Source organism: Mesorhizobium sp. M7A.F.Ca.ET.027.02.1.1 (assembly GCF_004022985.1).
Classification (GTDB): domain Bacteria; phylum Pseudomonadota; class Alphaproteobacteria; order Rhizobiales; family Rhizobiaceae; genus Mesorhizobium.
Genome location: NZ_RZOL01000007.1, coordinates 1 through 49,100, shown reverse-complemented (window position 1 = coordinate 49,100; position 49,100 = coordinate 1). Strand labels below are relative to the sequence as shown.

The following is a 49,100-nucleotide window of genomic DNA, read 5'->3' as shown; positions in this document are numbered from 1 at the left end:
GTGGAAGGAGCCGGCGTGGCGACGCGAGGTTTTCGTCAGCCGGACGAGCTGGCCGCGACGCAGATGCTCGTCGGCAAACCCCGCCCAGGCGAGCGCAGCTCCGCGCCCGGCGATGGTTTCATGGATCATCGACATGTAGCTGGTGAACCGAGGCCCATCGAGTTTCCGCTCGGTTCCGATCCATGACTGCCAACTGTCGATCGCGCCGGGCGGCGTCACTTGGTGCAGCAGCGGCACCGCCAGGAAAGCCTCGGGGTCCTCCGAGGCGAGCCCCGGGTAACGCGCCAGGAACGCCGGTGCGCAAACCGGGAACCATTCGCCGTCGAGCAGTTTGTCGGCCACGAATTCGGGCCATTGCCCGGCTTCGCCGAAACGGATCGACAGCGCCACTTCGGGCTGGTCGAAATCCCTGTAATCGGTGGATGTCTGCAAAAGCACCCGGTCGCCGGCCACCCGCGATGTGATGAGGTCGAAGCGTGGCATCAGCCATGCCTGCGCGAAATCGTGGCTGCAGCCGACCACGAATGTATCGCTGTCGTGCGCGGTCAAATCCTCGACCGCTTGCCTGATGGTGCCGAGACCCTCGCGGATCGCTTCGGCCAGCGTGTTGCCGGCCCCGGTGACGGCGACGCGGTTGCCTTTGCGCGTGAACAGCTCGACCGACAACTGGCGCTCGAGGTTGGCGACATGCCTGCTGACCGCCGATTGTGCGATGTTGAGCTCCTGCGCGGCCAGCGTCAGCCCGCCATGCCTGGCGGCAGCCTCGAAGACGACCATGGCGTTCAGCAGGGGAAGCGATGTCTTGAGGGTTTTCACGATCCGAACCTGCATTCATGCCTTTTCGATATGGAGGTCTATTATTTCTGTATTTGCCGCAAGCCTTTCCGCATCGCACACTCTATCGAAAAATCATCCTAACGCCAGCGAGCAGAAAGGTGTTTGCCGTGCAGGCCTACACACCGAACAGCCAGCCTATCGACAGAAGCGAGACCGTCAGGCTGATCGACCGGCAACGTCCGGACTGGTCGCTGGAACAGGCCTTCTATGCCGACCCTGCGATCTTCGCGCTGGAGCGTGACTTGTGGTTCCCACGCCAATGGATGCTTGTCGCCCATGCCAGCGAGGTGCCTGAAAAGGGCCGCTACATCGTGCGCCAGCTGTTCGACGAGGAGATCATCGTCGTGCGCTTCGGCGATGGCGAGGACGACATCGCGGCCTATTACAATGTCTGCACCCATCGCGGCTCGCGGCTCTGCGCCAAAGATGGTCGCGGCAAGCTTCTGGTCTGCCCCTATCATGCCTGGTCGTTCAGGCTGACCGGTGAATTGCAGTCGCGGCAGGATCTGCCGGCAAGCGTCGATCCGGAAGCGCTGGGACTGCACCGCGTGCCCTGCAAGGGTTTCGGCGGCCTCGTCTTCTGCGGCCTCGATGCTAGTTCGCTGCCCGACATCCAGCCTGTCGCGGACGGGCTGACGGGCGGCTTGCGCGAAAACGGCCTCGACCGTGCACGCATCGTCGCCCGCAAGAATTATCTGACCAAGGCGAACTGGAAGCTGGTGCTCGAGAATTTTCTCGAATGCTATCACTGCCGGCCGGCTCATCCCGAATATTACCGCGTCAACGGCCATGTCAAAGTGACCGCGACCCGCGATGCCGACAAGGCGGTCGAGTGGCAGAACGAAATCGAGGCCTGGCACAGCGTCATCGGCGATGCCGAGTTCCACAAGGGCGCATGGCAAGCAGGCGACCTCGACACGATGCCGTTTGCCATGCACCGCAAGCCGATCGGCTCCGGCCGTAACACGCTGTCCAATACGGGCGAGGGGCTCTCGTGCCTGATGGGTGGTCGTCACGCCTATGATGGCGGCGAAAGCGGCTTTCGCCTCGGACGCCTGTCGTTTGCAAGTGCTGCCAATGATTATGTCACGCTGTTCCAGATGATACCGCGCAACGCCATGGAAACAGACGTCATCCTGACCTGGCTCGTCGACAAGGATGCCGATAACGACATCGACGCCGATGCGATCAGCTGGATGTGGGACGTCACCACGGTGCAGGACAAGAAGATCACCGAGGACAATGCCGACGGCATTATGTCCCGTGCCTACCGGCCAGGCCCCTACACGCCGCTGGAAAGCCAGACCTCGTTCTTCGTGCAGACCTATCTGTCGGAACTGCGCTCGCTGATCACCGGCACGCGCGGCGCGACCGTCAGCCAGTGGTCCGCGCCGAAGGAACTTTTCGCATCGCCGAAGGCGGCGAGCTGCAACACGCGGCTCTGACCCGCGGCCGAAGATGCCTCTTTGAGGCGTCGCATTCCGATGCCATATGAAGGTGGCCGACGGAATGTTGCGGGAGAGACAGTTTATGACCAAAGGTTCGGACTTGTTCGTCGCGGCCCTCGAGAACGAAGGGGTCGAACGGATTTTCGGCATTCCCGGCGAAGAAAATCTCGATATCGTCGAATCCATCCGCCGCTCCTCGATCCAGCTGATCCTGACCCGCCACGAGCAGGCAGCCGCTTTCATGGCCGCCACCTATGGTAGGCTCACCGGCAAGCCAGGTGTGTGCATCACCACGCTTGGCCCAGGTGCACTCAATCTTTCGACCGGTTCGGCCTATGCGCTGCTCGGCGCGATGCCGATGATCATGATCACCGGCCAGAAGGGCATCCTGTCATCCCGGCAAGCGCGCTTCCAGATCGTCGATATCGTCGCGGCGATGAAGCCGCTGACCAAGCTGTCGCGCCAGATCGTCTCGCCGAAGATGATCCCCTCGCTGGTGCGCGAAGCTTTCCGTGTCGCCCAGGAAGAGCGTCCCGGCCCCGTACATCTGGAACTGCCGGAGGACATTGCGGCGGCCGAGTGTGAACCGATCGCGCTGGTGCCGACGCACCCGGTCGAACTGCCGCTGGCCAGCCCGGGCGCGCTTGATCGCGCCGCCCGTATGATCATGGAAGCCAGGCGTCCGCTGCTGATGTTCGGCGCGGCGGCGTCGCGACCGCGCGTGACCCCCGATGTCGCGCAGTTCGTGCTGCGCACGCAAATTCCCTATTTCACCACGCAGATGGGCAAGGGAACCGTGCCCGGCGGCACGGAGCTCTATATGGGAACGGCAGCCCTTTCGGAGCGCGACTATGTGCACGAGGCCATCGAGCAGGCCGATCTGATCATCACCATCGGTCACGACACCGTGGAGAAGCCGCCCTTCATTATGGGGGCGAAGGGGCCGAGGGTCATTCATGTCGGCTACCAATCAGCCGATGTCGAGCAGGTCTATTTCCCGCAAGCCGAAATCGTCGGCGACCTCGGCCCTTCGCTGGCGCTGCTGGCCGACCGCATCGAGGGCAAGATCCCCAACGCGCAGGTCCTGCTGCCGCTGCGCGAAGGCATTCTGAGCCGGATCGCCGCGCGGGCCACCGAAGATCGCTTCACGCCGCAGCGCATCGTGCACGACGTGCGCGCCGTGATGCCGGCCGACGGGATTCTCGCCCTCGACAACGGCATGTACAAGATCTGGTTTGCGCGCAACTACCGGACGCGCATGGCAAACACGATCCTGCTCGACAATGCGCTGGCCACCATGGGCGCGGGCTTGCCGTCGGCGATGATGGCGGCACTACTCTATCCGCAGCGCCGTGTCATGGCCATCTGTGGCGATGGCGGGTTCATGATGAACAGCCAGGAACTGGAAACCGCCGTCAGGCTCAAGCTCAACCTCGTCGTCCTGCTGCTCGAAGACCATGCCTACGGCATGATCCGCTGGAAGCAGGCGGTTGACGAATTTCCGGATTTCGGCATGACCTTCGGCAATCCCGATTTCGTCAAGTATGCCGAGGCCTATGGCGCCAAGGGGACCAGGGTTGCGGAGATCGCCGACTTGCGGCCGGCGCTTGAAAAGGCCTTCACCGGCGGCGGCGTGCATCTCGTCGTCGTGCCCATCGACTATTCCGAAAACACCAGGGTGCTCGTCGACGAATTGCGCGAGCGGCTGCCAGCGCCGCAGACGCCCTGACGGCAGCGACAAGCCGCCGTCAGGATTGCTTGGGCGGAAGACCCTACACCTTGCAGTAAGGCGTCACCGGCTCGATGGTGCCGAAGTCCTTAGCGATCTCGTAGCCGATGCCGTCGGCCGCCGCCTTGCCTACATAGGAATGGCACAGCGTGTGGTTGTTGGTGGCGTCGACACGAATCTTGCCTTGCGGTGCGTCGAACTCGATCGACGGCAGCGCGGCCAGCACATCATCGTCCTTCAACGATCCAGCCTTCTCGGCGGCCAGCGCATAGAGATGCAGGCCGTTGTAGCCGGCCTCGCCGATGCCGTTGACCATCTTCTCCTGACCGAACTTCTCGCGGAAGCTCGAGATGAACTTCTTGTTGACCGGGTTGTCGAGCGCCATCCAGTAGGGTTGCGGCGCATAGGTGCCGGCCGCCACGCCGGGCGGCAGCGCGTCCTTGTTGAAGACCTCGTCGAGCGGGGCGATCAGCGGCTGCTTGATGTCGAAGCTGCGATACTGCTTGAGCTGGGTGACGGCGTCGTTGCCGACCACCATCGACCAGACGACATCGGGCTTCAGTGACTTGATCTTCTGGAAGGCCGGGCCGAAATCGGTGGTGCCGAACGGATAGTAGTCGGCGCCGATGATCTTGCCGCCGGCCTTCTCATAGGCCGCCGTGATCGCCTCGGTCATCTTCTGCGGCCAGGCATAGTCCGAAGCCATGACATAGATCGTCTTGCCGAGGTTCTCGGCCACCCACGGCATCATCGGGTCGACCTGCTGCATCGGGATCGGGCCGGTGGCGACGAAGTAGCGGTTGCATTCGCCGCCTTCGAAATTGGTCGGGTAGAAGAACAGCTTCTTGGCCTTCGAGGTGACCGACAGCGTGGCGCTGCGTTCGGGCGAAATGATCGTGCCCATGATCACGTCGACCTTGTCTTCGTTGATGAGCTTGCGCGCCTTGTCGATGGAGCCCTTGGTCGTGGTCTGGTTGTCCTCGATGATGAGCTCGACCTGGCGTCCGCCAATGCCGTTGGCGGCGTTGAGCTCGGCGGCGGCCAACTTGTAGCAATTGAGCAGCGTCTCGCCGAGGATCGCCTGCAGCCCGGTGATCGGGATCGACAGGCCGACCTTGACGGTGTCGGCGGCGCGCAGGATCGACGGCGCGCCGACGATGGCGAAGGCGGCCGCGGCGCCGCCGGATTTCAAGACAGTTCTTCTGCTTATCATTGTTGTGTTCCCTTCCAGTCCCAGGCGCGCCCCATGCACGCCTTACAAAGCCAACAGGTCCAGGCGCGCTTCGGGCGGGCCCTATAAAGCCAACAAATCCTTGAGCAGGGTCTCGTCGGCGAACGCCTCCGGCGCGCCTTCATGGACGATCCTGCCCTTCTCCATCACCAGACAACGGTCCGATGCCTTGAGAACGAGATCGAGATTCTGTTCGACCAGAACGATCGCGATGCCGCGCTCGCGGGCTATGCGCGGCACCAGTTCGGCGATCGACTGCACGATGTTCGGCTGGATGCCTTCCGAGGGCTCGTCGAGCAGCAGCACCGACGGCAGACCGCAGAGTGCGCGGCCGATCGCCAGCATCTGCTGCTGGCCGCCCGAAAGCGTGCCGGCGACCTGCGCTTCGCGTTCGCGCAGGATTGGAAAATAGCCGAAGATGTCGGCCGGAATGCCGCCGTCGCCACGGTCCTTGGCGGCGCGGGTGCCGACTTCCAGGTTTTGCCGCACCGTCAGCTGGTTAAAGATCCCGCGCCCCTGGGGCACATGCGCGATGCCTGCGCGCGCGCGGCGGAAAGCCGGAGCGTTGGTGAGGTCCTGGTCGCGGAGGATTATGGCGCCGCCGCTTGCCCGCAAGCCGCCGGCGATGACGCGCAACAGCGTCGTCTTGCCGGCGCCGTTGCGGCCGAGCAAGCCGATCACTTCGCCCGGCGCGACGCTGAGGTCGATGCCGTTCAGCACGGGGAGCAGACCGTAGCCGGCCGACACCGCCATTGTCCGCAGCATGATCAGCGCCTCCCCAGATAGACATCGCGGACCATCTCGTCGGTCTCGATGTCATGGAAAGGACCGCTGCGCAGCCGGCGTCCCTGATGCAGCACCAACGTCTCGCAGTTCAGCGCCCGCACGAAGCGGATGTCGTGCTCGACGGCAACAATCGAGAACTCGCCCTTGAGGCGCAGCAGCATCTGCGCCGTCGCCAGCGTCTCCTGCGGCGTCATGCCGGCAGTGGGTTCATCGAGCAACAGCAGGCGCGGCTCTATCGCCAACGCCATCCCGATCTCCAGCCATTGCTTCTGGCCGTGCGCGAGCTCGCCGGCCAGCGTGGCGGCACGGTTACCGAGCGCGACCAGTTCCAAGAGTTCACCAACCGGGCGCACAGGCGAAGGCGCGCCCCAGCGCGCGACCTTCAGATTGTCCTCCACCGAGAGGTTCGGGAAGACCGAGGGTATCTGGAATTTGCGGGCGATGCCGAGCCGGGCGATGCGATGCAGCGGCAGTCCGGCGATGTCATGGCCGAGGAAGCGCACGCTGCCGCTGGTCGGACGCAGCGTGCCCGTCAGCACGTTGAGGAAAGTGCTCTTGCCAGCGCCGTTCGGCCCGATGATGCAGCAAAGCTCCTTGTCTCGTACGGTGAGGTTCAGAGCCTCCAGCGCCTGCAGTCCGCCAAAGCGGATACCGACATTTTCAGCCTGCAGCAGGATGTCGCTCATTGCGCGCGCCTCCTGCCCTTGAACAGGCCTTTCAGCCGCGCGTAGATCGACAGGATGCCATCCGGCAGGACGAAGACGATGATGACGAAGACACAGCCGAGCAGAAGGGGCCATAGGCTCGGGTTGAAGCTGCTGATCGTCTGCTGCGCGCGCTGAATGAAGATGGCGCCCAGTACTGGCCCAAGCAGCGTGCCGCGTCCGCCGACCGCCACCCAGACGACAACTTCCGTCGACAGAAGCAGCCCGGACAGATCGGGTGCCACCAGCCCGGCCATGCAGACATAGAGGGCGCCGGCAAGGCCGGCGATCGCCGCCGACAGGACGAAAGTGACAAGCAGCCGCAACGGCGCATTGTGGCCGAGCGCGGCCGCCCGGATTTCATTGTCTTGAATGGCGGTCAGCACCGTGCCCCAGCGGCCACGGCTGATCAACCAGAGCGCCAGCACCGTCATGGCGACGATGGCCGAGACGAAGATGTAGCTGGGCAGATCCTGGCTGAGATCGACGTGCAGCCCGCCAAGATCGAACTCGATCGGCGGGATGCCGATCAGGCCGCTGTCGCCGCCGGTAACCGAGCTCCAGGAGACCGCGGCCTGCTGGCAGATGACGCCCATGGCCAGCGTGACGATGGTGAAATAGCTGCCACGGATGCCGCCGAAGAACAGGAAGTAGCCGATGATGGCGGCGACGAAGGCCGCACCCGCCACCGCACCCATGATGCCGAGTAAGCTTCCAAAGGGGATGGCATCATTGAGCGTGACCAGCGCCATGATGTAGCCGCCGATGCCGAAAAAGGCGGCGTGGCCGAAACACAGGATTCCGGTGCGGCCCCAGAAGAAGTCGAGGCTCGCCGCGAACAGGCCGAAGATCAGCGCGTCGCGGATCACCGTCAGCTGATAGCCGCCGGCAAAGAACGGATAGATGATCGCGAGCGCCACGCAGGTGGCGAAGATCAGCAGCCAGTTGCGATCACGGGCGATCATCGCGACGCACCGTTGAACAGACCGTTGGGCCGCAGACGGACAGCGACGATGGCAGCCAGCAGCACGATCGCCTGCGCCAGCGACGGCGAGATCTGATAATTGAGGATGCTGGTCAGCCCGCCGACGAAGACGCTGCCGGGGACAAGGCCGCCAATCGAGCCGACGCCACCGACGATGACGACGAAGAAGGCGTTGGCGAGATAGTTCACCCCCATCTGCGGCAGCACGATCGCCAGTGGCGCGACCAGTCCGCCGGCAAGCCCGGCGATGGCCGCGCCAAAGGTGAAGGCAATGGCGTAGGTGCGCCGCGTGTTGATGCCGACGCCCTCGGCCATCTCGCGGTTCTGGATGACGGTTCGGATATCGAGGCCGAAGGGCGTCCGGCTGATCAGCAGGATGACGCCGAGCAAGGTCAGCATGGCGATGCCGATCAGGATCAGCCGGTAGGCCGGATAGACGGTGAAGACGAGATCGAGCGTGCCCTCGATCGGCGGCGTCACGGGCTTGGCGCCGAGGCCGAAGGTCAGTTCCAGCCCTTGCTGCAGGATCAGGCTGACACCCCAGGTGGCGAGAACGGTCGAGACAGGCCTGGAATAGAGATGGCGGATGATGGCGAATTCGAGGATGCAGCCGACCACCGCGCCGGCGATGGGCGCGGCGGCCAGGCCCAGCCAGAAAGAGCCGCCTATGCTCTGGACGAAATAGACAGCGAAGGCGCCGACGGTGACGAACTCGCCATGCGCCAAATTGGTGACGTTCATCAGGCCGAAGCTGATCGCCAGCCCGAGCCCGACCAGCATCAGGATGCTGATCAGCGTCAGAGCATTGAGCAGCGTGGTGATGAGAAAATCCATCGCGTCAGGCCGCGCTTGCGAGACGTTGGCGCAGGCCGGCGAGCAGCCCCTCTGCGGCATCGATCGCAGCAGCCTGGTGTGGCTGCAGATCCTGCCCAGCCCACTCGTCGATATGGTCCGACAGCGGATCGACCACTTCGGTACGGTGATTGGCCAGCGTCTCGATGACGGCATGGCCGCAGAACGGCACATAACCTTCGGAGTAGCCGCCCTCATGGGTCATGATCAGGCGTCCTTGCGATGTTTCCGCGGCCAACGCCACCATGCGCGCGGCGAGCCGCCTGAAGCATTCGCTGTTGAGCATCATGCGGCCGAGCGGATCAAAGCCTGACGCATCGAAGCCGGAAGCGACGATGACGAGGTCCGGTCTGTAGGCGCGCAGCGCAGGTGCGATGACGCGGTCGAAAGCCGCTTCATAGGCGCCGGTGCCGCTGCCCCCCGGCAGAGGTATGTTCATGTTGTAGCCTTTGCCGGCATCTTTCCCGTTGTCGGCCAGCGCACCGCGCCCGGTCGGGTAGAGATTGTCCTGATGCACGGAAATGGTCAGCACCGACGGGTCGGAATAGAACACCGTCTCGGTGCCGTTGCCGTGGTGCACATCCCAGTCGACTATCGCCGCGCGCCCGAGCAAACCTTCATGCTGCAGCCGGCGGACAGCAACGCCGATGTTGGAGAACAGGCAGTTGCCCATCGCCTGGTCGGGTTCGGCATGATGCCCCGGCGGCCGCGCCAACGCATAGGCATTGTCGACGCGGCCGGTCAGCACCGCGCGCATGGCGGCATAGGTGGTGCCGGCAGACAGCAGCGCGATGTCGAAGCTGTTGAGACCGATCGGCGCCTGTGGTCCGGCGAAACCGGAGCCACGCTCGCTGAGCATGCGGATATCGTCGACATGGCGTTGCGTGTGCACGCGCAGCAGGTCCTCGATCGAGACTGGCTCTGGGATGATCGGCACCAGATGACGCGACAGGCCACTGACCTGGATGAGGTTGTTCAGCCGGCGCTTCGAGCCGGGCGATTCCAGATGGCGGCCGGGTTCCACGAAACGGCCGGGCGGCATCATGTCGGCGCTGGGGCCGGTGTCGTGCCACATCAGCTGTTCGTGAAAAACGTAGCCTGTCGCCATCCGCAGCGTCCTCCGAAAACCAGGTGACGCTAGCAGGCTGACGATCATGTGGCCCGACCCGAAAGAGGGGTTGTGCCCGTTATTCTATACCCCTCCTTTCGGAGGGGGATGGGCGCCTGCTGACCCTTGCGCGGCGCGCACCGCCTGCACCCGGTTGGATACCGCAAGCTTGCCGAAAATGTTCTTCAGGTGCCATTTCACCGTGGTTTCGCTCACCGACAGCGCCAAGGCGATATCGCGATTGGACATGCCCTCAGTGAGATAGCGCAGCAGTTCGGCCTCGCGCTGGGTGAGCTGTTCCTTCTCAGCGGCTGGTGCGGCCAGCTTGCTTGTCGCGACAGGCATCGCCTGCGCGGCATCGATGATGCGCGTCGCATAGGCTGACAGCGCGGGATCGGTCTTCGCCTGAGCCGCACGCAGCCGCCTCAACCCTTCGACGACAGGCCTTCCCTCGTCGACGAAGGAACGGATGAAGCCTGACGGCTGGGCAAGACGTAGTGCTTCGAGGAGATTGCGGTCTGCCTCGCGTTGGTCGTGGGCAGCGCTGGCAGCCTTGGCGCCCAGGATCAGCGCCAATATATGGCGGCGCATGCGCCCGCTGTCTCTCGTGCGCTCCAGCAGCGCGTCGAAAATCCGCGCGGCATCGGCATAGGATTTCTCGGCCGTCAGCAGGCGGCCCTCGGCGAAGAATTCGAACTCGTTGGCGGTGGTGATAACCATCGACGCCTCGGTCCCTTCTCCGCGATGCTCGGCCAGCAGCGCGCGCGCCTCGACATTGCGGCTCTGGTCGAGCAGCACGCGTATGCGGTCATGCACGATCATCGATGCCAGGCGGCGATACACCGTGCCGCGCACGCGTTGATAGACGCGCTCCAGCATATCCAATGCCGCTTCGGTGCGGCCCGTCAGCTGCAGCACGCGGGCATAGGTCGGCACGCTGGCCAGGGGATAGACGATGACCGCCGCGCCTTCGATCTGCGGTCCGAGATTCTCGACCAGCGTCAACGCCTCGCCCGACGCATTGGTCTCGTAGGCGAGTTCGGCAAGCAGCGTTCCGGCTAGGGCTTCGGCATAGGAGTTTGCACCGATCCGCGCCCTGGCCTCGATGATGGCGTTGCGCAGCAGCCGCTCTGCGGCGGGCAGGCGGCCCGCCGAACGCTCGATCACGGCCATGTAGCAATTGGCGATGGTGACGCCGAGCAGGCTGCCGCTTCGCTCGTGCGCCCGTCGTGCCGCGTCGATGGCGGCGCGGGCACCTTCGAGGTCGCCCAGCGCATAGAGGTTGTAGCCTATGACGTTGGCGGTCGCGCCCTCCATGAACCAGGCATCGGGCGCGATGACGCGCAGGGCCGCAAGGGCTGTGTCGCGCGCCTGATCGAACTGCTCCAGCGTGCTGTGCACGGCAGCGGCGAGGACCACGAGCTCGGCCTTTATCGTCGTGCCGGTCATGGTGCCCGGGTCACTGCCGTCGGCCGGTCCGGCCTCGACCAGCTTGCGCGCGTTGCTAAGCGTCTGCTGCGCAATCTCGGGTTGGCTGCTGTGCACCGCCAGCCACAGCACGACGAGTTGCAGCCGGATGCGCTGGTCAATCAGCGTCCTCGGCAGCAGCGCAAGCAACTGACGCACATAGAGGAGCTGGCACTGGGCGATGAGGTCGAGCGCATTGTTCTCGACGAACACCGCCGCGCGGGCATGGTCGCCGGCGGCCAACGCGTGCCCGATCGCCTCTGTCAGCATCTTGCGCTCGCCGAACCATTCGGCGGCCGCCAGATGCAGCGGCGCGATCATCTCCGGTTCGCGCCGCTCCATTTCGCGGCTGAGGAAATCGCGGAACAGATGATGGTAGCGGAACCAGCGCCGTTCTTCGTCGAGCGGCACCAGGAACAGATTGCGCGTCTCGATCTCGGTAATCGCCGCCTCGGCATCGGCCGCCCGCATCACCGCTCGGCAGGCCTCGGCACTGAAGCGTTCGAAGATCGAACTGTAGAGCAGGAATTTTGCGATTGCCGGCGGCAGTTCCAGGAACACTTCGCCCATCAGGAAGTCGGCGACGTTTCGGTTGGCGCCGGTGAAGTTGCCGATGACGGTTTCGGGTGCATGTGCGGCACTCAGCGACAGCGAGGCCAGTTGCAGGCCGGCGGCCCATCCTTCGGTGCGCGAGCACAGGGTTTCCACCGCACCGCTGCTGACGCTCAAGCCCAGCTTGTCGTTGAAGAAGGCTTCCGCTTCTGACGAGGCGAAGCGCAGATCGTCCGGGCCGATTTCGAAGACGTCGCCAAGCACCCGGAGCTTGCCGAGCTGCAGGTCGGGCAGGCTGCGCGAGCCGATGACGAAGGCGACGTTTGCCGGCGCCTGCCGGGTCAGACGCTCCATGAACCGCTTCACCGCCGGCGCCTCGACGGCGTGGTAATCGTCGAAGAACAGGGTGATGTCGGCCTGGCGCGCCGCCAGACCCGCCACAAGTGCCGAGAGCACGACATCGAGCTGGGGGATCGGGCTCGACTGGAAGGCAAGATCGAGTTCCGCCGGACTCTGAACCAGTTGGCGCAGCGCGCCCACCAGATGCGACAGGAAGGCGCCCTCGTCATTGTCCGTCGCTTCGCAAGACAGCCAAGCGGTCAGCCGACCGTGGCGCGCGACTTCCGCGGCCCATTGCGCCATCGTCGTCGATTTACCAAAGCCGGCCGGCGCGGCGAACAGCACGATGCGCGTGTCGATATGGCGCTCCAGCGTCGACAGGATGGTCTCGCGGCGAACCCATCGGCGATGGTGCGGCGACGCTTGGCTGACGGATTGCGGGGCTGTTCTCATCTAGGTCCGCGCAACTTGTCGCTTTTCCGGGGAAAGCGCGGCTCCCTTGCCATTGCTCCACTCCGTTTCGATCAGCGGAATCTGCGGTGCGGCATCGCGCGGCAAGGTTCCCTTGATCCGGGGATCGTCGACGATCTCAAATCCGGTCGCGAACGGCACGAACCCGCAGGCACTGTAGAACCCGATGACACTGTGATGATCGAAGCTGCTTGTATGCAGCCAGATGCGGCTCGGGTTGAGACACCATGCGAGGTCCAGTGCCCCGGCCATCAGCCGTTTGCCGAAACCCCTGCCGGTCAGGGACGGGAACAGGCCAAAATAGATGATCTCGATCTCGCTGCTGTCGGCGACGAAGAATTCGACCATACCGAGATGGGCGCCGGTCTCGTCATGGCCGTAGTAGAGATGCTGGCGCGGGTCGGCGAAATGCTCGGTGATTTCGGCATCGGACATTTCGGAAACACGGTCCCAAAGCCAGGGCGCGCCGATCTCGAGGAAGATCGCCCGATAGGAAGCGCAGTCGGGCGTCGTGATCCGTGTCATGGCCAAGGGGTGCGCGAGATCGGGCTGCGGCGAGCGCGCCTCCATCCACGTCACCGCATTGGCAAGCTTGCCCGCCGGCAGGCGATGGTAGCCAATGGCGAGATCGGTGATTTCGGCCGGCATCGTGTCTTCGGTGATCAACGCATTCCCCGTCATGTCTTCCAGAGATAGCAGTATCGGCTTGCTGCATCCGATGCCAACTCCCCAAGACCATGGCAGCATCGAACGGCAAACCTTGGACTGAAAGTTTGGCGCGTATGCCTCTTGCATTTCACAGGAATGGCATATGAGATATGATACACCATTCAGAAGAAAGTGAAATATGATGCCTGAGCGGATTGCGGACGAGGCCATTCTGAGCGCGGTCGATGACGGCTTCGCGCGGCAGGTAGCGTTTCTGCAAGAGCTCGTGCGTTTTCCTTCACAGCGTGGCGAGGAACATGCCGCACAATCGTTCATGGCGGCTGCCTTTGAGGCTGACGGCTATGCCGTCGACATGTGGCGCGTCGATGTCGATGCGGTTCGCGACCTGCCGGGTTTTTCACCCGTGGCAGTTTCTTATGACGACGCCTTCAATGTCGTTGCCACGCATACGCCGCGAAACGCGACCGGCCGCTCGCTGATCCTCAACGGCCATATCGATGTCGTTCCGACCGGACCGCTCGACCGCTGGGTGCGCGATCCCTACGACCCGGTGATCGAGGACGGCTGGATGCATGGCCGCGGCGCCGGCGACATGAAGGCCGGCCTGTCCGCCTGTCTCTATGCGCTGACCGCCTTGCGCAGCCTTGGCTATCAGCCGGCCGCGAACGTTTACCTGCAGTCGGTGGTCGAGGAAGAATGCACCGGCAATGGCGCGCTTGCCTGCCTGCAGCGCGGCTACCGCGCCGACGCCGCCTTCATTCCCGAACCGCTGGAGCCGAGGCTGATGCGGGCGCAGGTCGGGCCGATCTGGTTCCGGGTCGAGGTCGACGGCGACCCGCAGCATGCGTCGGGTGCATTTTCGGCCGGGGCCAATGCCATCGAAAAGGCATTTGTCATCATCCAGGCGCTGAAGCAACTCGAAATCGTCTGGAACGCGCGCAAGGTCGACGACAAGCATTTCCATGATCACCCGCACCCGATCCGCTTCAATCTCGGCAAGATCGAAGGGGGCGAATGGACATCGAGCGTTCCGGCGCGATGTGTCTTCGAGATGCGCGTCGCCACCTATCCCGGCCAGAGGCTCGAAGACGCGAGAGCCGAGCTCGAGGCCTGTATCGCCGAAGCGGCGCGTGCCGATCCGTTCCTGGCCAATCGTCCGCCGAGCCTCACCTACAACGGCTTCATGGCCGAAGGCTATGTGCTGGAGGATGCCGACGAGATGGAATCCGTGCTGCGCCGCAGCCATACCGCCGTCTGGGGCGAGCCGCTGACGGAACACGTCACCTCGGCGACGACGGATGCACGCTTCTTCGGCCTCTATGCCGACACGCCGGCGATCGTCTATGGCCCGATCTGCCGCATGCCGCATGGTTATGACGAGGCGGTCGATCTCGACTCGGTGCGCAAGGTCACCCAGACCATCGCGCTGTTCATCGCCGACTGGTGCGGGCTTGAACCTATCGAGGCTAAGCCATGAATGCGGCCGTCCCCGATGCGTTCGGCGAAACACTCGCCGAGGACGCGCCTGATGTTTCGGCGGCCGAAGCGCTCGCCATCCTGCGCCGGTACTATGGGCTGACCGGCACCGCGCGTCCGCTGCCTGGCGAACGCGACCACAATTTCCACATCCAGGCCGACGGCGAGCGTGAGTTCGTTCTAAAGATCTCCCATCCGGCGGAAGAGGCCGGCTTCACCGATTTCCAGAACAAGGCGCTCGACCACATCCTTGCAGTCGACCCCACCTTGCCGGTTCCCTCGGTGCGCAAAAGCCTTGAAGGCGAGCCGCAATTTGCAGCCAGTGTTGGTGGATCGGCGCCGCGCATCATCCGGCTGGTGACTTATCTGCCCGGTCAGCTGCTGTCGCGCTCGCCGACTTCCGATGCGCAGGATCGCAATCTCGGCATCTTCCTCGCCCGCCTTGGCCGGGCGCTGCGCGGCTTCTTCCACCCGGCCGCCGGCAACGACCTGCTCTGGGACATCCGCAAGGTCGCCAAGACACGGCCGATGATGGCGCATATCAGTGATCCGAGCCGGCGGGCGATGGTCGAGCGCGCGATCGACTCCTTCGAGCAGCATGCGGCGCCGGTCATCCCCACCCTGCGCGCGCAGATCGTCCACAACGACATGAACTCCTACAATGTGGTGATGGACGCGTCGCGGCCGGAGATCGTCAGCGGCATCCTCGATTTCGGCGACATGATCCATTCGCCGCTGATCTGCGACCTCGCCATCGGCGCCGTTTATCGCTGGCCGGCGCAAGGTCATCCGCTTGCGCCGGCGGTGCGCTTTGTCGCCGGCTATCAGTCGGTGCAGCCATTGGAGGCCGAAGAGATCGGCATTCTCTTCAATCTGATCCGTGCCCGCCTTGCGCTCATCGTCAACATCGCCAGTTGGCAGGCCGAGCGTTTCCCGGCCAAACGCGACTACGTGCTGCGCCTCGCCACCGAGGTCTGGGCTTCGCTTGAAAAGCTTGATGGTCTGTCATCCACCGATGCCCGCCGCTATTTTCTCGACAATTCCAATCCGGAGTAAATGCTCGTGTCCCAGTCCTCGCCATATCCTTCAAATGCCGACGCGGCTGCATCGGAGCGCGCGCTGCTCGAGCGCCGCGCCAGGCTGCTCGGGCCGACTTACCGCGCCTTCTACCGCAATCCGATCCATCTGGTGCGTGGCAGCGGTGTGTGGCTCTACGATGCCCAGGGTCGCAGATTCCTCGACGCCTACAACAACGTCGCCTCGGTCGGACACTGCCATCCGCGTGTCGTCGAGGCGCTTTCGGGGCAGGCCGCCACGCTCAACACCCACACACGCTATCTCAGCGAGATCATCCTCGACTACGCGGAGAAACTTCTCGGCACCGTGCCGGCCCATCTCGGCCATGCCATGTTCACCTGCACCGGCAGCGAGGCCAACGACCTCGCCATCCGCATCGCCCAGCATTCCAGCGGCGGCACCGGGGTGATCATCACCGACTTTGCCTATCACGGCGCCACCATCGCGACGGCGCAGCTGTCGCCGGCGGCGGTCGGGGCAAAGGGCGTGCCCGCGCAGCACCGCACCGTGACAGCGCCGGACACGTTCCGCGACCATGGCCGGGCCGCACATGATTTCGCCAGAAATGTCGCTGCCGCCATCGAAGATATGCGCGCAAAGAATATCCGGCCGGCCGCATTGCTTCTCGACTCGGCCTTTTCCAGCGATGGCATCTTCTTTCCGGATGCGGCGGTAATGCGCGAGGCGGCCGACCATGTAAAAAAGGCCGGCGGCATCGTCATTGCCGATGAGGTCCAGTCTGGCTTCGGCCGGCTCGGCCAGGGCATGTGGGGCTTCGCGAATTACGGCGTCGAGCCCGACATCGTCACGATGGGCAAGCCGATCGGCGATGGGCACCCGATGGGTGCCGTGCTGGTGCGGCCGCAACTTGTCGCCTCCTTCGGCTCGAACACCGGTTACTTCAACACTTTTGGCGGCAATCCGGTCGCTGCCGCCGTCGGCCTCGCCGTTCTGGAGGTGATCGAAGGCGAAGGACTGATCGAGAATGCGCGCAATGTCGGCGCCTATACGGCTGAGCTGCTGCGCGCCCTGCAGAGCCGGCATGGCGCGGTCGCCGATATCAGGCACAACGGCCTCTATTTCGGTGTCGAGCTGACGGCGGACGGTGACGAGGCGCTGGCCGCCACCAAGACATCGGCGGTCGTCGAAGCCATGCGCGAGGACGGCGTGCTGATCTCGTCCTGCGGTCCGCGCGGCAATGTGCTGAAGATCAGGCCGCCACTGCCGTTTGCCAGGGACAATGCCGAGCAACTGGCCGAGACGCTCGATCGCGCTTTGTCGAACTGGTGATCGGAGCGGGCCGCGCATGCTGAAGCTCGAACATCAGACCCTGAATGACCGCGCCTATGGTGCGCTCAAGCAGGAATTGATTTCGGGTGGTTTCAGCCCGGGGCAGACGCTGGTTATACGCAAGCTCGCCGAGACGTTCGGCATCTCGACCACGCCAATCCGCGAGGCGCTGCAGCGACTTGTCGCCGAGCGACTGCTCGAGATGCAGAACAACCGCTCGGTCATCGTGCCGTTGCTGTCCGCGCCTGCCTTCGAGGAACTGACGCGCATCCGTATCGCCGTCGAGGGACTGGCGGGCGAGATGGCGGCGACCAGGATGAGCGAAAGCGGGCTGGCTGACATACAGGCGACGCTCGCCGGCATGCAGCGTGCCATCGAGGCCGGCGACGCCAGGGCCTATCTCTCGTTGAACGAGGCGTTCCACTTCGCCATCTACCAGCATGCCGGCGCGCCGATCCTTTTGAACATGATCCGCGACCTCTGGGGGCGGGTTGGGCCTTATCTCAAGCTGCTGATGCAGGCCGATCGCTACATCCCGGACTCCAACGACGCGCATCGCAAGATCGTCGCCGCACTGGAGCAGCGCAGCGGCCCCACTGTGCGGGTCTTCATAGAAGAGGACATCGCGATGGCGGCCGCCGTGCTGTCGGCAAACCTTGACGCTGCCAGGTAGCCGTCGGCCTAGCTCGTCCCGTCCAGCCGGTCGCGCAGCATGCTCCAGCCGAGCAGCATGTTGGGCGCGTGCCGCAGCAAGGCATGGAACGGGATTGGCGCCGGCGACGCATAGGGCAGCGGCAGGTCGCGGGCCTCGGTTCCAGAGGCCCAGTCCGCCAGCACCTTGCCCATCGCCGTTGTCATCGCGATGCCGCGGCCGTTGCAGGCGCGTCCGGCGATCAGGCCCGGACCGAGGTCGATCAGGTGCGGCAGGAAATCCGGTTCAACCGCTGCCATTCCCGACCAGCTGTAGGCAAGCGGCGGCAGGTCGGGCAGACCGAGATGCCGACCAAGCCTTCGCCAAATCGTCTGCGGTACGCGCGTGTCGGCACCAGCGCCAAGGATGTTCATGCCGCCGCTGATCAGCCGGTTTTCGGCGTCGAAGCGGAAGGTGAACAGATTGCGTCTGGTGTCACCGACGCCTTGCCCGCCGGGAAGCAACCGGCTGCGTACTTCACGAGGCAATGGCGCTGTCGCGGTCTGGAAGACTTTCAGCGGGAAATAGGTTCGCTGCAATGACGGATTGAGGGACCAGCCATAGGCGTTGGTGGCGATCAGCACCTTGCCGGCGCGTACTGAGCCAGATGGGGTTTTTAGCATCCAGCCATCGGCTATGCGATCAACCGAGGCGACGCGCGTCTGCTCGAAGACCTTCGCGCCGGCTTTCTCCGCCGCATCGGCAAGCCCGCGCGCATAGGCGACCGGATTGAGCACGCCGCCGCAACGATCCATCCAGCCGCCGGCATAGCCCGGCACGCCCGTCAGGGCTTCGATTTCCTGCCGGTCCAATGTGACTGCCGGCCGGCCAAGCTGTGCCCATTGCCCGGCACGTGACTTGACCTTCTCGAAGGCGGCAGGCGAATGCGCAGGCTGGATCCATCCGTTCTGCACGGCGTCGCAGTCGATGCCGTGCTGCCGGATCAGGCGGAAGACCAGGTCGGCGCTGCCGGCGGCGAAATCGATCAGCCTTTCGCCGCGCGACGGTCCGAGATGGGCCAGTATGTCGACTGGATCCATTTTGGCGAAGTTCGGCACGACAAAGCCCGCATTCCTGCCGGTCGCACCCCAGGCGATGAATTCGGCTTCGAGAACGGCGACGGAAAGGCCTTTCCCCGCCGCGTGCAGCGCGGTGGAAAGACCGGAAAAGCCACCGCCGACGATGGCCAGGTCGACAGCGAGCCCGCTCTGCAGCGCCGGCCGCTCGCGGCGGTTGCGGCTGACGGCATGCCACAGCGAAGCGCCATGCGTTTCCCGCCGAACCGTGGCATTCATGACGGCGAAATGCTCCTGGCCGTCGCCGCCTTCGCCCGCTTACCTAACCAGGACCGCCGCGGTCTGTCGCCGAATAGGCCGTTCGGCCGGATCAGCAGTATGACGCAGAGCATGACGCCGATGGCGGCGATCTGCAGCGCGGCGGCGCGAGCCTGCTGTTCCGGCGGGAAGAGGATGCTGGTCAGCGTGCCCGATCCGGCCCATATCGCCCACACCAGGATGCTGCCGATGACGGCGCCGAGATTGCTGCCGGAACCGCCGACGATCAGCATCACCCAGACCTGGAAGGTCAGGATCGGCAGATAATTATCCGGCGCGATGAAGCCGGTGAAATGCGCCTGCAGCGCGCCGGCCAGCGCCATGATGGCGCCGCCGACGGCAAAGGCCTGGACGCGGTAGAAACGCGCGCTCTTGCCAAGCGAGATCGCCGCCCGCTCATCCTCGCGCAACGCCTTCAAGACCCGCCCCCACGGGCTGCGCGACAAATGTTCCAAGGCGAGATAGGCGATCAGCGTCACCACCGAGACCACGCCAAGGTTGGACAGGTTGAACAGCAGCGGCGTCTCGGCAAGGCTGCCGAAGGGGCGCGGAATAAAACCGATGCCGAACGGGCCGCCGGTCAGTTTCTGCGCGTTGAGCGCGACCAGTTGCACGACGACGGCGACGCCGAAGGTGGTGATCGCCAGATAGTCGGATTTCAGCCGCAGCGTTGCCATGCCGGTAAGCGCTGCAGCGATGCCGCCGACGACCATGGCGCCCGCCCAGCCGACAAGGATCGGCAGGCCGAAGCCGCCCAGCCGCGCGGCATCGTCCGGTGTGGTCAGCAGCGCCGATGTGTAGGCGCCGATGGCGACGAAGCCGGCGAGGCCGACATTGAACAGCCCGGTCAGGCCCCACTGCAAATTGAGCCCTAGCGTGACCAGCGAGAAGATCAGCGCTGTGGTCAGGAAGAAGGCGCCGTAACCGAGCAGGTCCATCAGCGTTCCCTCACACCAAACAGGCCGATCGGCCGCACGAACAGCACCGCCATCAGGATGATGAAGGAAACGGCGGCGCGCCACTCGGCGCCGATCAACTGCACCGCACCAGCCTCGGCGAGCCCGATGATCAGGCCGCCGAGCACCGCACCGGGAATGCTGCCGATGCCGCCGAGAATGGCGGCGGCGAACATCGGCAGCAGCATGTCGAAGCCCATGAACGGGCGGATCTGCACCAGAATGCCGATCATCACGCCGGCGACGCAGGCGAGAGCGCCGCCGATGACCCAGGTGACGCGCACCACGCTGGCGACATCGATGCCGACGATGCGGGCCAGCGCCGCGTTCTGGCTCAAGGCCTGCATCGAGCGGCCGGTCTGCGTGCGCGTTATCAACAGATGCACGCCGAGCACCAGCACCGCGGTCAGCAGCAAAAGCGCGATCTGGTCGGGTGTGATGCGGATGCCGAAGCCGACCGGCATGGCGATCTGGATCGCGCGGCTGAAATAGGTCGGCCGCGAGGTGAAGGTGAATTCGAGCAGGCTTCTCAGCGCCATCGAGGCGCCGAAGCTCGCCATCACCACGATGATCGCCTGGCCTTGCGAGCGAAGCCGCGAAAACAGCACCTTGTCGAGCAGCAGCGCCAAGAGCGCGGTGAAGGCCATGCCGATAACGAGCGCAACAATGAGCGGCCAGCCGAAGGACAGCGGTGCGATCGGCGCCACCTTGCCTACTGTCGCACCGATGGCGCTGACGACGGCCAGCGTCGCATAGGTGCCCCATGCCATGAAGTCGCCATGGGCGAAGTTCGAGAAGCGCAGGATCGAATAGGTAAGCGTCACGCCGATGGCGCCGAGGCCGATCATCGAACCCGTCAGCAATCCGTCGACGACAAATTGCAGGCTCATGCCTCACCTCCTTTCCCTGCCTTAGATGGGCGCTGGCCGAGATAGAGTTCGGCGACCACCGGATCGTTCCACAATTCGGAGGCGATGCCCTCGTGCCGGTCCTTGCCTTCGACCAGGACATAGGCGCGGTCGCCGATGGCGAGCGCCGCCTTGGCATTCTGTTCGACCAGCAGGATGGTGACGCCGGACTTGCGGATGCCGGCCAGCATCTCGAACACCATCGAGACGAATTTCGGCGACAGGCCGGCCGACGGCTCGTCCAGCACCAGCACTCTGGGGTGGACGATCAGCGCCCGTGCGACAGCGAGCATCTGCCGCTGTCCGCCCGACAAATTGCCGGCGGCGGTGCGGCGCTGGCGGACGAGGTCTGGGAAGGCGGCATACATCTCCTCGATGCGGGCAGGGATTTCGCGCCGCTCGAGGACGCCGCAGGCGACCCTGAGATTGTCCTCGACCGACATCAGCGGGAAGATGTTTTCGGTCTGCGGCACGAAGGCCAGTCCAAGCCGCACCATGGTGTGGGCAGGCGCAGCGGTAATGTCCTTGCCGTCCAGAAACACCGTGCCACCGGTGATCGGGACGAGGCCGGCGATGGCCTTGATGAAGCTCGACTTGCCGGCGCCGTTGGGGCCCAGCACGACGACGATCTCGCCTTTTTTGACAGTGATCGAGGCGCCGCGCACGATCGGCACGCCGGGCTCGTAACCGGCTTCGAGGTCGCGGACATCGAGGACGATCTCGCTCATGCCGCGCCTCCGAGATAGGCCTCGATGACACGTGGGTCGCGAGCGACTTCTTCGGCCGTGCCTTCGCTGAGCAGCTGGCCGCTCGCCATGACGAGGACGCGATGGCAAAGCCGCGTCACCATATCGATATTGTGCTCGATCAGCAGGAAGGTGATGCCACGCGCGTTGATGTCCCGGATGCGGTCGATGATGACCTCCAGCAGCGTCGCGTTGACGCCGGCCGCCGGTTCGTCGAGCAGTATGATCGCCGGGTCGGCCATCATCACGCGGGCGAGTTCGAGCAGCTTGCGCTGGCCGCCGGAAAGCACCCGCGCCGGCTCATGCGCGAGATGGGTGAGGGTGACCAGTTCCAGCAGTTCGAGCGCCTTTGTCCTGGCGGCTCTTTCCTGCGCGGCGACGCGCCATGGCGTGATGAAATTGGCGAGCAGCTTTTCGCCGGCCTGGCCCTGTGCGGCCAGCATAATGTTTTCGATCAGCGTCAGATTGGGCAGCGGGCGCGGGATCTGAAAAGTTCGGCCAAGGCCATGACCGATGCGCAGATGCGCGGCTTCGCCCGAGACAGGCGTGCCGTTGAGTAGGATCTCGCCGCTGGTCGGCAGGATGCTGCCGGCGAGCAGGTCGAACATCGTCGTCTTGCCTGCACCATTGGGGCCGATCAGGCCGAGGATTTCTCCCGCTTTGACGTCAAACGAGACATCGTTGACCGCGACAAGGCCGCCGAACCGCCTGACGACATTCCTTGCCGTCAGAACCGGCGCGCGGGTTTCCCCTTGCCGTTTGGTTGCCTCGCTCATCAAACCCTCTGGCCGAAGACGATCGTTGCCGTCTCCTGATTATGATTTGTGATCACACTTGCTTTGATCACGCTATTCGGCTTTAATTTCATCCGCAAGCCGAAAACCGGCCAAGAACGGAATTCCATGCAAAAGGCTGCCATCGAAAAGAACAACGAGGCGATCGCGGCCCAGCTTGCGCCAGTCGGCCGCGAAACTGTGCAGGACCGCGTCTACTCGGAATTGCGCCGCGCCTTGATCGGCGGCCTGTTCGAGCCGAGCCAGGTGCTGACCATCCGTGGCCTAGCTGACGCCTTGGTCACCTCGACCATGCCGGTGCGCGAGGCGCTCGGCAGGCTGATCACGGAAAAGGCGCTGGAGGCGCTGCCCAACCGTTCGGTGCGTGTGCCGCCGATCACATTGGAACGGCTGGATGATCTCTTGCGTGCCCGCATCCTGATCGAGGGCGAAGCGATCGCGCTGGCCGCCGCCCGCATGGGCCCGCGCCAGATCGCCACCATCGAAACCATTCTCGGCGAATGGGACGAGATGCGGGCGCTGAAACACAAGAAGGACGTCGATCGCGAAGTGACGCTCAATCAGAGCTTTCATTTCGAGATCTACCGCTCCTGCGGCTCGGCCGTGCTGATCCCGATGATCGAGAGCCTGTGGCTGCAATCGGGGCCCTGCATCCGCGTCGCTATCTATGCCTTCTCGGAGGCCGGCGAAGTCGACACCGCCCAGTATCACCGCCGCATCGTCATGGCGCTGTCCACGCAGGATGCGCAGGCGGCGCGCGAATCGCTTGTCGCCGACATCAGCCGCCCCTTCACCTTCCTGCGCAGCAAGCTGCAGGCCGCCGCCGCGAAAGACCAGACATGACCGCCATCAGGATCACCGAGCCGCGCTCGCAGCTTTCCGTCACGGCGCTGCTGCTGCCCGAGAAGGCACCGGAAAACGCTGCCTTCCTCTCGGCCTATCTCGGCACGCCACGTGTCGTCCCTGGCATCCATGCGATGTGGACGGGGCCGGAAATCTCCTGTCCGGTTCCCGCGGCCGATCTCGAGGGCCAGGCCTATGCGAAACCGTTGCCGGCCGAGAACGCGACGCTGACGCCGCAGCCGGGCGACATCGTGCTTTCCTACGTGCCGCCACGCATGTGGGGCGGCAATCCCAATGCGATCTTCGACATCGGCCTCTACTACGGGCAGGGCGCGCGGCTCTTGTTCCCGATCGGCTGGCTGGCCGGCAGCGTGGTGGCGCAAGTGCGCGTCGAAGAGCGTGACCGGTTCGCCGCCGCTTGCGGTGTCATCCGCCGCAACGGCGCCTGCGATGTTACCTTCAGCCTGATGGAGGCTTGAATGGCCGACGACAGTTTCGAGCTGTTCGATCTTCGCGTCGAGGCGGTCATCCCGGAGGGCAAGCCGATCTATTGCGGCGCCAAGGAAGGCGACTATTTCGAACTTAAGGGCGAGATGCTGTCGATGCCGGCAGGGCAGGGTTTTTCGATCTATTCGCTCGCCGCCGTCTTGCCTCTGCTGGCGGCCAAGCAGCGCCCAACCCACCCGAACGACTGGATGACCTCGGACGCGGAGATCGCTTGTCCCGATCCCAATTGCGCCAGCCGGCTGAGGATCGTCAGGATGGCCAAGCGGCGGTTCAGCCACGCCGAGACCACGGCGGTGCCGCTGCCTAAAAAGGATGACCTGAGATGAGTGCCAAGACCTTCGAACTCGGCTCTGGCTACACCATCTCGCGCGTCATCCGCGGCGGTTGGCAGCTGGCCGGCGGCCACGGCGCCATCGACCGCAGCCAGGCGGTGGCCGATCTGATCGCCACCTTCGATGCCGGCATCTGGACCTATGATTGCGCCGACATCTACACCGGCGTCGAGGAATTGATCGGCGCCGCGCGCCTGCGACTGGCCAGTGAGCGCGGCCTCGATGTCGCCGCCCGGATGAAGGTGCACACCAAGCTGGTGCCCGACCTCGAACGGCTGGCCAGCATCAGCCGCGACTACATCAGGAGCATCGTCGACCAGTCATTGCGGCGGCTGAAGACCGAGCGGCTCGATCTCGTTCAGTTCCACTGGTGGGATTATGACCAGCCTCGCTATGTCGAGGCGATGGGCTGGCTCGACGAGCTTCGGCTTGAAGGCAAGGTGCGCAATCTCGGCACCACCAATTTCGACACGCCGCGCCTGGCTGAAATCCTTGCCGCCGGCATACCGCTGGTCAGCCAGCAGCTGCAATATTCGGTGCTCGACCAGCGGCCTGGCAACAGCTTGGCGAGCCTCGCCGCCAAACACGGCGTCAGCTTCCTCTGCTATGGCTCGGTGGCCGGCGGCTTTCTCAGCGACAAATGGCTCGGCGTGGCCGAACCGGCCACGCCGCTCGAAAACCGCTCGCTGGTGAAATACAAGCTGATCATCGACGATTTCGGCGGCTGGGGCCTTTTCCAGCACCTGCTTCAGGCGCTGAAGGCCGTTGGCGACCGCCACGGCGTCGACATCGCCACCATCGCCAGCGCCTGGGTGCTGGAGCAGCCGCAAGTGGCGGCCGTCATCGTCGGCGCCCGCAACCAGGCGCATGCGCTGGCCAATGCAAAGATCATGGACGTTGCGCTCGACGCCGAAGACCGGGCGCGGATTGCCGCCGTCATCGCGCAAGGCACCGGTCTCGAGGGCGACGTCTACACGCTGGAGCGCGACCGTCACGGCCGTCACGGCTCGATCATGCACTACAACCTCAATGCGGGGAAGAAATGAGCGACGAGCCCTCCCTGTTTTCACGCGCCAGCGCCGAAATCATCGACCTGCACCGCTTCTTCGTCGACTGGTTCGTCGCTGCGCGCGCCAACACGGTGGACTTCGGCCGCTTCGAACGCGCCATGGGCAAAGACCTCAGCATGGTGGCGCCGGACGGGCAGATCCTCGACCGCGAAGCGGTCATCGATCATGTCCGCGCAAGCCGCGCTTCCTGCGACGATGGTTTTGCCATTTCGATCGAGGACATCCGGCCCGGCTGGCAGGACGCCGATACCATCGTCGTCCTCTATGTCGAAGCGCAGCTGCGCGCAGGCAAGCACAGCCGCCGCCAGTCCAGTGCCGTCTTCACCACCAGTTCATCGGCGCCCAACGGCGTTGAATGGCGACATCTGCATGAGACCTGGCTGCAGGTGCCGGAACGCTGAACAGGCTCCAGAATTCAAATACAGTCGAGTAACGAAAGGGGAACAACAATGACAAAGACGATACTCCAACTCACCACCGCGCTCGCCCTCGTCACGATGGCGGGTGCTGCGCAAGCCGCCGATTGCAAGATCACCGTCGGCCTCGTCATGGAGCTGACCGGCCCGGCCGGCGAATACGGCCAGGCCGGCGCCAAGTCGGTCGAGATGGCCTTCCGCGACATCAACGGAGCCGGCGGTGTGCGCGGCTGCGATCTCGTCACCGACACGCGCGACAGCCAGAGCCAGGGCAACGTCGCCGTTGACGCCGCCACCCAGCTGGTTCAGGTCAAGAAGGTGCCGGTCATCATCGGCGGCATCATCTCCTCGGTGTCGATCCCGATCCTGACTTCGGTCACCGCACCAGCCAAGATCGTCCAGGTCTCGCCGGCTTCGTCCTCGCCGACGCTGACCGCGCTCGGCCGCGACGGCAAGACCAACGGCATCTTCTTCCGCACCATCACCTCGGATGCGCTGCAGGGCGTCGCCGCCGCCAAATACGCCGTCGACAAGGGTTTCAAGAAGCTGTCGATCATCCATGTCAACAACGATTTCGGCGTCAACATGGTGGCCGAATTCTCACGTGCCTACAAAGCGCTCGGCGGCACCATCGTCTCCGACACGCCTTACAATGAGAAGCAGTCGAGCTATGCCTCGGAAGTCACGGCGGCAATGGCCGGCGAACCGGACGGTCTTTACCTCGTCAGCACGCCGGTCGACGGCGCTACGGTCGCCCGTACCTGGATCTCGCAGGGCGGCGTGCAGAAATTCCTGCTCAATGACGGCATGAACAGCCCGGACTTCATCGAATCCGTCGGCGCCGATTATCTGAAGGAAGCCTACGGCACGTCCTCCGGCACCAGCCCGACGGCCTCGACGGAGTATTTCACCAAGAACTACAAGGAATTCTCCGGCATCGAACCGACCAATCCGGCGGCCGACCGCTCCTATGACGCCGGCGCGATTGTTGGTCTGGCCATCGCCATCGCCGGTTCGGAGGATCCGGCCAAGATCAAGGACGCGATGTACAAGGCCGTCGATCCTACCGGCACGCCGATCTTTGCCGGCAAGGAAGAATTCGCCAAGGCGCTCGGCCTGATCAAGGACGGCAAGCCGATCCGCTATGAAGGTGTCATCGGCCCTGTCGCCTTCGATAAATATGGCGACATCACCGGCCCGTTCCGCCTGTGGAAGATCGTCGACGGCAAGGTGGCAACGGACGGTGAAATGACCACCGACGATGTCAACGCGCTGCAAGCCAAGCTTCAGTAAGACAACTCTCCGGTATCGATCACGATCCATCGTGATCGATACCGGACGATTGTCCTGTTTTACATTGCCGACGGACACGGACGACGTCGCTTTGCGTGGACGAGCGTTTGCCCGGCAGGCGGCGTTTCGGCCGAACATGGCATCGGTCTCGACAAGAAGAAGTGGCTGCATCTGGTCCGCAGCGACGCCGAGATCGCCACGATGCGGCGGCTGAACGCAGCGCTTGACCCGAGAAACATCCTCAATCCGGGACGGGTCTTCGACCTCGACCCGACTGCCTTCTGCCGATGACGATCCCGCACAGCCTGACGCATCAGCCGCTTTGCCTTGCCGCTTCGCGGATGGTCTGCAGCAGGATGGAAAAGGCCGGCGAGGGCGCGGTGTCGGTCCGCATGGTCAGGCCGACCGGTCCCTTGGTTTCCTCGGTGTTGACCGGCAGGGCGACGAAGGCGCCGCTGCCGAGTTCATTGGCAACGACGCCAGCCGAAATGATCCAGACGGCATTGCTTTGCCGCAGGAAGGCGCGGCCGAAGGAGTCCGAGACGGTTTCGATCTCGGTTGCCGGCGCCGTCATGCCGTTGGTGATGAACAGGCGGTCGACGAAGGGGCGGATGACCGATTCCCGCGTCGGCATCAGCATCGGGAATTCGTCGAGCCGTGCGAACACATCCTGTCCCGGATCGAGCAGCGGATGTCCGGCTCGCACCACGAACAGCACCGGTTCAGAATAGAGGTGCTCGAAGAAGAAGCCGGTCATGTTTTCCGGCGCCGCCAGCCGTCCGACGACAAGATCGAGCGCGCCGGTGCGCAACTGTTCGAGCAGCACGGCGTTCTCGCCGGTGACGATCTTGATCGCCGCACCTGTGTCCTCCTCGAGGAACAGACCCATGGCGAGCGGTATCACCCGCGCCGACACTGTCGGCAGCGCGCCGATGCGGATCGGGTGCCGGCTGACCGCTCCGTCCTGGCGGACGGAATCGATGCCTTGCTTGAGTGCCGTGATCGCCGTTCCGGCATGGCGAAGAAAGATCTCGCCGATGCGCGTCAGTCGGATGCCGCGGCCGTCGCGCTCGACCACCGCAACCCCCAGCGCCCCTTCCAGCTCGCGCAATGTCTTGGTCACTGCCGGCGGGCTGACATGCAGCAAGTCAGCCGCTCGTGCCACGCTTCCCTGCCGCGCGACCTCCAGGAATGCCTGCAAATGGCGGAACCGGATCCGGCTCTCAGACATGAATTAATAACCCATGAGTTAATGAAACGACGCAAAATATCATTTTACTGAACCAAACGCCTTGTGCAATGTGGGGGCAAAGGACCGAAACCGTGCCATTCCTCACCATCGGCGGCATCACGCTGCACCATCGCCACATCAAGGCGAGCGGCAATGCGCGCCCTATCATATTCATCAATTCACTGGGCACCGACTTCCGGATCTGGGACGAAATTGTCTCGGCGCTCGATGGTGAAATGCCGCTGCTGGTCTATGACAAGCGCGGTCACGGGCTGTCCGACATCGGCGACATCAGGTCGATCGACGATCATGTCGATGATCTCTCGGGCCTCATCGATCATTTCGAATTGAGCAAAGTCGTGCTGTGCGGCCTGTCGGTCGGCGGCATGATCGCGCAGGGGCTCTATGCCAGGCGACCTGAAATCGTCGAAGGCCTGATCCTTTGCGACACGGCGCACAAGATCGGCACGACGGACAGCTGGAACACACGCATCGCAACGGTCGAAAGCAAGGGCATCCAGGCGATTGCCGATGGCGTGCTCAAAATGTGGTTCACCCCCGCCTTCCACGCGGCGCGTCCAGCCGAGCTCGACGGCTATAGGAACATGATGACCAGGCAAGCGCTCGCCGGTTACATCGGGACCTGCGTTGCCGTTCGCGATGCCGATTTCACCGATGCCGCACGCCGCATCGCGGTGCCGACACTCTGTGTCGCGGGCGACCAGGATGGCTCGACGCCGCCCGATCTCGTCCGCTCGCTGGCCGAGCTGATCCCCGCCGCGCGCTTCGAGATCATCCGCGACGCCGGACACATTCCTTGCGTCGAACAACCCGAAGCGCTGGTCGCCCTAATCCGCAGTTTTATCGCGTCGCTTGCCCCTGGAGCAGAAACTCATGGATGAAGTCCCCGGCGACGCAGCCAGATATCGCAAGGGGCTCGCGGTGCGGCGCTCGGTACTCGGCGACCGGCATGTCGACCGGGCCGAAATCGCCGCCACCGATTTCGACCAGCCTTTCCAGGAGCTGATCACCGAGGCTGCCTGGGGAACCGTGTGGGCGCGGCCGGGCTTCACCAAGCGTGAGCGTTCGATCGTCACGCTGGCGCTGCTGGCCGCACTCGGCCATGATGAGGAGATCGCCATGCATGTGCGCGCCACCGCCAACACCGGTGCGTCGCGCGACGACATCTGCGAGGCGTTCCTGCATGTCGCCATCTATGCCGGCGTGCCGGCCGCCAACCGTGCCTTCAAGATCGCCAAGGAGGTGTTTTCGGAAATGGACGGGAGCCAGAATGCCCGCTGAGTCCGGCTCGACCCGGAGGCCCGAGACCGGCGCCTTCTTCCAGCGCGACCGGACATGGCATCCGCCGGCTCTGACGCCGAACTATAAAACCTCGGTGCTGCGCTCACCGCAAAAGGCGCCGCTGTCGTTCGACAACACGCTATCGGAGATTGCAGGCCCGGTCTTCGGTCACGCCATGCTCGGCGAACTCGACGCCGACCTGATCCACAATTTCGCCAGGCCCGGCGAGAGCGCGCTCGGTGAGCGCATCCTCGTCTATGGGCGGGTGCTCGACGAACGCGGCGTTGGCGTGCCCGGCGCGCTGCTTGAGTTCTGGCAGGCCAATGCCGGTGGCCGCTATCGCCATAAGAGGGATGGCTATCTGGCGCCACTCGATCCGAATTTTGGCGGTTGTGGCCGAACTATTACAGGCGAGGATGGCTTCTATGCGTTTCGTACCGTCAAGCCCGGTCCCTATCCCTGGCCGAACGGGCCGAACGACTGGCGGCCTTCGCACATCCATTTCTCTGTCTTTGGTCACGGCTTTGCGCAGCGGCTGATCACGCAGATGTATTTCGAGGGCGATCCGCTGATCTGGCACTGCCCGATCGTGCGCGGCATCCCCGACAAGGCGGCCATTGAGACGCTGATCGCAACGCTCGACATGCAAGCGACGATCCCCTTCGACGCGCGCGCCTACAAGTTCGACATCGTTCTGCGCGGGCGCCGCGCGTCGCGGTTCGAAAACAGGCTGGAGGGCAATTGATGGCTCAGTCGCTCGACCGGCTCAGGGAGAGCCCCTCGCAGACCGCCGGACCGTACGTCCATATCGGGCTGACACCCAATTTCTGCGGCATCGGCGGTGTCTATCCGACCGACCTTGGCGCCACCATGGTCAACGACAAGACCAGGGGCGAGCGCATCGGCCTGCGCATCCGGGTGCTCGACGGCACCGGCACGCCGCTCAAGGATGCGCTGATCGAGATCTGGCAGGCGGATGCCGACGGGCTCTACAATTCGCCGGCAGAACCGCGCGGCACGGCCGATCCCAACTTCTTCGGCTGGGGCCGTTGCCCGACCGACATGGACACCGGCCTGTGTGCGTTCGAGACGATCAAGCCTGGCCGCGTCCCGTTCAACGATGGTCGCCTGATGGCGCCGCATATCACGCTCTGGATCGTCGCCCGCGGCATCAATCTCGGCCTGCACACAAGACTGTATTTTTCCGATGAGGAAAAGGCCAATGCTGAAGATCCGATCCTTGCGCGGGTCGAGCACCGCCTTCGCGTGCCGACGCTGATCGCCGAGCGCCAAGGCGATATGTATGTCTTCGACGTCCATCTCCAGGGGGAGAAGGAAACGGTCTTCTTCGATAGCTGATGCTCAGGAGGCCTGTGACATGACTGTATCGCCTTTCGACCATCCGCTGCTCTCCGCTCTTCTCGGCGACGAAGAAGCGGCGAGGCATTTTTCCGTCGAGGCGGAAATCGAGGCCATGTTGGCCTTTGAACAGGCGCTGTCGCAAGCGGAGGCCGATAACGGGATAATCTCCAAAGATGCCGAGGCAGCTATCGTGGCGGCGCTTGGCACGTTCCGGCCGAACACGGCTCTGCTGCGAGCCGGGGTCGCCAAAGACGGCGTCATGGTGCCGGAGTTGGTGCGCCAGATCAGGGCGGCGGTCGGCGAACCGCATGGCCAGAAAGTGCATTTCGGTGCGACCAGCCAGGATGTCATCGACACCGGCCTGATGCTTCGGCTCAAATCCGTCGTCGAGCATCTCGATCTGCTGTTGACCGAAACAGTCATGCGGCTCGTCTCGCTCCAAGAGCGCTTTGGGAGCAGGGCGCTGACCGGCATGACGCGCATGCAGAAGGCGATTCAGATCAAAGTGCAGGATCGTGTGGCAGCGTGGCAGAGGCCGTTGCAACGGCACCAGGAAAAGCTGCCGGAACAGTCGAGACGCCTCCTGGTGGTGCAGTTCGGCGGTGCCGCCGGCACACTGGAAAAACTAGGCGACAAAGGGAAAGCGGTGCGCGCAGCCCTGGCCGTCAGGCTTGGTCTTGGCGACGCACCGCAATGGCAGAACCAGCGCGACGCGCTCGCTGATTTTGCCGGTTGGTTATCGCTGCTGACCGGCAGCCTCGGCAAATTCGGCCAGGACATCGCTCTGATGGCGCAAGATGGAACCGAGATCAAACTTTCCGGCGGTGGCGGCTCGTCTACCATGCCTCACAAGCAGAACCCGGTGAAGGCCGAAGCGCTGGTGGCGCTTGCCCGCTTCAACGCCACGCAGCTTGCCGGCCTGCATCACGCGCTCGTGCATGAGCAGGAGCGGTCGGGTGCTGCATGGACGCTGGAGTGGCTATTGCTGCCGCAAATGGTCGTCGCAACGGCAGCGTCGCTGCGCCTTGCCGCCGAACTGGCCGCACAGGTCGAAAGTGTCGGCCACTGATGCGCACGCAAATCGTCGTCATCGGGTCCGGGCCGTCCGGGCTGCTGCTTGGGCAATTGCTGGCCGGCATCGGCGTCGAGACGGTCATTCTGGAACGCGCAAGCCGCGAGCACGTGCTTGGCCGCGTGCGGGCAGGGGTGCTCGAACAGGGCACCGTCGAATTGCTGGAACAGGCCGGCGCGGCGGCAAGGCTGCATGCCGAAGGGCTGCCGCATTCCGGCATCTCGCTCGCCTTCGACGGACGCTTGCATCGCATCGACCTCAAGGCGCTGACCGACGGCAGGCATGTCACCGTCTATGGCCAGACCGAGGTGACGCACGATTTGATGGACAAGCGCGACGCGGCAGGGCTGACCACGATCTACGAGGCGGCAAATGTCGCTCTGCACGATTTCGACGGCACCGCGCCTTTCGCCACCTATGACAAGGACGGCGTCACGCATCGCATCGACTGCGACTTCATTGCCGGCTGCGACGGCTATCATGGCGTCAGCCGCAAATCGGTGCCCGAGCGTGCGCTAAAAATCTTCGAGCGGCAGTATCCGTTCGGTTGGCTCGGCGTGCTGGCAGAAGTGCCACCGGCCGATCACGAACTGGTCTACGCCAATCACGAGCGGGGTTTTGCGCTGTGCTCGATGCGCTCGACGCATCGCAGCCGCTACTATGTGCAGTGCCCGGAGGGCGACCATGTCGAGGCGTGGTCGGACGACCGCTTCTGGGACGAGTTGCGCCGCCGCTTGCCGGAGCAGACGGCGGCAAATGTCGTCACCGGCCCATCCTTCGAGAAATCGATCGCGCCGCTGCGCTCCTTCGTTGCCGAGCCAATGCGCTTCGGCAGGATGTTCCTGGTTGGCGACGCCGCCCATATCGTACCACCGACCGGGGCGAAAGGCCTCAACCTCGCCGCCAGCGACGTGCGCTATCTCTTCGCAGGTTTGCGCGACTTCTACGTCGAGAAGTCACATGATGGCATCGACGCCTATTCCGGCAAGGCGCTGGCACGGGTCTGGAAGGCGGTGCGCTTTTCCTGGTGGATGACGACGATGCTGCACCGTTTTCCCGACACCGGCGATTTCGGCCAACGCATCCAGGAGGCCGAACTCGACTACCTCGTGCACTCGCGCGCCGCATCGACCGCGCTCGCCGAGAACTATGTCGGCCTGCCTTATTGAGGGCTGCGGATCATCCAGCGCCTTGCTGCCTGGCAAAATCCAAAAGCATCGGGCGCTGCCCCTTGAGGATTTTCACCTCGGCCTCGGGCAAGGTGAACCAGCCCGCTCTGTCGACCTCCGGGAACTCCTTCAGGGATCCCGACCTTGGCGGCCATTCCATGGTGAAGCTGTTGCTCTTGATGGAGGTCACATCGATGTCGATGGTCGCCTCGACGGACCAGGCCGAGACGATCTTGCCGCCCGGTTGCCTGTAGTCGCCGAGACGAGTGAAGTATCCATCGACCTTGACGCCAAGCTCTTCCTCGGTCTCGCGTTGCGCTGCCGTCAACTCGTCCTCGTTTTCGTCGACAAGACCCTTCGGTATCGACCACGCACCATCGTCCTTCTTCGCCCAGAAGGGGCCGCCCGGGTGAACCAGCAACACTTTGAGACCACCGTCTTCGCGGCGATGGATCAGCAATCCCGCACTCCGTTTTGCCATTTTATATGTCCGTCTGCGAAGCCGGCAGCCTGCCACTGGTTCCTTGAATCGTTGACGCGAACCTTGCACCAAGGGATTGCGACGCTATGTCAGGCGCGGCTGCATTGCACCTCACCCGCGAGTCCGGCAATCTGATACCATCGCCTATTTGGCGGCTCGAAGGCTAGGTGACGATGCAACTCGGTCTTATTGGCTACTACAGCGACTTCGTCGTGTATCCGCTGGTAATCGCCGTGCTGGCAGTGGCCGGGCTGCTCGAAGCCGGCGAAGAGGGTGCGCCGGGCTGGATAGGCACGGTCCTCGCCTGTCTCGGCCTCTGGACGCTGATCGAGTATGTGCTGCACAGGTTCGTTCTTCACCACATTCCCTACATCAAGGACCTGCACGACCGTCACCATGTCGAGGAGCGCAGTTCGGTGGGCACGCCGACCTGGCTCAGCCTCGGGGTGCATGCGCTGGTCGCGTTCCTGCCGCTATGGATGATCTCGGATTTCGCCACCGCTAGCGCGGTAAGCTGCGGGTTGATGCTGGGGTACCTCTGGTACATCAGCATCCACCACATGATCCATCACTGGCATCCCGCGCATCCGAGCTATCTCTACACGCTCAAGCGTCGCCACGCGGTCCATCACCACATCGACGAAGCGGCCAATTTCGGTGTGACGTCGGCGTTCTGGGATCGCGTTTTCGGGACGGCGCGGCTCTAGTCCGAGGCCAGATCAACCCCAATCGTTCAACGCCTCTTCCCGCGACCTCCGGGAGACTTGGCTCCGCGGGGTCCGCTCTGAGCCGGCGTGTTGTTCTGGTTTTCGTCGGACAGTTTTCGCCAGCGGGCAAGGCGCTCCGGATCGAGCGTCCCGGCCTTCAAGGCAGCCTGCACAGCGCAGCCCGGCTCATGCACATGCGTGCAGTCGCGGAACTTGCACAGCGGCGCGAGCTCGGTGATTTCGGCAAACAGCGTGTCGATACCGGAGGCGACGTCGCTGACCTGCAGCGTCCGCATTCCCGGCGTGTCGATCACCCAGCCGCCGCCGGCAATGGCGTGCAGCGATCGCGACGTGGTGGTGTGGCGTCCCTTGGCATCGTGCTCACGAATGCCTCCGGTCCGCTGCGGCGATTGCTGCCCCGATCCGGCCAGCGTGTTGACCAGCGTCGATTTGCCGACACCGGAGGAGCCGATCAGCGCCACCGTCTGGCCGACACCGCACCAGGCAGCCAGGACGGTCGCCGCATCCGATGTCCGGGGGTTCAGCGTCACGACCGGCAATCCACGCTGCAACGCGGCAGCCTGCCGTGCATACGTCTCGGCGTCTTCAGCGGTATCGGCCTTGGTCAGCAGGATCACTGGCGTCGTTCCGGCCTCATTGGCGAGCGCCAGATAACGCTCGAGCCGGGCGGGATTGAAGTCGGCATTGCACGAGGTGACGATGAACAGCGTGTCGACATTGGCCGCGGCAAGCTGCGGCACCCTGCCGCCCTGGGTGCGGCGCTCCAGCACCGTCTTGCGGACCAGGCGGCGCTGCACAAGGTGTTCATGCCCATCGACCAGTACCCAGTCGCCGACCGCATAGTCGCCGGTGTTCGCCTGCGCCGGCAGCGTCAGATCGACCGGCCCTGCCTGGGACAGGCCGGTCAGGCGATCGCGGTGGACGGTGGCGATCCGCGTCGGGACAAGATCGGCGTCGCCGGGTTCGAGCTGGTCGCCAAAAAAATCCGTCCAGCCCAGGCCGGCAAGCGATGGCATGGAGTGGTCCGTCACGGCTTTGACCACGGCGTCGCGGACATTGGAGAGTATCCCTGGCAGGTGAGGCGCGGACGGGGTGGGCGATTGCCCAGCTGTATGGGCGGCATGGCGGCATTTGGCAAGCAGGCCGGAGCCGAGAGCGAGCGGCAAGCTTCTGCAGCCCTCGATCGTCGAACTGACGATCAAGTCGACGAAACAGCGCTATCCGAAAGCGTTTGGCGGGAAAAACGGCGGCGAGTCGCCTCAGTTTTGAAACGTTAATGAATAATTTGACGCATGCAATATTTCTGGGTTCTATTGGTAACTGTGAAAATTGACTGAATAAGTTCCATCCAGGATTGTCGCATCCGGTCAACGGCCGCATGACTGGGGGCGGGCCGATCATGGCAGGGGATCAGGAATATATCGATGGCGGAGAAGACGCACCGCACGATGGATGACTTCGCCCAGGCATGCGGCGTGTCCCGGCCGACGCTGTCCAAATATTTCGACGATCCGGCGAGCGTGAAGCCGGCGACGCGGGCGCGCATCGAAGCCGCCCTGCGCTCCTCGGACTATCAGCCCAACCTTTTCGCCCGAAATCTCAACCGCAAGCGCACCCGCAACATCGGCATCGTCGTGCCGACGATCACCGATCCGTTCTACGCCGAGATGGTCAGCCGCATCGAATTTCGCTGCCGCGACGAAGGCTACTGGCCGATCGTCATCTCCTCACATGGTTCGCCGAAGCTGGAGGCGGAGTCGGTCAGGACGCTGCTGTCCCTGAAGGTCGCCGGCGCGATCATCGCCCCACTGGGTCTGGCTTCCGACCGCGGCGTCTTCGACAAGCTCGGGCAGGACATTCCGATCGTCTATTTCGACACCTATATCGAGGGCGATACGCCGTTCGTCGGCAACGACAACCGGCAGAGCGTCTCGACCATCGTCGACTATCTCTGCCGTTCGGGTGAGCCGCCGGTCTATCTCGACATCCCACACGTCAACCACAACTCCGGCGAACGCCAGGAAAGCTACATCGTCGCGATGGAGACCGCCGGGTTCAAGCCGGTCGTCATCGAAGGCACCCGCGATTACACCTGGGACTTCGAACGCATCGGCTACGAGCAGACGGAAAAAATGCTGCAGGCCGGCGCCTTGCCCGGCCGCACCATCCTGTGCGCCAATGATCGTCTCGCCTTTGGCGTGATGGCGGCTGCGTACTCGCGCGGCCTGAAGGTCGGCCGCAGGCCCGATTGCGATCTGCGGGTTGCAGCACACGACGATCATCCGCTGAGCCGCTACACCTGCCCGGCGCTGACCACCATGGCGCAGGATTTCGCCGCCATGGCCGGCCGCAGTGTCGAGATCCTGCTGGCCTTGCTGGACGAGGCCGATCCGCCGAAGCAGGACATGGCGCGCACCGTCAAGCTCGGCGCCACCCTGGTGATGCGTCAGTCAGCCTGAGCGACCGGCGTCAGCTTTTCTCGAACTGGCGCCAGGCAGTCACCGCCTCGGCCACCGCTTGCCGGGCAGCGGGAATATGGCGTCCCATTGAGACGAAGCCGTGGATCTGGCCCGGCCATTGCCGCAGGATGAGCGGAACGCCCGCGGCTTGCAGGCGCGCCGCATAGGCTGCCCCTTCGTCGGCGAGGATGTCGCAGCCGGCAAGCGCCACAAAGGTCGGCGCCGCGCCGGCGAGGGCAGGCGCCAGAAAGGGCGAGACGCGCCAGTCCGTGATATCGTCGGGCGTTCGCACATAGTGGTCGCGGAACCAGGCCATGGTGGTTGCGGTGAGCCCGAAGCCGTCGCCGAAACGCTGGTAGCTATTCGATGCCCGCCGCGCGTCGGTGTTGGGATAGATCAGGAGTTGCGCCGCAAGCGGAGGCGCAAGCCCATCGCGGGCAAGCAGCGCCAGCACCGTGGCGAGATTGCCGCCGGCGCTGTCGCCGGCAACGCCGATGCGTCTGATGTCGATGCCGAGACCGGCGGCATTCCCCGCTATGAAGCGCAGTGTCGCCAGGCAATCCTCGAGCCCGGCGGGAAATTTGTGCTCTGGCGCCAGGCGATAATCGGGACAGACAATGACGGCGCCGCCGAGATTGGCCATCAGGCGGCAGATCTCGTCATGCGAATCGAGGTTGCCGATGACCCAGCCGCCGCCATGCAGGTAGAGCAGCGCCGGTGCCCCGCTTTGCGGTGCGCCGATGCCGCGATGGATGCGGAGCGCTATAGGCCCATTCGTCCCGTCGATCTGCCGTTCCTGGGTCGCAGCGACCGGCTCGTGCTCACCCTGTAACGTCGGGAACGAGGCGTTGTAGGCAGTTCGCGCCGCCGCCACGCTGCCGGTCTCGAATGGCTCGCCGCCGGCTGCACGACCAATTTCGAGGACGCGCAGCGCATCCGGATCGAGCGTCATGATCATGTCCTCAGGCCAGCAGGCTGCTCGCCTCTTCCTCGGTCAGCAGGGCCGGCTGCACGACATCGCCCGCGATGGCGACTGATCCCTGTGTTTCACCGGAGCGCAGGATAGCCTCCATGATCTCCAGTACATGCAGCGCGAGGCTGCCGGAGGCCCGTGGGGTGTTGCCGGTTTGAAGCGAGCGCACCAGATCGGCGACGCCGAGCATACGGTAATTGGCGCGATCGGGTGCCGCGTAAGGCCAGTTGCGGGCGCCGTAGAGTTCGCCCTCGCTGGCGAAATCCTGCCAGTCGGTGCCGCGTTCCGACAGCGACACCGTGCCGCCGAACGTGTCGGGGTCGGGCAGGCGCAGCGAGCCCTCCGTGCCGTGCAGTTCGATCGGATGGTTGGAGTGGCGAAAGACGTCCCACGAGGCGCCGAAGGTGACGGTCGCGCCGGAGCGGAACTCGAGCAGCGACAGCACATTGGTCGGCGTGCCGACCTTGAATGTCGTGTTCTTGAATGGCCCATCGGCTGATATCAGCCTTTCTTCCTGGCCGCGTGTCGCCATTGCCATGACGCGCTCGACCGGGCCGAGCAGATTGACCAGCATGGTCAGATAGTACGGACCCATGTCGAACACGGGGCCACCGCCTGGCTGGTAGTAGAATTGCGGGTTGGGGTGCCAGTGCTCCATGCCGCGGCCCATCATGAAGGCGGTGCCGGTGACCGGACGGCCGATGGCGCCGTCATCCATCAACCGGCGCGCACGGCGCCCGGCAGCACCGAGGAACGTGTCGGGCGCCGAGCCGAGCAGCAGGCCGCGCGACCGCGCCTCGTTGACCAGGCGTTGTCCGTCGGCGGCCGAGATGGCGAGCGGCTTTTCGGTGAAGACGTGCTTGCCGGCCGAAAGCGCGGCAAACGAAATATCGAAATGCGCCGCCGGAATGGTCAGGTTGAGGACAAGATCGATCTCCGGGTCGGCCAGCAGCGCATCGACGCCGAGTGCCTGGATGCCATATTCCTTCGCCCGCACCGCCGCCATGTCGGCCGAAATATCGGCACAGGCGCGCAATTCGATCCCGCCAAAAAGCCCGGCGTTGCGCAGGTAAGTCATCGAGATGTTGCCGCATCCGATGACGCCGATCCCGAGTTTGGTCTTTGATGTCCCGTGCATTTTCGATCCTGCCTCCCAATGCGCTCATGGCCTGCCGGATCCGCCCAGCCGTTAGGCGGATCGCATTCGCAAAAGGCTATACAACACTTTAAATATTGACGCGCGTAAAATTTTTATACAACATGCGAAAATGCTGGTGCGATATCGGGAGGCTGCCAGTCCTGGGAGGAGAAAATGACCGAAAGAACGGCCGCCGATGCGGATCCCGTGGCTCATGCGCGCATCGGATATTTCCGCCGCGGCCAAGACCGCGACGGGGTCAGGCATAGATCACCTTGGCCCCGGTCCTATCAAGCTGGCTGCGTATCGGGTCGGACAGGCCATCGTCGGTGATCACGACATCGACGCTCGACAGCGAAAAGGCCTTGGACGTTCCGCTGACGCCCCATTTGCTCGAATCCGCAAGGAGGACAACGCGCCGGGCCATGCGCACGAGGTTTCGCTTCGTTCGCGCCATGTCTTCGTTCACGTCGACCACATCCAGTGACGAGTCAATCGCATGCGCTCCAACAAAGACCTGATGCGCTACCAAGCCGCCGAGAGCCGTGTCGGCATCGGTGATCAGTGTGCTCACCGTGTCTGGATAGACCCGGCCGCCGATCATGTGAACGTCGAGCCCGGGCCGATGCATCAGATGCTGCACGATATTCATCGCCGTGGCCGCGACCACGACATTGCTGAGCGGCGGTAACAGCATGGCAACCTGCATCAATGTCGAGCCGCCGTCGAAGATGACCGATTGGTTGTCCTCGAACAGTTCTACCGCTGCCCGGGCAATGCGTTTCTTTGCATCGAGGTTCGTTTGCATCCGCCGGGCGAACGCGGCCGTGGTCGAATCCGTGGTCCGGGTCACCGCGCCTCCGCGGGTCTTGGTCAGCAGTCCCTTACGGTCCAGTATCTCGAGGTCGGAGCGCACCGTGACTTCCGATACGCCAAAATCGTCTGACAGGTCCTTGATGCGGACCTGTCCGCTACGTTGCACTTCACCCAGGATCGATTGGCGTCTCTGCTCTGACAACATTGCCCTGTCCTTGCCTCCATCCGCCAAGCAATCACCCTGGCCTCGGTTCACTCTACCAAAAATATGCGAATTCGAAAGCTTTCGAAAGATTGCATTTGTCTTTTCTTTCGCAAACACTGGGTGCAGGATTTTGAAATCAATCGATTGGAGAATTTTGGACTCATGAGCCTCGGAACCAAGGTGCGCCTGGCGCGCCTCTTCTCACATCCATCGGGGAATCTTTTTGGCGGCGCGGTCGACCACTTTGTCGGCTATGGCGACGTGCGCAAAGGAGGTCTTGCCGATCTGCCGGGCGCCCTTGCACGCGTCATGGTAGGCAAACCCGACTACGTCAGCATCCAGCCCGGCACCGCGCGCCATCTGTGGCCGCAATACGCGGGCAAGGCTTGCCTGGTGATCCAGGCCGGCTGCTTCACCCCGGATGATCGCATCAGTGAACTGATTGCAACGCCTGAGGATGCGGTGCGCGCTGGCGCCGATGCGTTGGCCGTGGCCATTCCGGTGCGCGGCGCGACCGAGGGCAAATACATACGCTGGCTGACCGATTCGGTGAACGCGGCGGCCCGTTACGGCATGCCGGTGGTGGCGCATATCTACCCTCGCGATTTCACCGATGGGGCAAAAATCGTCTTTACCCCCGACGAGATCGCCTATGCGGCACGCATCGGCTACGAGTCCGGCGTCGATGTGATCAAGATCGGTTACACGGGCGATTTCGAGTCTTTTCGAGAGACCGTTCGGACCTGCCCGGTGCCGGTTGTTATCGCCGGCGGTCCGAAGACCGACACGCTGCTCGGCGCCCTTCAGCAGACGGCGGACGCCATCCGTGCCGGCGCGCGCGGTGCCGTGGTGGGCCGCAATCTCTGGGGGCACGGCGATCCGGAAAAGGCAGCGATCGCCTTTCGGGGCGTCATCCATGACGGCCTTTCGGCGCAAGACGCCCTGGCGAAGGCGGGTGCCTGAACGATGCCCACCGTCCCTTCAATCCTCGGCTTCGGAGCTATTGCGATCGACGACATCGTCTATGTCGATCAGCCGTTGTCGGCGGGCAAGGGGAAGGTTCTGCAAAGTGCCCGAGCTTTCGGGGGAAATGTCGCGACGGCACTTGCCGCCGTGGCGCGGCTCGGCGGAAGCGCCGGGTTCGTCGGATGGCTGGGCAGTGCCGCCGACGACGCCGTGTTGTGCGATCTCGTTGCGAGCGGCGTTGAAACCGCGTTCGCGCCGCGCCACCCGCACGCGCGCCCGGTGCGCTCGCGGATCACCGTCGGTTCGGATGGGGAGCGATTCATCGCGTATGACGACGAAGCGATGCTGGGCACCGCGCCGGACTTTCCGGACGAGGTTCTCAGCCGCGCGACAGTCCTGATCGTCGACAGTTACGGGATCGGGTCGCTGGATGTCGTGGCTCGGGCTCGCGATCTCGGCCTTGCGATCCTCGGCGATGTCGAATGGAGCCACGGCCCGGCCACCGAGAGACTGATCGGGCTCTGCGACCATCTCATTCTTCCGCTCGGCTTCGCGCGGACCGCCACCGGCCGCCAGTCGCCGGCCGAGATACTCGATGCGTTGTGGTTGCCGTCGCGGTCCGCCGTGGTTCTGACGGATGGCGGCAGGGGCGTCTTCTATCGCGGACGCGACGAGACAGGGCTCTGGCACCTGCCTCCGCACCGGGTTGCCGTCGTCGACTCGACCGGCGCCGGTGACTGCTTTCATGGCGCCTATGCCCTTGCATTGACGCGCGGGATCGACACCGCAGGCCGGGTCGCATTCGCGGCCGCGGCGGCGGCCCTTTCGATAACGGGGCGGGGCGGGCGCGAGGCGCTTCCGACCGACGACCAGGTCAAGCAACTCCTGGCATCGACAAACGCGCCGTCGGCAGTCGAACTGAAATATGCGCGGCTCGATACCGGAACATAGCCTAGCTATCCGAGGAAAAATTTCGCAGGTGAACGTAAGCCGAGGACAATCATAAAAATCAGTGGCTTAGACTTGTGGAGGGAGGAATATGGCAGAAGTCGTTCTTGAGAATATCTGCAAGACATACGGGAACAATTTTCACGCAATCGACCAATTGAACCTGTCGGTCAAGGACGGTGAGTTCTTGATTCTCGTCGGGCCGTCCGGCTGTGGCAAATCCACCGCGTTGCGGATGATCGCGGGATTGGAGGACGTCACCAGCGGCAGCCTTCGGATCGGCGGTGTCGACGTCGTCGACATGCCGCCCAAGGACCGCGACATCGCGATGGTCTTCCAGAGCTACGCCCTCTACCCGCATATGACGGTGTTCGAAAACATCGGCTTTTCGATGCGGCTGGCAGGCAAGCCGAAGGCCGAGCGCAAAAAGCGCGTGGACGAGATCGCCAAAACCCTTCAACTGACGTCTCTGCTGGACAGCAAACCCGCGAACCTTTCAGGCGGGCAGCGTCAAAGGGTTGCCATGGGCCGCGCCATGGTGCGCGAGCCGGCAGCCTTTCTCATGGACGAACCGCTTTCCAATCTGGATGCGAAACTGCGTGTTCAAATGCGCGCCGAAATCACCAGTCTGCAAAAGCAGCTCGGCGTAACGACCATATATGTGACCCACGACCAAACCGAAGCCATGACGATGGGCGACAGGGTCGCGGTGTTGAAAGGCGGCGTGCTGCAGCAGGTCGACACACCCAAGAGACTCTATGAATCGCCGGTGAACGCCTTCGTTGCCGGCTTCATCGGGTCTCCTTCGATGAACCTTTTCGAGGCGACCCTGACGGGCGACGAACTGATGTCCGGCGCCCTGGCCATCCGGCTGCAGGATGCAGCCTTCGTGCGCAGGCCGGGCTTGAAGTCGTATGCGGGGCGCAAGGTCGTGTTCGGCATACGACCGGAGGATCTCTATGACAGCAGCCTCGAATCCGGCCGCAAGTATCAGACGATACCGGCAAAGGTGACCTCGATCGAAGAACTTGGATCCGAACAAATCGTCCATCTCGACATCGACGCGGTCCGGGTGGACTCCGGCGACCCTGACGCGGTGCAGGATTTCGGCCTGGCGTCGAATGCGGTGGCGAAATTCGAACCGACCAGCACAGTCCGTTCCGGCTCGGAAATCAGGTTGGCCCTGGATGATACCAAGCTCCATTACTTCGACCCGGAGACGCATCTGGCAATCTGAGTATCAGCGAAGACCCGCGGGTGAGGGTGAGGCGCCTGCGTAAGAAGACTTCTGAATAACCAGACGATCGGCCGCATTGTGCGGGCGAATATAAAGAAGGAGGAGAGAATGACGTTTCGTATTAAACCCGCGATGCTGAAAATAGCCGCGGCCGCATGGTTGCTCGGCGCAACCGGCGCCATGGCGGATACGACGCTGGAATTCACCCAATGGTGGGAGCCCGAATTGCCGGCCGGCTCGCTCAGGGCAATCATGGATGACTTCGAGGCCGCAAATCCCGGAATCAAAGTGACGCTGGTCAGCGGCCCCTACGCGACCACGCGTGACCAGATCTCGGTTGGTGCTGCAACCGGAACGCTCAGCGACGTCGTCGGTCTCGACGGTGCCTGGGTGAACAATCTGAATGCGCAGAGCGCACTCGCCGACATGAATCCGATGATGGATGCGAGCGGTTTCGACAAGAGCCAGGTCGCGGACATCGTCAAGGTGGACGGCAAGGCGGTGATGTTTCCCGTGGCTTCCTTCGTCTATCCGGTCTTCGTGAATTTGGACCTTGCTGCCCAGGCAGGCGTGACCAAGCTGCCGTCGACCCGTGCGGAGTTTCTCGAAGCCGCCAAGAAGATGACGATCGCCGACAAGAATCAGTATGGCTGGGTGCTGCCCCTCTCGCTGCAAACGCCATCCGGCGTTCAAAACGACATGATGTCGTGGGTTTGGGCTTCGGGTCAGTCGATGATGGCGAACGGCAAGCCGGACCTTGAGGGCAAACCGGTGGTGGATATGCTCACCTTCGTCAAATCTCTCAACGACGCCGGAACCATCTCGCCCGGCATCGCCACCAAGACCGAGCAGGAAAAGGTCGAGGAGTTCGTCAACAACCGCGTCGGGATGATGATCGACTCGCTCGCGCATGTGAACCTCATCCGCAAGCGCAATCCCAAGCTGAACTTCGACCTCATTCCGGTCCCGGTCGTGGAAAACTATACCGGCAAGCGCGGCCTTCCCTATGCCTCCTGGGGCATCGGCATCTCTGCTGCCTCGAAACATCAGGAAGAGGCCTGGAAACTCGTCCAATATGTGATGAGTGAAAAGGTGAACGCCAAGCTCGTGTCGCTTGCAAACGCCTTCCCAGGCAACGTCAACGCCAAGCCCGATTTCGTGACCTCGGACAAGGCTTTCGGCAAGGCTTTTGAAATCTTCAAGACCGGTTATCTCGCCAATGAGTTCACGGGCCTGCCGGTGGCAGAAGACCTGATGACCCAGTTCGACGTGCAAGCCCAAAAGATGCTCGCCGGCGAGCAGTCTCCGGAACAAGCAGCCGCCGCCGCTCAGAAGGGCTGGATGGCGAAATTCTGATCGGCCTGTTCCCGTTTGCTATCTTCGACCGGGTGGCCTGACTTCGGGCAGGCCACCCGGCAACAACGGATCGGCAATTTGAGTGGACCTGTTTTTGAAGCTTACCTTCTCTTGAAGGCGTATCCCAAGGTTGGCACATGACCCGGCAAAAGCGTTCCCACCATAAGCTCAAACGAGCGGTCGCACCCTACCTCTATCTGTCGCCCTCGCTGCTCATAATCGGGCTTCTGATGCTGCTGCCGATGGTGACGGTGATTGGCTACTCGTTCCAGAACAGCGCGGTGCTGCGTCGCGACCCATCCTTTGCCGGACTGAAACACTACCAGGCGATCTTCGACGACCCCGTGTTCTGGGCTTCGCTGTGGCACACGCTCTACTTCACATGCATGAGTGTCATTTTCCACATGACCATCGGCATGGCCTTCGCGCTCATGCTGAACAGCGACCGCATCAATCCGACGCTGCGCAATATCCTGCGCGTGCTCTATATACTGCCTTGGCTGTTCACCGCGGTGATTATCGCCGTGATCTGGCGCCTGCTGCTCGAGCCGAACGGTGTCGTGAATAGCATTCTCATGCAAATCGGCATCATCGGTTCCAAGGTCGAATGGTTTTCCTCGCCTGAGACCGCGCTGCACGCCGTCACCTTTGCCAACATCTGGGCGGGCTATCCGCTCTTCATGGTCAGCCTGCTCGCGGGTTTGCAGGGCATTCCCAAGGATTTCTACGAGGCTGCCGATATCGACGGGGCGAAAGCCTACCAGAAGCTGATCTTCATCACCATTCCGCAGCTGATGCCGATCATCATCAGCATCTCGCTGCTCGACTTCATCTGGACCATGCAGGTCTTCCCGTTAATCTGGATAACGACGGGCGGTGGCCCGATCTACTCGACCGAGGTCCTCAGCACCTACACCTACAAGCTGGCGTTTTCGAGCTACAACCTGTCGCAGGCTTCGGCGAGCGCCGTGGTCATCTTGTTGATCTCTCTCGGCCTGACGCTGTTCTATATTCGCTATCAGAAGGCTCGGTAGTCATCATGAGGAAAAGGCATACGCCGAAAGACAGGCTGATCACCGTCGCGCTCCATGTAGCGCTTGCAGCGGGGCTCTTTTTCGCGGCATTCCCGATCTACTGGATGCTGAGCAGTTCGTTCAAATCGAATACCGAAATCTTTGCCCTGCCACCAACCATCCTGCCAAAGGCCTTCACGCTGGAAGCGTATGCAGCCATCCTTGGCGACCCGGTAAAGCTGCGCTTCTTCTTCAACAGCTATTTCGTGGCGGGAGCGGTGACTGTGCTGACGGTGCTGATCGCCTTGCTGGCGGCCTACGGGTTCAGCCGCTTCAACTTCCGCGGCAAGGGCAGCCTCAACACAATCATCATCAGCACGCAGACGATTCCGCCGATCACACTTTTGATCCCCTTCTTCGGGCTCGTCGTCTCATACGGCATCTTCGATACCTACGTCGCACTGATCCTGACTTACCTGGTGTTTACGCTGCCCTACGCGATCCTGCTGATGACGGGATATCTGAACACCTTGCCCCGCGATCTCGATGAAGCCGTGGCTGTCGATGGCGGCTCCAGTTGGACAGCGCTTTGGCGGGTGATTGTCCCGATTTCACTGCCTGGTATCGTGGCGACGTCGGTCTACACCTTCCTGTTGTGCTGGAACGAATTTCTCTTTGCGCTGACGCTGACGAAATCGACGTCCATGCGCACCGTCCCGATCGGCATCCAGCTGTTGATGGGGCAGCATGCCTTCGAATGGAACCAGATGATGGCGATGAGCGTGCTCGGCTCGCTACCGCTCTTGCTCATCTACCTCGTTGCCCAGAGGTACTTCCTCGCCGGCATGACCGCGGGCTCGGTCAAGTAGGATGTCCATCCCACGGCGACTCAGGGTGGCATCAAGCAATAGGCGATATCAAGGAATGAAAGGATGAACGTGAAAGACCTCAAAGTCGGCTGCCAGACCTTCACCTGGGAAATGCTGGGAGACCGGTTTACCGGCGGCCCCGACGATCTGCTGAAGGCGATCGCCGATGGTGGCTATGCCGGCATCGAGATCACCGACACCATGATCGGACATTATGGCGACAAGCCGGAGGAGTTCGCCGCCGCGCTGAAGGCGTCGGGGCTGACGCTGGTTTCCTTCGCCTTTGGCTCGAACAGTGGTTTTACGCTGAAGGAGGAGATCGGCGCCGACCTCGAAACCGCCAAGCGCTGGATCGATTTCGCCGCCGCCTTCCCGAATGCGCTGGTATCGATGGGCTCGGCCACGGTGGTGTCCGACGGCCCGCGCGAGGATAAGTTCGCCATCGCCGCCGAGGTCTACAACAAGGCCGGCGAACTCGGACGCAAGGCCGGCGTCCAGGTTGCCCTGCATCCTAGCTCCCACCACAACACGCTGCTGTTCGACCGCGCCGACTACGACACGATCTTTGCCTTGCTCGACCCTGACCTGGTCGGCTGGGTACCGGATACCGGCCATATCCTGCGCGGCCACAAGGACATGTCCGATACGCTGCGCACCTACCGCGACCGCATCCGCTACATCCACCTCAAGGACGTCTATGCCAACGGCACCTGGGCCATGCTCGGCAAGGGCGTCTGCGACACGCCTGCGGTCATCGAGATCGCCAACACCGCACCGCGCTTCAACGGCTGGCTGGTGCTGGAGGAAGAATCCGAAACGGCCGCCGCCGATCCTGCCGGCGCGGTCAAGACCAACCGCCAGACTATGCGCAGCTACGGCGCCTGAAGAACGAGACGATGATCAAGAAACAGGACAGACGCCTCAGGGTCGGCGTGCTCGGCTGCGGCCCCATCGCGCAGTTCGCGCATCTGGAATCCTGCGTGAAAGCTGGCAATGCCGACCTTTACGCCATCTGCGATGCGGCACCCGATATGCTTGCCCGCATGGGCGCGACCTATGAGCCGCAGAAGATGTATTCCGACTATGAGGCAATGCTCGCTGATCCTGAGCTGGAAGCGGTGATCGTCGCCACGTCGGACGCCTATCACGTGCCGATGTCGATCAGGGCGCTCAACGCCGGCAAGCATGTTCTCTGTGAAAAGCCGATCGGCACCTCGGTTGAGGAAGGCGAGGCGCTGGCCGAAGCGGTCAGGCGCTCGGGCAAGATCCTGCAGGTCGGGCACATGAAGCGCTTCGATCCGGCACTGGAGACCGCGCGCAACTTCGTTCGCGACGAGATCGGCGAAGTGCTGGCGCTGAAGGCCTGGTACTGCGATTCCACCCATCGCTACACCAACACCGATGCCGTGCAGCCGCTGCCCGTCACCAGCAGGCTAGCCAGGAAGCCAGCCGGAAATCCCAAGGCCGATCTCAGGCAATACTTCATGCTGGCCCATGGCTCGCATCTCGTCGACACGGCGCGTTTCCTGTGCGGCGATATCGTCGCCGTGCGCGCCCGCCTCAATGAGAAATTCGGCGCCTATTGCTGGTTCGTCGAAACCGAGTTCGCCAGCGGCGCGCTCGGCCATCTCGACCTGACGGTTGCCGTGCGCATGGACTGGCACGAAGGTTTTCAGCTCTATGGCGAGAACGGCTCCGTTATCGCCAGGACATTCAACCCTTGGTACTTCCGCGCCAGCGAGGTGGAGATATTTCACGAGAAGACCGCCACGGCCCACAAGCCGCTCGGCGCCGATGGCCATTTCTTCCGCCGCCAGTTGGAAGGTCTTGCCGACACGGTGCTGAACGGCACGCCGATGCGTGGCGCCAATGTCGAGGACGGCATCGCCTCGATCCGCGCCATGGTCGCCATCGCGCGTTCGGTGGTATCAGGCGAGCGAGTCGAACTCGCCTCGGTGTCGGGGGCGGTGTGATGCGTCTCGGCATTTTCGCCAAGACCTTTGCCGGCACCGATCCGGCAGCCGTGCTGGCTGCGGTGCGGCAAGCTGGCTATGAGACGACGCAGTTCAATCTGGCCTGTGCCGGCCTGCCGTCGATGCCGGATGCTGTGCCGGCGGACGCCATCGCCTCCGTCCGTGCCGCCGCGCAGTCGAACGGCGTTTCACTCGCAGCACTGTCGGGCACCTACAACATGGCGCATCCCGACAAAGCCGTGCGCGACGACGGCCTCAGGCGCCTCGCCGTTGTCATCGAGGCTGCTGCTGCCCTCGGCATCCCGCTGGTCACGCTCTGCACCGGCTCGCGCAACGCCGCCGATCAGTGGGCCTATCATCCCGACAATGCCGATCCGGCCGCCTGGTCCGACATGGCCGCCGAGATGGCGAAGGCGCTGGCGCTGGCCGAAGGTGCCGGTGTCGATCTCGGCATCGAGCCTGAGCAGGCCAACATCGTCACCTCGGCCAGGGATGCGACCCGGCTGATCGCCGAGATGGGATCGAAGCATCTGAAGATCGTGCTCGATCCGGCAAACCTGTTCGAACACGCCACGCCCGGCGAGGCGCGCGCTATCGTTGCCGCCGCGATCGACGAGGCCGCCGGCCACATCGCCATGGCGCATGCCAAGGACCGTCATGGTGACGGTCGCTTTGCCACATCAGGACAAGGCATTGTCGATTTTCCGGATTTTGTTGCACGGCTAAAGGCAGCGGGCTTCGACGGACCGCTTGTCACCCACGGCCTGTCCGCCGACGAAGCCCCCGATGTCGCCGCCTTTCTGCGAAGGCTCCTCTGATGGGCGCCGCCCCGACGATCCTGCTTCGCGACGATGCAGCGCTTCGTGTCTTCGACACGGGGCAGGGCAGGCT

The 49,100-nt window shown here is 63.5% G+C and carries 49 protein-coding genes and 1 pseudogene; 30 read left to right on the top strand and 20 right to left on the bottom strand.

The window, feature by feature from the left end; genetic code table 11:
- Positions 1–816: LysR family transcriptional regulator (locus EN749_RS02200; RefSeq protein ID WP_128362479.1), on the bottom strand; the 816-nt coding region annotated here is incomplete at its 3' end.
- Between the two features lie 128 nt (positions 817–944).
- Between EN749_RS02200 and EN749_RS02195 the strand changes: the two genes are divergently transcribed.
- Together EN749_RS02195 and EN749_RS02190 are read left to right on the top strand one after the other, a co-directional pair.
- Positions 945–2,282, top strand: a complete 1,338-nt coding sequence (locus EN749_RS02195; protein WP_164873896.1) for an aromatic ring-hydroxylating dioxygenase subunit alpha — start codon at positions 945–947, stop codon at positions 2,280–2,282.
- A gap of 85 nt (positions 2,283–2,367) precedes the next feature.
- Complete coding sequence (locus EN749_RS02190) at positions 2,368–4,014, top strand: acetolactate synthase large subunit (protein ID WP_128362478.1); 1,647 nt, start codon at positions 2,368–2,370, stop codon at positions 4,012–4,014.
- Positions 4,015–4,057: 43 nt separating this feature from the next.
- On the opposite strand, the gene EN749_RS02185 is transcribed toward EN749_RS02190, so the two are convergent.
- The 8 genes from EN749_RS02185 to EN749_RS02150 form a co-directional block, all read right to left on the bottom strand.
- Entirely contained in the window at positions 4,058–5,227 is a 1,170-nt protein-coding gene (locus EN749_RS02185) for a substrate-binding protein (protein ID WP_127327020.1), read from the bottom strand.
- A gap of 81 nt (positions 5,228–5,308) precedes the next feature.
- The gene (locus EN749_RS02180) at positions 5,309–6,010 is read right to left on the bottom strand and encodes an ABC transporter ATP-binding protein (protein WP_127811113.1); all 702 of its coding nucleotides are present in this window, start codon (positions 6,008–6,010) and stop codon (positions 5,309–5,311) included.
- Positions 6,011–6,012: 2 nt separating this feature from the next.
- Positions 6,013–6,717, bottom strand: coding sequence for an ATP-binding cassette domain-containing protein (locus EN749_RS02175; protein WP_127327022.1), 705 nt, complete (start codon positions 6,715–6,717; stop codon positions 6,013–6,015).
- Positions 6,714–7,700: a branched-chain amino acid ABC transporter permease gene (locus tag EN749_RS02170; RefSeq protein WP_127811111.1), complete on the bottom strand. Its 987-nt coding sequence runs from the start codon at positions 7,698–7,700 to the stop codon at positions 6,714–6,716. Before EN749_RS02170 ends, EN749_RS02175 begins: the two co-directional genes overlap by 4 nt.
- Complete coding sequence (gene urtB, locus EN749_RS02165) at positions 7,697–8,554, bottom strand: urea ABC transporter permease subunit UrtB (RefSeq protein ID WP_128362477.1); 858 nt, start codon at positions 8,552–8,554, stop codon at positions 7,697–7,699. The genes EN749_RS02170 and urtB overlap by 4 nt, the downstream gene beginning before the upstream one ends.
- A 4-nt stretch (positions 8,555–8,558) precedes the next feature.
- Positions 8,559–9,680 (bottom strand): class II histone deacetylase, encoded by a 1,122-nt coding sequence (locus EN749_RS02160; RefSeq protein WP_127267844.1) that lies wholly within the window; start codon positions 9,678–9,680, stop codon positions 8,559–8,561.
- Positions 9,681–9,764: 84 nt separating this feature from the next.
- Positions 9,765–12,491: a LuxR C-terminal-related transcriptional regulator gene (locus EN749_RS02155; RefSeq protein ID WP_128362476.1), complete on the bottom strand. Its 2,727-nt coding sequence runs from the start codon at positions 12,489–12,491 to the stop codon at positions 9,765–9,767.
- Positions 12,492–13,190, bottom strand: coding sequence for a GNAT family N-acetyltransferase (locus tag EN749_RS02150; protein ID WP_127395696.1), 699 nt, complete (start codon positions 13,188–13,190; stop codon positions 12,492–12,494).
- 169 nt (positions 13,191–13,359) lie between these two features.
- Here EN749_RS02150 and EN749_RS02145 point away from each other — a divergent pair, with 169 nt between their 5' ends.
- From EN749_RS02145 to EN749_RS02130, 4 genes are read left to right on the top strand one after another with little or no spacing between them, the layout of a single operon-like run.
- Positions 13,360–14,655: an ArgE/DapE family deacylase gene (locus EN749_RS02145; RefSeq protein ID WP_189367309.1), complete on the top strand. Its 1,296-nt coding sequence runs from the start codon at positions 13,360–13,362 to the stop codon at positions 14,653–14,655.
- The gene (locus EN749_RS02140; protein ID WP_128362474.1) at positions 14,652–15,710 is read left to right on the top strand and encodes a phosphotransferase; all 1,059 of its coding nucleotides are present in this window, start codon (positions 14,652–14,654) and stop codon (positions 15,708–15,710) included. Before EN749_RS02145 ends, EN749_RS02140 begins: the two co-directional genes overlap by 4 nt.
- The gene (locus EN749_RS02135) at positions 15,711–17,021 is read left to right on the top strand and encodes an aspartate aminotransferase family protein (protein ID WP_189367305.1); all 1,311 of its coding nucleotides are present in this window, start codon (positions 15,711–15,713) and stop codon (positions 17,019–17,021) included. It abuts the gene before it with no gap.
- A 16-nt stretch (positions 17,022–17,037) separates the two neighbouring features.
- A complete protein-coding gene (locus tag EN749_RS02130) occupies positions 17,038–17,694 on the top strand; it encodes a GntR family transcriptional regulator (RefSeq protein WP_128362472.1) in 657 nt (218 codons plus the stop codon).
- Positions 17,695–17,702: 8 nt separating this feature from the next.
- Here EN749_RS02130 and EN749_RS02125 read toward each other — a convergent pair whose 3' ends face one another.
- From EN749_RS02125 to EN749_RS02105, 5 genes are read right to left on the bottom strand one after another with little or no spacing between them, the layout of a single operon-like run.
- Positions 17,703–19,007: an FAD-dependent oxidoreductase gene (locus tag EN749_RS02125; RefSeq protein ID WP_127398651.1), complete on the bottom strand. Its 1,305-nt coding sequence runs from the start codon at positions 19,005–19,007 to the stop codon at positions 17,703–17,705.
- A complete protein-coding gene (locus tag EN749_RS02120) occupies positions 19,004–19,987 on the bottom strand; it encodes a branched-chain amino acid ABC transporter permease (protein WP_164874023.1) in 984 nt (327 codons plus the stop codon). Before EN749_RS02120 ends, EN749_RS02125 begins: the two co-directional genes overlap by 4 nt.
- Entirely contained in the window at positions 19,984–20,892 is a 909-nt protein-coding gene (locus tag EN749_RS02115) for a branched-chain amino acid ABC transporter permease (RefSeq protein ID WP_127327031.1), read from the bottom strand. Before EN749_RS02115 ends, EN749_RS02120 begins: the two co-directional genes overlap by 4 nt.
- Positions 20,889–21,638 carry an ABC transporter ATP-binding protein gene (locus EN749_RS02110; protein ID WP_127381440.1) on the bottom strand — a complete coding sequence of 250 codons (750 nt, stop codon included), beginning with the start codon at positions 21,636–21,638 and terminating at the stop codon, positions 20,889–20,891. The genes EN749_RS02115 and EN749_RS02110 overlap by 4 nt, the downstream gene beginning before the upstream one ends.
- Positions 21,635–22,432, bottom strand: coding sequence for an ABC transporter ATP-binding protein (locus tag EN749_RS02105; protein ID WP_127398307.1), 798 nt, complete (start codon positions 22,430–22,432; stop codon positions 21,635–21,637). The genes EN749_RS02110 and EN749_RS02105 overlap by 4 nt, the downstream gene beginning before the upstream one ends.
- 126 nt (positions 22,433–22,558) lie before the next feature.
- On the opposite strand from EN749_RS02105, the gene EN749_RS02100 reads away from it, so the two are divergent.
- From EN749_RS02100 to EN749_RS02070, 7 genes and pseudogenes are all read left to right on the top strand, one after another.
- Positions 22,559–23,293, top strand: a complete 735-nt coding sequence (locus EN749_RS02100) for a GntR family transcriptional regulator (RefSeq protein ID WP_127270675.1) — start codon at positions 22,559–22,561, stop codon at positions 23,291–23,293.
- A complete protein-coding gene (locus EN749_RS02095) occupies positions 23,290–23,772 on the top strand; it encodes a DUF3830 family protein (RefSeq protein WP_127270673.1) in 483 nt (160 codons plus the stop codon). The genes EN749_RS02100 and EN749_RS02095 overlap by 4 nt, the downstream gene beginning before the upstream one ends.
- A complete protein-coding gene (locus EN749_RS02090) occupies positions 23,773–24,126 on the top strand; it encodes a TIGR04076 family protein (protein WP_128362471.1) in 354 nt (117 codons plus the stop codon). It begins immediately after the preceding gene.
- The gene (locus EN749_RS02085; RefSeq protein ID WP_128362470.1) at positions 24,123–25,178 is read left to right on the top strand and encodes an aldo/keto reductase; all 1,056 of its coding nucleotides are present in this window, start codon (positions 24,123–24,125) and stop codon (positions 25,176–25,178) included. The genes EN749_RS02090 and EN749_RS02085 overlap by 4 nt, the downstream gene beginning before the upstream one ends.
- Positions 25,175–25,603, top strand: a complete 429-nt coding sequence (locus EN749_RS02080; protein WP_127266587.1) for a DUF4440 domain-containing protein — start codon at positions 25,175–25,177, stop codon at positions 25,601–25,603. Before EN749_RS02085 ends, EN749_RS02080 begins: the two co-directional genes overlap by 4 nt.
- Positions 25,604–25,651: 48 nt before the next feature.
- A complete protein-coding gene (locus EN749_RS02075) occupies positions 25,652–26,911 on the top strand; it encodes an ABC transporter substrate-binding protein (protein WP_127396357.1) in 1,260 nt (419 codons plus the stop codon).
- 117 nt (positions 26,912–27,028) lie between these two features.
- Positions 27,029–27,202, top strand: a pseudogene (locus EN749_RS02070) (FAD-linked oxidase C-terminal domain-containing protein); the annotation flags it as partial.
- Between the two features lie 22 nt (positions 27,203–27,224).
- Here the strand turns inward: EN749_RS02070 and pcaQ are convergent.
- Complete coding sequence (gene pcaQ / locus EN749_RS02065) at positions 27,225–28,142, bottom strand: pca operon transcription factor PcaQ (protein ID WP_127396356.1); 918 nt, start codon at positions 28,140–28,142, stop codon at positions 27,225–27,227.
- A gap of 92 nt (positions 28,143–28,234) precedes the next feature.
- On the opposite strand from pcaQ, the gene pcaD reads away from it, so the two are divergent.
- From pcaD to pobA, 6 genes are read left to right on the top strand one after another with little or no spacing between them, the layout of a single operon-like run.
- Positions 28,235–29,044 (top strand): 3-oxoadipate enol-lactonase, encoded by an 810-nt coding sequence (pcaD, locus tag EN749_RS02060; RefSeq protein ID WP_127811103.1) that lies wholly within the window; start codon positions 28,235–28,237, stop codon positions 29,042–29,044.
- Positions 29,037–29,444, top strand: coding sequence for a 4-carboxymuconolactone decarboxylase (pcaC, locus tag EN749_RS02055; protein ID WP_127318459.1), 408 nt, complete (start codon positions 29,037–29,039; stop codon positions 29,442–29,444). Before pcaD ends, pcaC begins: the two co-directional genes overlap by 8 nt.
- Positions 29,434–30,189: a protocatechuate 3,4-dioxygenase subunit beta gene (pcaH, locus tag EN749_RS02050; RefSeq protein WP_127318461.1), complete on the top strand. Its 756-nt coding sequence runs from the start codon at positions 29,434–29,436 to the stop codon at positions 30,187–30,189. Before pcaC ends, pcaH begins: the two co-directional genes overlap by 11 nt.
- Positions 30,189–30,803: a protocatechuate 3,4-dioxygenase subunit alpha gene (gene pcaG, locus EN749_RS02045; RefSeq protein WP_127396354.1), complete on the top strand. Its 615-nt coding sequence runs from the start codon at positions 30,189–30,191 to the stop codon at positions 30,801–30,803. Before pcaH ends, pcaG begins: the two co-directional genes overlap by 1 nt.
- A gap of 19 nt (positions 30,804–30,822) precedes the next feature.
- Positions 30,823–31,875: a 3-carboxy-cis,cis-muconate cycloisomerase gene (locus EN749_RS02040; RefSeq protein ID WP_128362469.1), complete on the top strand. Its 1,053-nt coding sequence runs from the start codon at positions 30,823–30,825 to the stop codon at positions 31,873–31,875.
- A complete protein-coding gene (pobA, locus tag EN749_RS02035; protein WP_128362468.1) occupies positions 31,875–33,047 on the top strand; it encodes a 4-hydroxybenzoate 3-monooxygenase in 1,173 nt (390 codons plus the stop codon). Before EN749_RS02040 ends, pobA begins: the two co-directional genes overlap by 1 nt.
- A gap of 10 nt (positions 33,048–33,057) precedes the next feature.
- Here the strand turns inward: pobA and EN749_RS02030 are convergent, their stop codons facing one another.
- A complete protein-coding gene (locus EN749_RS02030; protein ID WP_127397441.1) occupies positions 33,058–33,528 on the bottom strand; it encodes an NUDIX domain-containing protein in 471 nt (156 codons plus the stop codon).
- A 173-nt stretch (positions 33,529–33,701) separates the two neighbouring features.
- Here EN749_RS02030 and EN749_RS02025 point away from each other — a divergent pair, with 173 nt between their 5' ends.
- Complete coding sequence (locus EN749_RS02025; RefSeq protein WP_127381450.1) at positions 33,702–34,235, top strand: sterol desaturase family protein; 534 nt, start codon at positions 33,702–33,704, stop codon at positions 34,233–34,235.
- 26 nt (positions 34,236–34,261) lie between these two features.
- Here the strand turns inward: EN749_RS02025 and rsgA are convergent, their stop codons facing one another.
- On the bottom strand, positions 34,262–35,272 hold the full coding sequence (gene rsgA / locus EN749_RS02020; RefSeq protein ID WP_189367303.1) for a ribosome small subunit-dependent GTPase A: 1,011 nt from the start codon (positions 35,270–35,272) through the stop codon (positions 34,262–34,264).
- A gap of 408 nt (positions 35,273–35,680) precedes the next feature.
- Here rsgA and EN749_RS02015 point away from each other — a divergent pair, with 408 nt between their 5' ends.
- Positions 35,681–36,715 (top strand): LacI family DNA-binding transcriptional regulator, encoded by a 1,035-nt coding sequence (locus EN749_RS02015; RefSeq protein ID WP_128362467.1) that lies wholly within the window; start codon positions 35,681–35,683, stop codon positions 36,713–36,715.
- A gap of 10 nt (positions 36,716–36,725) precedes the next feature.
- Here the strand turns inward: EN749_RS02015 and EN749_RS02010 are convergent, their stop codons facing one another.
- The 3 genes from EN749_RS02010 to EN749_RS02000 form a co-directional block, all read right to left on the bottom strand.
- Entirely contained in the window at positions 36,726–37,667 is a 942-nt protein-coding gene (locus tag EN749_RS02010; RefSeq protein ID WP_128362466.1) for an alpha/beta hydrolase, read from the bottom strand.
- Positions 37,668–37,677: 10 nt separating this feature from the next.
- On the bottom strand, positions 37,678–38,826 hold the full coding sequence (locus tag EN749_RS02005) for a Gfo/Idh/MocA family oxidoreductase (protein ID WP_128362465.1): 1,149 nt from the start codon (positions 38,824–38,826) through the stop codon (positions 37,678–37,680).
- 259 nt (positions 38,827–39,085) lie between these two features.
- Positions 39,086–39,847: a DeoR/GlpR family DNA-binding transcription regulator gene (locus EN749_RS02000; RefSeq protein ID WP_127319228.1), complete on the bottom strand. Its 762-nt coding sequence runs from the start codon at positions 39,845–39,847 to the stop codon at positions 39,086–39,088.
- A gap of 162 nt (positions 39,848–40,009) precedes the next feature.
- Here EN749_RS02000 and EN749_RS01995 point away from each other — a divergent pair, with 162 nt between their 5' ends.
- The 9 genes from EN749_RS01995 (at position 40,010) to EN749_RS01955 (ending at position 49,027) form a co-directional block, all read left to right on the top strand.
- Positions 40,010–40,810, top strand: coding sequence for a class I fructose-bisphosphate aldolase (locus tag EN749_RS01995; RefSeq protein ID WP_127255183.1), 801 nt, complete (start codon positions 40,010–40,012; stop codon positions 40,808–40,810).
- Positions 40,811–40,813: 3 nt separating this feature from the next.
- The gene (locus EN749_RS01990; RefSeq protein WP_128362464.1) at positions 40,814–41,764 is read left to right on the top strand and encodes a PfkB family carbohydrate kinase; all 951 of its coding nucleotides are present in this window, start codon (positions 40,814–40,816) and stop codon (positions 41,762–41,764) included.
- Between the two features lie 88 nt (positions 41,765–41,852).
- Positions 41,853–42,998 (top strand): ABC transporter ATP-binding protein, encoded by a 1,146-nt coding sequence (locus EN749_RS01985; protein ID WP_128362463.1) that lies wholly within the window; start codon positions 41,853–41,855, stop codon positions 42,996–42,998.
- Between the two features lie 108 nt (positions 42,999–43,106).
- Positions 43,107–44,354, top strand: a complete 1,248-nt coding sequence (locus EN749_RS01980; RefSeq protein ID WP_127266568.1) for a sugar ABC transporter substrate-binding protein — start codon at positions 43,107–43,109, stop codon at positions 44,352–44,354.
- A 137-nt stretch (positions 44,355–44,491) separates the two neighbouring features.
- Positions 44,492–45,388 carry a sugar ABC transporter permease gene (locus EN749_RS01975; RefSeq protein WP_023808791.1) on the top strand — a complete coding sequence of 299 codons (897 nt, stop codon included), beginning with the start codon at positions 44,492–44,494 and terminating at the stop codon, positions 45,386–45,388.
- A 5-nt stretch (positions 45,389–45,393) separates the two neighbouring features.
- A complete protein-coding gene (locus EN749_RS01970; protein ID WP_013532946.1) occupies positions 45,394–46,236 on the top strand; it encodes a carbohydrate ABC transporter permease in 843 nt (280 codons plus the stop codon).
- Positions 46,237–46,299: 63 nt separating this feature from the next.
- Positions 46,300–47,121 carry a sugar phosphate isomerase/epimerase gene (locus EN749_RS01965; protein ID WP_128362462.1) on the top strand — a complete coding sequence of 274 codons (822 nt, stop codon included), beginning with the start codon at positions 46,300–46,302 and terminating at the stop codon, positions 47,119–47,121.
- Between the two features lie 11 nt (positions 47,122–47,132).
- Positions 47,133–48,209, top strand: a complete 1,077-nt coding sequence (locus tag EN749_RS01960) for a Gfo/Idh/MocA family oxidoreductase (RefSeq protein WP_128362461.1) — start codon at positions 47,133–47,135, stop codon at positions 48,207–48,209.
- Positions 48,209–49,027 (top strand): sugar phosphate isomerase/epimerase, encoded by an 819-nt coding sequence (locus EN749_RS01955; protein ID WP_127319214.1) that lies wholly within the window; start codon positions 48,209–48,211, stop codon positions 49,025–49,027. Before EN749_RS01960 ends, EN749_RS01955 begins: the two co-directional genes overlap by 1 nt.
- Positions 49,028–49,100 lie beyond the last annotated feature (73 nt).

Bases quoted from the DNA above. Each gene is read 5' to 3' on its own strand.
- EN749_RS02190 (WP_128362478.1), top strand. From the start codon at position 2,368: ATGACCAAAGGTTCGGACTTGTTCGTCGCGGCCCTCGAGAACGAAGGG.
- EN749_RS02185 (WP_127327020.1), bottom strand. From the start codon at position 5,227: ATGATAAGCAGAAGAACTGTCTTGAAATCCGGCGGCGCCGCGGCCGCC.
- EN749_RS02180 (WP_127811113.1), bottom strand. From the start codon at position 6,010: ATGCTGCGGACAATGGCGGTGTCGGCCGGCTACGGTCTGCTCCCCGTG.
- EN749_RS02175 (WP_127327022.1), bottom strand. From the start codon at position 6,717: ATGAGCGACATCCTGCTGCAGGCTGAAAATGTCGGTATCCGCTTTGGC.
- EN749_RS02170 (WP_127811111.1), bottom strand. From the start codon at position 7,700: ATGATCGCCCGTGATCGCAACTGGCTGCTGATCTTCGCCACCTGCGTG.
- urtB (WP_128362477.1), bottom strand. From the start codon at position 8,554: ATGGATTTTCTCATCACCACGCTGCTCAATGCTCTGACGCTGATCAGC.
- EN749_RS02160 (WP_127267844.1), bottom strand. From the start codon at position 9,680: ATGGCGACAGGCTACGTTTTTCACGAACAGCTGATGTGGCACGACACC.
- EN749_RS02155 (WP_128362476.1), bottom strand. From the start codon at position 12,491: ATGAGAACAGCCCCGCAATCCGTCAGCCAAGCGTCGCCGCACCATCGC.
- EN749_RS02150 (WP_127395696.1), bottom strand. From the start codon at position 13,190: ATGACGGGGAATGCGTTGATCACCGAAGACACGATGCCGGCCGAAATC.
- EN749_RS02145 (WP_189367309.1), top strand. From the start codon at position 13,360: ATGCCTGAGCGGATTGCGGACGAGGCCATTCTGAGCGCGGTCGATGAC.
- EN749_RS02140 (WP_128362474.1), top strand. From the start codon at position 14,652: ATGAATGCGGCCGTCCCCGATGCGTTCGGCGAAACACTCGCCGAGGAC.
- EN749_RS02135 (WP_189367305.1), top strand. From the start codon at position 15,711: ATGCTCGTGTCCCAGTCCTCGCCATATCCTTCAAATGCCGACGCGGCT.
- EN749_RS02130 (WP_128362472.1), top strand. From the start codon at position 17,038: ATGCTGAAGCTCGAACATCAGACCCTGAATGACCGCGCCTATGGTGCG.
- EN749_RS02125 (WP_127398651.1), bottom strand. From the start codon at position 19,007: ATGAATGCCACGGTTCGGCGGGAAACGCATGGCGCTTCGCTGTGGCAT.
- EN749_RS02115 (WP_127327031.1), bottom strand. From the start codon at position 20,892: ATGAGCCTGCAATTTGTCGTCGACGGATTGCTGACGGGTTCGATGATC.
- EN749_RS02110 (WP_127381440.1), bottom strand. From the start codon at position 21,638: ATGAGCGAGATCGTCCTCGATGTCCGCGACCTCGAAGCCGGTTACGAG.
- EN749_RS02105 (WP_127398307.1), bottom strand. From the start codon at position 22,432: ATGAGCGAGGCAACCAAACGGCAAGGGGAAACCCGCGCGCCGGTTCTG.
- EN749_RS02100 (WP_127270675.1), top strand. From the start codon at position 22,559: ATGCAAAAGGCTGCCATCGAAAAGAACAACGAGGCGATCGCGGCCCAG.
- EN749_RS02095 (WP_127270673.1), top strand. From the start codon at position 23,290: ATGACCGCCATCAGGATCACCGAGCCGCGCTCGCAGCTTTCCGTCACG.
- EN749_RS02090 (WP_128362471.1), top strand. From the start codon at position 23,773: ATGGCCGACGACAGTTTCGAGCTGTTCGATCTTCGCGTCGAGGCGGTC.
- EN749_RS02085 (WP_128362470.1), top strand. From the start codon at position 24,123: ATGAGTGCCAAGACCTTCGAACTCGGCTCTGGCTACACCATCTCGCGC.
- EN749_RS02080 (WP_127266587.1), top strand. From the start codon at position 25,175: ATGAGCGACGAGCCCTCCCTGTTTTCACGCGCCAGCGCCGAAATCATC.
- EN749_RS02075 (WP_127396357.1), top strand. From the start codon at position 25,652: ATGACAAAGACGATACTCCAACTCACCACCGCGCTCGCCCTCGTCACG.
- pcaQ (WP_127396356.1), bottom strand. From the start codon at position 28,142: ATGTCTGAGAGCCGGATCCGGTTCCGCCATTTGCAGGCATTCCTGGAG.
- pcaC (WP_127318459.1), top strand. From the start codon at position 29,037: ATGGATGAAGTCCCCGGCGACGCAGCCAGATATCGCAAGGGGCTCGCG.
- pcaH (WP_127318461.1), top strand. From the start codon at position 29,434: ATGCCCGCTGAGTCCGGCTCGACCCGGAGGCCCGAGACCGGCGCCTTC.
- pcaG (WP_127396354.1), top strand. From the start codon at position 30,189: ATGGCTCAGTCGCTCGACCGGCTCAGGGAGAGCCCCTCGCAGACCGCC.
- EN749_RS02040 (WP_128362469.1), top strand. From the start codon at position 30,823: ATGACTGTATCGCCTTTCGACCATCCGCTGCTCTCCGCTCTTCTCGGC.
- pobA (WP_128362468.1), top strand. From the start codon at position 31,875: ATGCGCACGCAAATCGTCGTCATCGGGTCCGGGCCGTCCGGGCTGCTG.
- EN749_RS02030 (WP_127397441.1), bottom strand. From the start codon at position 33,528: ATGGCAAAACGGAGTGCGGGATTGCTGATCCATCGCCGCGAAGACGGT.
- EN749_RS02025 (WP_127381450.1), top strand. From the start codon at position 33,702: ATGCAACTCGGTCTTATTGGCTACTACAGCGACTTCGTCGTGTATCCG.
- rsgA (WP_189367303.1), bottom strand. From the start codon at position 35,272: ATGCCATCGCTTGCCGGCCTGGGCTGGACGGATTTTTTTGGCGACCAG.
- EN749_RS02015 (WP_128362467.1), top strand. From the start codon at position 35,681: ATGGCGGAGAAGACGCACCGCACGATGGATGACTTCGCCCAGGCATGC.
- EN749_RS02010 (WP_128362466.1), bottom strand. From the start codon at position 37,667: ATGACGCTCGATCCGGATGCGCTGCGCGTCCTCGAAATTGGTCGTGCA.
- EN749_RS02005 (WP_128362465.1), bottom strand. From the start codon at position 38,826: ATGCACGGGACATCAAAGACCAAACTCGGGATCGGCGTCATCGGATGC.
- EN749_RS02000 (WP_127319228.1), bottom strand. From the start codon at position 39,847: ATGTTGTCAGAGCAGAGACGCCAATCGATCCTGGGTGAAGTGCAACGT.
- EN749_RS01995 (WP_127255183.1), top strand. From the start codon at position 40,010: ATGAGCCTCGGAACCAAGGTGCGCCTGGCGCGCCTCTTCTCACATCCA.
- EN749_RS01990 (WP_128362464.1), top strand. From the start codon at position 40,814: ATGCCCACCGTCCCTTCAATCCTCGGCTTCGGAGCTATTGCGATCGAC.
- EN749_RS01985 (WP_128362463.1), top strand. From the start codon at position 41,853: ATGGCAGAAGTCGTTCTTGAGAATATCTGCAAGACATACGGGAACAAT.
- EN749_RS01980 (WP_127266568.1), top strand. From the start codon at position 43,107: ATGACGTTTCGTATTAAACCCGCGATGCTGAAAATAGCCGCGGCCGCA.
- EN749_RS01975 (WP_023808791.1), top strand. From the start codon at position 44,492: ATGACCCGGCAAAAGCGTTCCCACCATAAGCTCAAACGAGCGGTCGCA.
- EN749_RS01970 (WP_013532946.1), top strand. From the start codon at position 45,394: ATGAGGAAAAGGCATACGCCGAAAGACAGGCTGATCACCGTCGCGCTC.
- EN749_RS01965 (WP_128362462.1), top strand. From the start codon at position 46,300: ATGAACGTGAAAGACCTCAAAGTCGGCTGCCAGACCTTCACCTGGGAA.
- EN749_RS01960 (WP_128362461.1), top strand. From the start codon at position 47,133: ATGATCAAGAAACAGGACAGACGCCTCAGGGTCGGCGTGCTCGGCTGC.
- EN749_RS01955 (WP_127319214.1), top strand. From the start codon at position 48,209: ATGCGTCTCGGCATTTTCGCCAAGACCTTTGCCGGCACCGATCCGGCA.